Source organism: Bacillus sp. BD59S (genome assembly GCF_007363175.1).
In the GTDB taxonomy this organism is placed as follows: Bacteria; Bacillota; Bacilli; order Bacillales; family Bacillaceae_G; genus Bacillus_A; species Bacillus_A pacificus.
Map to the genome: position 1 here is coordinate 4,052,770 of NZ_CP034686.1, position 57,671 is coordinate 4,110,440.

59 protein-coding genes and 4 other annotated features are annotated in these 57,671 nt (G+C 36.8%); of the genes, 14 read left to right on the top strand and 45 right to left on the bottom strand.

Annotated elements, in window-relative coordinates:
- Positions 1-253: 253 nt before the first annotated feature.
- The gene (locus EKQ63_RS23290) at positions 254-904 is read left to right on the top strand and encodes a GTP pyrophosphokinase (RefSeq protein ID WP_000456215.1); all 651 of its coding nucleotides are present in this window, start codon (positions 254-256) and stop codon (positions 902-904) included.
- A gap of 203 nt (positions 905-1,107) precedes the next feature.
- On the opposite strand, the gene EKQ63_RS23295 is transcribed toward EKQ63_RS23290, so the two are convergent.
- Both EKQ63_RS23295 and EKQ63_RS23300 read right to left on the bottom strand, forming a co-directional pair.
- Positions 1,108-1,575, bottom strand: a complete 468-nt coding sequence (locus EKQ63_RS23295) for a hypothetical protein (protein WP_087954256.1) — start codon at positions 1,573-1,575, stop codon at positions 1,108-1,110.
- A gap of 54 nt (positions 1,576-1,629) precedes the next feature.
- Positions 1,630-3,015 (bottom strand): alkaline phosphatase, encoded by a 1,386-nt coding sequence (locus EKQ63_RS23300; RefSeq protein WP_087954255.1) that lies wholly within the window; start codon positions 3,013-3,015, stop codon positions 1,630-1,632.
- A 261-nt stretch (positions 3,016-3,276) separates the two neighbouring features.
- On the opposite strand from EKQ63_RS23300, the gene EKQ63_RS23305 reads away from it, so the two are divergent.
- Together EKQ63_RS23305 and EKQ63_RS23310 are read left to right on the top strand one after the other, a co-directional pair.
- A complete protein-coding gene (locus tag EKQ63_RS23305) occupies positions 3,277-4,110 on the top strand; it encodes a GNAT family N-acetyltransferase (protein WP_087954254.1) in 834 nt (277 codons plus the stop codon).
- 15 nt (positions 4,111-4,125) lie between these two features.
- Positions 4,126-5,010, top strand: coding sequence for an alpha/beta fold hydrolase (locus tag EKQ63_RS23310; protein ID WP_087954253.1), 885 nt, complete (start codon positions 4,126-4,128; stop codon positions 5,008-5,010).
- 41 nt (positions 5,011-5,051) lie between these two features.
- Here EKQ63_RS23310 and EKQ63_RS23315 read toward each other — a convergent pair whose 3' ends face one another.
- The 3 genes from EKQ63_RS23315 to EKQ63_RS23325 form a co-directional block, all read right to left on the bottom strand.
- Positions 5,052-5,552, bottom strand: coding sequence for a DoxX family protein (locus EKQ63_RS23315; RefSeq protein ID WP_087954252.1), 501 nt, complete (start codon positions 5,550-5,552; stop codon positions 5,052-5,054).
- A 264-nt stretch (positions 5,553-5,816) separates the two neighbouring features.
- On the bottom strand, positions 5,817-6,353 hold the full coding sequence (locus EKQ63_RS23320; RefSeq protein ID WP_143881551.1) for a delta-aminolevulinic acid dehydratase: 537 nt from the start codon (positions 6,351-6,353) through the stop codon (positions 5,817-5,819).
- A gap of 18 nt (positions 6,354-6,371) precedes the next feature.
- Entirely contained in the window at positions 6,372-7,034 is a 663-nt protein-coding gene (locus tag EKQ63_RS23325) for a histidine phosphatase family protein (RefSeq protein ID WP_140168606.1), read from the bottom strand.
- A 110-nt stretch (positions 7,035-7,144) separates the two neighbouring features.
- On the opposite strand from EKQ63_RS23325, the gene EKQ63_RS23330 reads away from it, so the two are divergent.
- The gene (locus EKQ63_RS23330; protein ID WP_000871278.1) at positions 7,145-7,483 is read left to right on the top strand and encodes a hypothetical protein; all 339 of its coding nucleotides are present in this window, start codon (positions 7,145-7,147) and stop codon (positions 7,481-7,483) included.
- A 70-nt stretch (positions 7,484-7,553) separates the two neighbouring features.
- Entirely contained in the window at positions 7,554-7,676 is a 123-nt protein-coding gene (locus tag EKQ63_RS23335; protein WP_000071866.1) for a DUF4023 domain-containing protein, read from the top strand.
- A 41-nt stretch (positions 7,677-7,717) separates the two neighbouring features.
- Here EKQ63_RS23335 and EKQ63_RS23340 read toward each other — a convergent pair whose 3' ends face one another.
- On the bottom strand, positions 7,718-8,956 hold the full coding sequence (locus EKQ63_RS23340) for a TolB family protein (RefSeq protein WP_087954249.1): 1,239 nt from the start codon (positions 8,954-8,956) through the stop codon (positions 7,718-7,720).
- 228 nt (positions 8,957-9,184) lie between these two features.
- On the opposite strand from EKQ63_RS23340, the gene EKQ63_RS23345 reads away from it, so the two are divergent.
- From EKQ63_RS23345 to EKQ63_RS23355, 3 genes are all read left to right on the top strand, one after another.
- Complete coding sequence (locus tag EKQ63_RS23345) at positions 9,185-11,893, top strand: S8 family serine peptidase (protein ID WP_143881552.1); 2,709 nt, start codon at positions 9,185-9,187, stop codon at positions 11,891-11,893.
- Between the two features lie 221 nt (positions 11,894-12,114).
- Positions 12,115-12,343: a binding site (T-box leader), on the top strand.
- 51 nt (positions 12,344-12,394) lie between these two features.
- Positions 12,395-12,622: a binding site (T-box leader), on the top strand.
- Between the two features lie 162 nt (positions 12,623-12,784).
- Positions 12,785-14,539 (top strand): aromatic amino acid hydroxylase, encoded by a 1,755-nt coding sequence (locus tag EKQ63_RS23350; RefSeq protein WP_143881553.1) that lies wholly within the window; start codon positions 12,785-12,787, stop codon positions 14,537-14,539.
- The gene (locus EKQ63_RS23355; protein ID WP_000979544.1) at positions 14,520-14,834 is read left to right on the top strand and encodes a 4a-hydroxytetrahydrobiopterin dehydratase; all 315 of its coding nucleotides are present in this window, start codon (positions 14,520-14,522) and stop codon (positions 14,832-14,834) included. The genes EKQ63_RS23350 and EKQ63_RS23355 overlap by 20 nt, the downstream gene beginning before the upstream one ends.
- A 17-nt stretch (positions 14,835-14,851) precedes the next feature.
- On the opposite strand, the gene EKQ63_RS23360 is transcribed toward EKQ63_RS23355, so the two are convergent.
- Together EKQ63_RS23360 and EKQ63_RS23365 are read right to left on the bottom strand one after the other, a co-directional pair.
- Positions 14,852-15,709 (bottom strand): VOC family protein, encoded by an 858-nt coding sequence (locus EKQ63_RS23360; RefSeq protein ID WP_000009829.1) that lies wholly within the window; start codon positions 15,707-15,709, stop codon positions 14,852-14,854.
- A 21-nt stretch (positions 15,710-15,730) separates the two neighbouring features.
- Positions 15,731-16,135 carry a DoxX family protein gene (locus tag EKQ63_RS23365; protein WP_087954246.1) on the bottom strand — a complete coding sequence of 135 codons (405 nt, stop codon included), beginning with the start codon at positions 16,133-16,135 and terminating at the stop codon, positions 15,731-15,733.
- 156 nt (positions 16,136-16,291) lie between these two features.
- Between EKQ63_RS23365 and EKQ63_RS23370 the strand changes: the two genes are divergently transcribed.
- On the top strand, positions 16,292-16,837 hold the full coding sequence (locus EKQ63_RS23370) for a helix-turn-helix domain-containing protein (protein ID WP_001020700.1): 546 nt from the start codon (positions 16,292-16,294) through the stop codon (positions 16,835-16,837).
- Positions 16,838-16,870: 33 nt separating this feature from the next.
- Here EKQ63_RS23370 and EKQ63_RS23375 read toward each other — a convergent pair whose 3' ends face one another.
- From EKQ63_RS23375 to EKQ63_RS23435, 13 genes are all read right to left on the bottom strand, one after another.
- Positions 16,871-17,248, bottom strand: coding sequence for a hotdog family protein (locus EKQ63_RS23375; protein WP_000025009.1), 378 nt, complete (start codon positions 17,246-17,248; stop codon positions 16,871-16,873).
- A gap of 125 nt (positions 17,249-17,373) precedes the next feature.
- A complete protein-coding gene (locus EKQ63_RS23380; RefSeq protein ID WP_000276115.1) occupies positions 17,374-17,832 on the bottom strand; it encodes a GNAT family N-acetyltransferase in 459 nt (152 codons plus the stop codon).
- 56 nt (positions 17,833-17,888) lie between these two features.
- A complete protein-coding gene (locus EKQ63_RS23385) occupies positions 17,889-18,395 on the bottom strand; it encodes a GNAT family N-acetyltransferase (RefSeq protein ID WP_000469127.1) in 507 nt (168 codons plus the stop codon).
- Positions 18,396-18,704: 309 nt separating this feature from the next.
- Complete coding sequence (locus EKQ63_RS23390; protein ID WP_087954244.1) at positions 18,705-19,100, bottom strand: ankyrin repeat domain-containing protein; 396 nt, start codon at positions 19,098-19,100, stop codon at positions 18,705-18,707.
- Positions 19,067-19,885, bottom strand: coding sequence for an ABC transporter ATP-binding protein (locus tag EKQ63_RS23395; RefSeq protein ID WP_087995429.1), 819 nt, complete (start codon positions 19,883-19,885; stop codon positions 19,067-19,069). Before EKQ63_RS23395 ends, EKQ63_RS23390 begins: the two co-directional genes overlap by 34 nt.
- Positions 19,872-20,900, bottom strand: coding sequence for a FecCD family ABC transporter permease (locus tag EKQ63_RS23400; RefSeq protein ID WP_001993171.1), 1,029 nt, complete (start codon positions 20,898-20,900; stop codon positions 19,872-19,874). The genes EKQ63_RS23395 and EKQ63_RS23400 overlap by 14 nt, the downstream gene beginning before the upstream one ends.
- Before the next feature lie 5 nt (positions 20,901-20,905).
- Positions 20,906-21,853, bottom strand: coding sequence for a helical backbone metal receptor (locus tag EKQ63_RS23405; RefSeq protein ID WP_087995430.1), 948 nt, complete (start codon positions 21,851-21,853; stop codon positions 20,906-20,908).
- A gap of 167 nt (positions 21,854-22,020) precedes the next feature.
- Positions 22,021-22,248 (bottom strand): YrhC family protein, encoded by a 228-nt coding sequence (locus EKQ63_RS23410; protein WP_087954241.1) that lies wholly within the window; start codon positions 22,246-22,248, stop codon positions 22,021-22,023.
- Positions 22,249-22,374: 126 nt separating this feature from the next.
- Positions 22,375-24,978 carry a bifunctional acetaldehyde-CoA/alcohol dehydrogenase gene (gene adhE / locus EKQ63_RS23415; protein ID WP_087954240.1) on the bottom strand — a complete coding sequence of 868 codons (2,604 nt, stop codon included), beginning with the start codon at positions 24,976-24,978 and terminating at the stop codon, positions 22,375-22,377.
- 258 nt (positions 24,979-25,236) lie between these two features.
- On the bottom strand, positions 25,237-26,370 hold the full coding sequence (locus EKQ63_RS23420) for a bifunctional cystathionine gamma-lyase/homocysteine desulfhydrase (RefSeq protein ID WP_143881554.1): 1,134 nt from the start codon (positions 26,368-26,370) through the stop codon (positions 25,237-25,239).
- 3 nt (positions 26,371-26,373) lie between these two features.
- Positions 26,374-27,297 carry an O-acetylserine dependent cystathionine beta-synthase gene (locus EKQ63_RS23425; RefSeq protein ID WP_029439984.1) on the bottom strand — a complete coding sequence of 308 codons (924 nt, stop codon included), beginning with the start codon at positions 27,295-27,297 and terminating at the stop codon, positions 26,374-26,376.
- Positions 27,298-27,379: 82 nt separating this feature from the next.
- Positions 27,380-28,075, bottom strand: a complete 696-nt coding sequence (gene mtnN / locus EKQ63_RS23430; RefSeq protein WP_143881555.1) for a 5'-methylthioadenosine/S-adenosylhomocysteine nucleosidase — start codon at positions 28,073-28,075, stop codon at positions 27,380-27,382.
- Positions 28,076-28,089: 14 nt separating this feature from the next.
- Positions 28,090-28,728: a class I SAM-dependent methyltransferase gene (locus EKQ63_RS23435; protein ID WP_000536319.1), complete on the bottom strand. Its 639-nt coding sequence runs from the start codon at positions 28,726-28,728 to the stop codon at positions 28,090-28,092.
- A 136-nt stretch (positions 28,729-28,864) separates the two neighbouring features.
- On the opposite strand from EKQ63_RS23435, the gene EKQ63_RS23440 reads away from it, so the two are divergent.
- Positions 28,865-29,080, top strand: a complete 216-nt coding sequence (locus tag EKQ63_RS23440) for a YrzA family protein (protein ID WP_000010984.1) — start codon at positions 28,865-28,867, stop codon at positions 29,078-29,080.
- 37 nt (positions 29,081-29,117) lie between these two features.
- On the opposite strand, the gene EKQ63_RS23445 is transcribed toward EKQ63_RS23440, so the two are convergent.
- The 12 genes from EKQ63_RS23445 to alaS all read right to left on the bottom strand — a co-directional run bounded on the left by EKQ63_RS23445 (position 29,118) and on the right by alaS (position 41,332).
- Positions 29,118-29,765 (bottom strand): YrrS family protein, encoded by a 648-nt coding sequence (locus EKQ63_RS23445; protein WP_087954237.1) that lies wholly within the window; start codon positions 29,763-29,765, stop codon positions 29,118-29,120.
- Positions 29,766-29,881: 116 nt separating this feature from the next.
- Positions 29,882-31,636 (bottom strand): peptidoglycan D,D-transpeptidase FtsI family protein, encoded by a 1,755-nt coding sequence (locus EKQ63_RS23450; RefSeq protein WP_087954236.1) that lies wholly within the window; start codon positions 31,634-31,636, stop codon positions 29,882-29,884.
- A gap of 225 nt (positions 31,637-31,861) precedes the next feature.
- On the bottom strand, positions 31,862-32,338 hold the full coding sequence (greA, locus tag EKQ63_RS23455) for a transcription elongation factor GreA (RefSeq protein ID WP_000179963.1): 477 nt from the start codon (positions 32,336-32,338) through the stop codon (positions 31,862-31,864).
- Between the two features lie 278 nt (positions 32,339-32,616).
- A complete protein-coding gene (gene udk, locus EKQ63_RS23460; protein WP_074601505.1) occupies positions 32,617-33,255 on the bottom strand; it encodes a uridine kinase in 639 nt (212 codons plus the stop codon).
- A gap of 17 nt (positions 33,256-33,272) precedes the next feature.
- Positions 33,273-34,553 (bottom strand): peptidase U32 family protein, encoded by a 1,281-nt coding sequence (locus tag EKQ63_RS23465; protein ID WP_000217969.1) that lies wholly within the window; start codon positions 34,551-34,553, stop codon positions 33,273-33,275.
- A gap of 18 nt (positions 34,554-34,571) precedes the next feature.
- On the bottom strand, positions 34,572-35,501 hold the full coding sequence (locus tag EKQ63_RS23470) for a peptidase U32 family protein (protein WP_000742781.1): 930 nt from the start codon (positions 35,499-35,501) through the stop codon (positions 34,572-34,574).
- Positions 35,502-35,508: 7 nt separating this feature from the next.
- The gene (locus EKQ63_RS23475) at positions 35,509-36,150 is read right to left on the bottom strand and encodes an O-methyltransferase (RefSeq protein ID WP_000389094.1); all 642 of its coding nucleotides are present in this window, start codon (positions 36,148-36,150) and stop codon (positions 35,509-35,511) included.
- A gap of 202 nt (positions 36,151-36,352) precedes the next feature.
- Entirely contained in the window at positions 36,353-37,423 is a 1,071-nt protein-coding gene (gene mltG, locus EKQ63_RS23480; protein WP_143881556.1) for an endolytic transglycosylase MltG, read from the bottom strand.
- Between the two features lie 215 nt (positions 37,424-37,638).
- Positions 37,639-37,917: a DUF1292 domain-containing protein gene (locus EKQ63_RS23485; protein ID WP_000392247.1), complete on the bottom strand. Its 279-nt coding sequence runs from the start codon at positions 37,915-37,917 to the stop codon at positions 37,639-37,641.
- 12 nt (positions 37,918-37,929) lie between these two features.
- Entirely contained in the window at positions 37,930-38,343 is a 414-nt protein-coding gene (gene ruvX, locus EKQ63_RS23490) for a Holliday junction resolvase RuvX (RefSeq protein WP_001221197.1), read from the bottom strand.
- Positions 38,344-38,346: 3 nt separating this feature from the next.
- Positions 38,347-38,613, bottom strand: coding sequence for an IreB family regulatory phosphoprotein (locus EKQ63_RS23495; protein ID WP_000348590.1), 267 nt, complete (start codon positions 38,611-38,613; stop codon positions 38,347-38,349).
- Between the two features lie 76 nt (positions 38,614-38,689).
- Positions 38,690-41,332 carry an alanine--tRNA ligase gene (gene alaS, locus EKQ63_RS23500; protein ID WP_000811832.1) on the bottom strand — a complete coding sequence of 881 codons (2,643 nt, stop codon included), beginning with the start codon at positions 41,330-41,332 and terminating at the stop codon, positions 38,690-38,692.
- Positions 41,333-41,372: 40 nt separating this feature from the next.
- Positions 41,373-41,592: a binding site (T-box leader), on the bottom strand.
- 222 nt (positions 41,593-41,814) lie between these two features.
- On the opposite strand from alaS, the gene EKQ63_RS23505 reads away from it, so the two are divergent.
- Positions 41,815-42,159, top strand: a complete 345-nt coding sequence (locus EKQ63_RS23505) for a PH domain-containing protein (RefSeq protein WP_143881557.1) — start codon at positions 41,815-41,817, stop codon at positions 42,157-42,159.
- 38 nt (positions 42,160-42,197) lie between these two features.
- Here the strand turns inward: EKQ63_RS23505 and EKQ63_RS23510 are convergent, their stop codons facing one another.
- Complete coding sequence (locus EKQ63_RS23510) at positions 42,198-43,265, bottom strand: AI-2E family transporter (RefSeq protein WP_000793117.1); 1,068 nt, start codon at positions 43,263-43,265, stop codon at positions 42,198-42,200.
- Positions 43,266-43,441: 176 nt separating this feature from the next.
- On the opposite strand from EKQ63_RS23510, the gene EKQ63_RS23515 reads away from it, so the two are divergent.
- Entirely contained in the window at positions 43,442-43,654 is a 213-nt protein-coding gene (locus EKQ63_RS23515; RefSeq protein ID WP_000242555.1) for a hypothetical protein, read from the top strand.
- Positions 43,655-43,689: 35 nt separating this feature from the next.
- On the opposite strand, the gene EKQ63_RS23520 is transcribed toward EKQ63_RS23515, so the two are convergent.
- The 7 genes from EKQ63_RS23520 to cymR all read right to left on the bottom strand — a co-directional run bounded on the left by EKQ63_RS23520 (position 43,690) and on the right by cymR (position 50,086).
- Positions 43,690-43,818, bottom strand: coding sequence for a YrzQ family protein (locus EKQ63_RS23520; protein WP_001053553.1), 129 nt, complete (start codon positions 43,816-43,818; stop codon positions 43,690-43,692).
- A gap of 18 nt (positions 43,819-43,836) precedes the next feature.
- Positions 43,837-44,025, bottom strand: a complete 189-nt coding sequence (locus EKQ63_RS23525) for a hypothetical protein (protein WP_000469281.1) — start codon at positions 44,023-44,025, stop codon at positions 43,837-43,839.
- A 127-nt stretch (positions 44,026-44,152) separates the two neighbouring features.
- Positions 44,153-46,489 (bottom strand): SF1B family DNA helicase RecD2, encoded by a 2,337-nt coding sequence (locus EKQ63_RS23530; RefSeq protein ID WP_143881558.1) that lies wholly within the window; start codon positions 46,487-46,489, stop codon positions 44,153-44,155.
- A gap of 97 nt (positions 46,490-46,586) precedes the next feature.
- Entirely contained in the window at positions 46,587-47,246 is a 660-nt protein-coding gene (locus EKQ63_RS23535) for a tetratricopeptide repeat protein (RefSeq protein WP_087954230.1), read from the bottom strand.
- A gap of 110 nt (positions 47,247-47,356) precedes the next feature.
- The gene (gene mnmA, locus EKQ63_RS23540; protein WP_087954229.1) at positions 47,357-48,472 is read right to left on the bottom strand and encodes a tRNA 2-thiouridine(34) synthase MnmA; all 1,116 of its coding nucleotides are present in this window, start codon (positions 48,470-48,472) and stop codon (positions 47,357-47,359) included.
- Positions 48,473-48,488: 16 nt separating this feature from the next.
- A complete protein-coding gene (locus EKQ63_RS23545) occupies positions 48,489-49,634 on the bottom strand; it encodes a cysteine desulfurase family protein (RefSeq protein WP_087995434.1) in 1,146 nt (381 codons plus the stop codon).
- A gap of 35 nt (positions 49,635-49,669) precedes the next feature.
- Positions 49,670-50,086 (bottom strand): cysteine metabolism transcriptional regulator CymR, encoded by a 417-nt coding sequence (gene cymR / locus EKQ63_RS23550; RefSeq protein ID WP_000704116.1) that lies wholly within the window; start codon positions 50,084-50,086, stop codon positions 49,670-49,672.
- A gap of 292 nt (positions 50,087-50,378) precedes the next feature.
- On the opposite strand from cymR, the gene EKQ63_RS23555 reads away from it, so the two are divergent.
- Both EKQ63_RS23555 and EKQ63_RS23560 read left to right on the top strand, forming a co-directional pair.
- The gene (locus tag EKQ63_RS23555) at positions 50,379-51,665 is read left to right on the top strand and encodes a replication-associated recombination protein A (protein ID WP_000812938.1); all 1,287 of its coding nucleotides are present in this window, start codon (positions 50,379-50,381) and stop codon (positions 51,663-51,665) included.
- 37 nt (positions 51,666-51,702) lie between these two features.
- Positions 51,703-52,344 (top strand): RsfA family transcriptional regulator, encoded by a 642-nt coding sequence (locus tag EKQ63_RS23560; protein WP_087954227.1) that lies wholly within the window; start codon positions 51,703-51,705, stop codon positions 52,342-52,344.
- Positions 52,345-52,860: 516 nt separating this feature from the next.
- Here EKQ63_RS23560 and EKQ63_RS23570 read toward each other — a convergent pair.
- The 4 genes from EKQ63_RS23570 to EKQ63_RS30015 all read right to left on the bottom strand — a co-directional run bounded on the left by EKQ63_RS23570 (position 52,861) and on the right by EKQ63_RS30015 (position 57,567).
- Positions 52,861-53,628, bottom strand: coding sequence for a tRNA threonylcarbamoyladenosine dehydratase (locus EKQ63_RS23570; RefSeq protein ID WP_000903177.1), 768 nt, complete (start codon positions 53,626-53,628; stop codon positions 52,861-52,863).
- Positions 53,629-53,976: 348 nt separating this feature from the next.
- Complete coding sequence (gene aspS / locus EKQ63_RS23575; protein WP_087954224.1) at positions 53,977-55,752, bottom strand: aspartate--tRNA ligase; 1,776 nt, start codon at positions 55,750-55,752, stop codon at positions 53,977-53,979.
- 12 nt (positions 55,753-55,764) lie between these two features.
- Complete coding sequence (gene hisS / locus EKQ63_RS23580; RefSeq protein ID WP_033656406.1) at positions 55,765-57,036, bottom strand: histidine--tRNA ligase; 1,272 nt, start codon at positions 57,034-57,036, stop codon at positions 55,765-55,767.
- Between the two features lie 69 nt (positions 57,037-57,105).
- Positions 57,106-57,336: a binding site (T-box leader), on the bottom strand.
- Positions 57,337-57,390: 54 nt separating this feature from the next.
- Entirely contained in the window at positions 57,391-57,567 is a 177-nt protein-coding gene (locus EKQ63_RS30015) for a hypothetical protein (RefSeq protein WP_001242605.1), read from the bottom strand.
- Between the last annotated feature and the right edge of the window lie 104 nt (positions 57,568-57,671).

Below are 57,671 nucleotides of genomic sequence, written 5' to 3' on the forward strand. Positions count from 1 at the left end.
TTTACAAAAAAAAGACAAAAAGCTGAAACAATTAGTTCATACGAAATTCACACGAATCTATTACTATAGGAATTGTACATAGTGAACTTATTAACAATTACGTTTATTTATATAGAATTTCACTTGAAAGGAGTTGAAAGTATGAAAACTAAATATCGTTTTATGATCTCATCATTTGCTGCTTGCGCCTACATGATTTGGTGTTTAGTATAATAACAACCTCACTTGTAAATAGGAAAAGGTGTGTATATAAATGGAATATAATCAATCAACAGTTAACTACTGGAAAGCTTTTGTACTACCATATACATTTGCTTTAGAAGAGTTAAAAACTAAATTTGAAATTATGAACCGGGAAGCCCAATTTTTAGAGGATTACAACCCGTTTGAACATATAAAAACAAGATTAAAACAACCTGAAAGTATTATTAAAAAACTTGAACGTAAAAATTTATTACCGACAGTTGAAAATGCGCAAACGCATTTACAAGACATCATCGGCATTCGTATTACATGTTGCTTCGTAGAAGATATCTATCATTTGAAAGAAGTCATTCAAAAGCGTGAAGATATGGAAATCATAGAGGTAAAAGATTATATCGCTAATCCAAAGGGAAACGGCTATAAAAGTTTACACATGATTATTAAATATCCTTTATCACTGAATTCTGGTACAAAAGAAGTGTTTGCAGAAATTCAGTTACGTACGCTGGCAATGGACTTTTGGGCAAGTTTAGAACATAAACTTTATTATAAATATGAAGGGAAAATACCTGAGTATTTAAAAGATGAACTACATGATGCCGCAATGAAAGCTGAAGATCTTGATAATAAAATGGCAACCATTCGCCAAGATATTGATGATATCGAAGCATGCTCAAATCAAATTATGTTACCACTATAAAGTGAAACTTTAATCAGTGGGGGTGTTCATCCCCCACTGATTATTAGCCCACACCAATCGGACGTTAACGGACAGCCCGACCCCCACCTAACTTCTTTGCTCCAACTGAATTTTGAGGTGTGAGTTTTACTGTCCGTTAACGCGGGATAAAAAAGGTTCTCGCCAATGAGAACCTTTTTGTGCTATTTACGGAAAGTTTCACTTTATTTCTTCTCTATCGTGCGAACCTCTTCAATTTTCCAGCCATCCTCTTCTTTTCCAAGTGCATACTGTACTTTCTTCTGAAGAGTGACCTCTCCATCTGTTTCCTTTTCTTTTGTTTCAACAACAACATACCCTGCTTTACTAGCTTTTATTTCTATATGTTCCAATTCAATTTTCTTATTTCCTTTTTGAAAAGCTGCTTCTTTTTGCGTTTTTAAGTCTTCAGCACTAGGCATCTTCTTTGAAAACAACTCCATATGTTCAGCAAGATTTTTTTCATTTGTCGTCCGTACAAATTTCTCCATAACATCTTGAATCGATTTCTCTTCTTCTTTCGTTATTTGTACCTTTTCCTCAGCTTTTGTAGTAGTAGATTTTTGTTCCATCTGATTCTCTTTGAACTGACATCCAACTAGCAATAATACACCTATTAGAAGAGATCCTATCCCTCTGAAAAAAGCTCTCATCTTCCCATCTCCTAAAAAGAAAAGTGAGGCATTTCGCCTCACTTTCATTTATAATTAGCGTCTTCCTTTATTCGGATCGCCACCGCCAACAATATCAAAGACACGTTTAGCGATATTTGTATTCTCTTGAACGCCAGAGAACAAGTATTTACCAGGGCCAAATGCATATACGTTTACATCTTCTCCTGTATGTCCGCCTGTTGTCCATCCTGTAACCGAACGCTTATTGAAAATATCTTCAATTGCATTATCAATCTTTGTTACATCTTTTGAAGGAGCAATATCATTTACCGCTTTAATTTCTTCTGGTGTTAATTGTAAATCAATATATTTTTTCAATGTTTCTTCTACATTTGCACCTTTTGCAATCTCATTTGCCATGAAGTCTGGTGTGCGTTTCGCAGCTTTAATTGGCTCTACTTTAAAGTTATACTCGCCATTTGCACCTAAAGATAATCCGCCAGTAGCATGGTCTGCCGTTGCAACAACTAACGTATTTTTATCTTTTTTGGCAAACTCAATCGCTGCTTTAAATGCTTTTTCAAAGTCTTCCATTTCACTCATTGCGCCAACGATATCATTATCGTGTCCAGCCCAGTCAATTTGACTTCCTTCAACCATTAAGAAGAAACCCTTTTTATTTTTGTTCAAACGCTCAATTGCTGCATTTGTCATTTCTTCTAATGAAGGTGTTTTATCAGTACGGTCAATCATTTTATCTAAACCGCCTGGCGCAAATAAACCTAGAATTTGATCATTTTTATCATTTAACAATTGATTACGATCTGTTACATAGCTATAACCAGATTTCTTAAACTCTTCTGTAAGATTACGATCTTTTCTAACAAAGTTATTTACACCACCGCCAAGCATAACGTCTACTTTATGCTTCCCTTTAATTTTCTCATCAAAATAATCATTTGCAATTGCGTCCATATTTTTACGACTAATGTCATGCGCACCGAAAGCAGCTGGTGTTGCATGTGTAATTTCAGAAGTAGCAACGAGTCCCGTTGATTTCCCTTGCTCTTTCGCTTGTTCAAGAACAGTTTTCACTTCTGCTTTATCGTTATCAACTGCAATTGCCGCATTATATGTTTTAATTCCTGCTGACATAGCTGTTGCTGCAGATGCAGAGTCAGTGATATTTTCATGTTCATCTTCCGGGTATGTTTTTTGTGTTCCTACAAGATGTTTATCAAACTCTGTAGATTCCATCTCAAAAGTTTTTGGATTATCTTTCATATAACGATGAGCCGTCATATATGAAGGGCCCATACCATCCCCAATTAATACAATGACATTTTTAATCTTTGCATTGCTTCCGCTCTCATCTGCACTCACTTCACTAGAACGTGTAAAATTCCATGTTGCCACCGAAGTAACTGCTAACGACGCCACAACTGCAAATGGCCATGCTTTTTTCACAAACTTTTTCACTGTCTTGTCCCCCTAATTAGGTTATTCATTTCCCACTATCAAATTTAATAGAAGACTGTTAAGAGAAAATTAGTTATATGTAAATTTTTTGTTAACTTATGTAAATATCAGTTATAATTTGTATAACTTTGTCTGTTCATATCAATCATCTTCCCCTTTACAATCAAAATATAAACAAGTTGGATTTCCTTTAACGTAAATCTCTTATTTAACATTTTCAATCTATTTGTATGAAAATTAATAGAAATGTGGTGAACATGTATGAAAATAATAAGGCTAGATGAAACTTTTATTTTTGATTTACTCGACCTGTGCAAATCTATTGGGTGGTTACAAAATAAAGCATTTATGAAAAAACAATTCGAAATGTACCTTTCTCTCGGTACACTTGTCGGTTATATGCATGAAAATAAACTGATTGCAGCTGGAGGCGTATTTCCTTTTAAAGATAGGTTTTCTACTATTGGTATGTTAATCGTCCATCCTAATTTTCAAGGCCGAGGCATCGGGCGTATTTTGCTTAATCACTGTTTAGAACACACTCATACAAAACAACCTATTGCACTTATTGCAACAAAAGCTGGCGAGCCTCTTTATACATCATGCGGATTTCAAACAATAACGACGATTCATCGTTTTGAAAAACAAACTACTAAGACACATATCACTCATACAAAACAAATAAAAGAAAAAGATCTTATATCGCTTATTTCCCTCGATCAAATTACAACTGGCGCCGATCGTTCTTTACTTTATTCATTACTATTACCAAGAACGAGCCACTCTTTTAAAATTGAGAGACATAACTGTATAGAAGCTTTTTCCTTATGCATACAAAAAGATAGTATATTATGTATCAATCCACTTATCGCCAAAAGAGAAGAAGATGCTATTCAATTACTACAAAACATATGTGAATGTTGGAATGGCACAGTAAGAATTGATGTCCCACATTCACAATTTTCATTTCGCAAATTTCTTCAAATAGAAAATTTCCAAGAAACGCTCCTTTCACCTCTTATGATAAAAAATGGTAGCGAACTTCCTGGAAATCGTAATATGCTATTTGCTATGATAGATACAGCGTTATGTTAGAAAGGGGACACCTCATTGAAGCGATTTAGCTATTTTATGGTAGGTTGTCTTACTCTTACACTATTAGTAGGATGTAGTGCAGCAGAAAAGCCAGTAGAACAAGTAAAACAAGTTAAAAATACACTTACAGCAAAACTAGCTACCGAGGAAAAAATGGTAGAAATAGATGGTCAAACCATTTACTTCAAAAAGATTGGTAATGAAAAACCACCTTTACTTATGATCCATGGATTTGGAGGATCATCAGATGGTTTTCAAAAGATTTACTCAGACTTAGCAAAAGATCATACAATTATTTCTGTAGATGCTTTAGGATTCGGGCGCTCATCTAAGCCGATGGATTTTTATTATTCTTTCCCAACTCATGCAAATTTGTACTATAAATTAATGAAAAAACTAGGTTACGATTCGTTTGCAATATTGGGCCACTCAATGGGCGGAGAAATTTCTCTTAATTTAACATATTTATATCCAGAATCCGTTACCCACCTTATTTTAACTGATGCTACGGGCGGTCCTCATACACTCGTTAATAAACAAGGATCACCAAGACCACAGTTGTCGACGGATTTAAATACCGTTTCTGCCATTGCAGATTATGATGAGAGCAAAGTGAAATTTAAACGTAATGATGAAGAGCATTACAATAAAATGAAATTATGGCCTAGACGTCTTCAAATCAACGCAAATGAAATAAAACAACCGACCTTAATTATATGGGGAAGAAATGATAGTAGCGTTTCGTGGAAAGAAGGAGAAACGTATCATCAATTCTTAAAAAATAGTACTTTCCATATTATCGAAAAGGGTTATCATGCACCGTTTCGTCAAGAGCCACAAGAATTTGTAGGTTATGTAAAAGAATTCTTTAAAAACAATCCGATACAAGCTGAAAAATAACATAAACGGGTATCTCATTTTGAGATACCCGTTCTCATATATTAAGCAGCTTGCTTTTGGCGTTTTTGAGTTTTTGATCCTAATACTTTTGGGATAACGAAGCCGTCAATTCCAAATTTACCAGCATTCATACCAGAAACCAGAACGAACATCGATAAGATAACCATTTCAGGATTCACTCCAATTGACCCACTAAACATATAGGAAAAGTTCATTACAAGGCCGAAAAAGACCGCCGTTTTTGTTAAACAGCCAACAATTAAACCAATTCCTACTAAAACTTCTCCCCATGTTACAAGTGTATTAAATAGATCAACGTTTGGAATTGCAAAATCTTGTAAAAATGATGCCCACCAAGATTGAACAGCTGGTTGTGCTCCTTTAGATTTTTCAATTGCACCTTGTAAATAACCCGTTGCATCGAATCCTTTTCCTTGTAGTTTACCGATTCCAGCCATTAACCATGTGTAACCAAGATATACTCGGATTACTGCTAGCACAAAAGAAACTGCTTTGTTTTCTCTTAAAAATTGAATAACCATATCTTCCTCCTAAAGTTGTAATTAAGTTAGTTACAGTAAATATAATAACATCAGTTACTTATTTTACAAACGTTAATTATGAATAATTCGTGACATACGTATAAAATATTACAAGCTAACGTTTATATAGTAACTTTTATTACCTGTAAAAACTTGAACATATCATACCATAAGTGATAATCATTTTCATTGAAAAAAATGTAAAAAAAGTGTGAGTTAAATGTGAAACACATTCATTCGAATATAGAATAAATGTGTTTCACACTACTTATAGAATCGAAATGTACGTGTCTCCTCATCAATTAAACTCGCTTCTTGAAAAGCATCTTCTAACGTTTTTTCATGGTTAATAAGCCCGTAAAATAAGCGTATTGTAAACATAAGTGCTGCATTCCCATCTACATAATCTATTGATCCAATGTACGATTTTACTCCACTACGTAAAAAAGATTCTGCTAGTTTTTTCTCCCCTAACGTACACCCACTATTTACAATATGTGTATTATGCAATTTTGCATATTTATAAATTTCTGCTGAACCAAAGTATCCCTGCGGTTCATCTTGTTCATATATACCTTCACCTAACTCTTCCATGACAAACTTTCCTTCCTCACCATGAAAGCAAAAGACAACATAATTAATATCGTCATATAAACCCTTTCCAGACAGAATCTCGATGAATTCTTTCGGTCTACCAATCCAGTATGTTATAACTTTCGCCCCAAAATATTCAAGTGATGCTCGGATTGATTGCGCCTCTAAATCAGAATTAAAGCCAACTACTAGTGCAACATTCAACATACACCCTCCATCCTTTAATTAGATTTCATCAATTACACTTTCAAGGGATACATCCATTTCATATATACCCGTTTCTTGCAAAAAATCCGATCTAGTTAAAACGACATTCTGTAAATATTGCCTATATGCTGTAATTGTTCCGTCGTGAGATACAATGCAAATTCTTTCAGCGCCTAGCTCACAACACCAAAGAAGAAATTCATCTACGATTTGCTGAAAACGATTCTCTGAAATAGTATTTATACCTTCCATCCATAGCTGTTTATTTGTACTTTTCTCTATCGAAAAATGTGGAAATAAATTTGTTATTACCCCCTGATCTACTATGTGGTCACATTGTAATGTTTTTGCTCCTTCTCGATAAGGAAAAATACGCGGGGATACATATGGATGGACGATTTTTTGACAAGCTCCCCTCTCACTCCATATCGCCGCCGTTTGTAAAGTTCTGAGTGTAGGGCTAGCGATTAATATATCCGTTTCTTGCAAGGGTACATTGCATTGAAGTAATTTAGCCTGATTCCTTCCCTCATCTGTTAATGATGGATTCAACATTTGTAAACTTGCCGGCAAATCTTTTGTATGTTCTCCTTCACCGTGCCGAACAAAGACGAGTTTCATGCCCATCCTCCTCTCAATATGAAATCCTCTTACATATTTCTTCCCTATTTGATCCTTCATTCCTGCTATATACAAAACCGATATGTAAAAAATATTTGACACAACAAATTGGAAAACATTACAATTATATGTGTAAAACACTTTTTACAAGAGAGAGGAGAAGCATACATATGAAATGGATAACCATCTTAATTGGCATGATTATATGGGGATATATAAACGGATTTTTTAGCAGTGATAAAACTGCTAATCCTTGGATTACAGATGATGAACGTGAAACAAAAATTAAACAGAAAGCAATTATTGCAAGCTGGTCCGGTGTTTTTATGTTTTGTACCATTAACCTCTTAAACAAATGGTTAGGTGTAGAAACAAACAATACATCACCTTACTTACCATCTTCTATCGCAACTATCTTAAAAGAAAATATAGAGTTACAAATTTTATTTATGCTATTTATTACGTATGGCATCTTTTACATATACTACCGAAGAAAATTAAGCGCTTAACTTTTTATCTCATGATTGTCCTCCTAAATGGTTATAGTAATTAGGACGAAATGAAAGGAGCGATAGAAAAATGAGTAACTCGAATGAATTTTTAGATACACTGCATGAAAAACAAGCAAAAGATGAACAAAATAGAAAGCGTCAAGGGAACGGAAACCCAGCGAAAAAGAAGCCAAATAAAACACATAAATAACAATAAAAAATCTGCCTAAAATTATCTTTTAGGCAGGTTTTTTATTCTCCTTTCACCGAGATAACATGTTCCCAATTCCATTTCTCGTAATACCACTCTGGTACATCTATATTTTCAATCCACTTCATTTCATGCTTTCCATCTTTATGAGCAAGCCATACATCCGCTTTCTTACGGTCTGAACGTATCCATATTAATTGATTACTCTTATTCATGAAGAGCGGATGATAATCTCCTTGCCTATGAGGTGGCTTTGTGATTCGATGTTGTTCGTCGCTTGTACTATCGATCTCATATAAAGATGGTAGTGGTCTTTTTTCTGGTGGAGTTTCTATCCCCGCCTCTTTTGCTCGTGAAACGATAATTACGTTATCGTTCTTCCATGTAAAATCCCAATCGACATATCCTTTCGGTGTAAATGTGTTCTGCTGAAGTGCTGGCAATTCTTTTACTTTTAAATGTTTATTCTCTAACGCAACTCTCCCGCTTCCTTCAATATAGGCCAATATATTGTTGGCTGGCGCCCATTTGAACCATTGTGTGTTTAATAACATTTGATCTACCTTTTCAAAACGACTACCATCTGCGCGAACTAAGCAAAGCGTATTACTATCAGCTGACCATGAAGCTGTCGGTACTGCTAAAAATGAAATCCACTTTTGATCTGGTGACCACTTAAAGCCACTTGCAACTAGCGCTAGGAAATCATCATGTTCATTTGGTAATGCATACAAATGCTTCATTTTATGAGGGTTCATATGGGCATCTTTTTGCACTTCATATAGCTGAGCCCCTGTCCATCCTGTTGGAAGTAAGTGTGCTTCAGAGGATACAAAAAACTTCTTTCCATCAGGATACCATGCATAATCACCTACACCAGCTGAGACATTTTCAAAATCAGTATTCTTATTTTGGACGTCAAATGTATTTAGTGTATTCGCAAATACAAATGCAATTACATTCTCTTTCGGTGACCATTGATAATTTGATGCTTCAGATTGCAATGGTCTAACTTTCTTTCCATCTTCCAGTCGGTACAATTCCAATGTATTTTGCTTCTTTCCTTTAGCATAGGCAATCCACTCTCCATCATGTGACCACTTCGGCCCTGTTATGTACTCTCCTTTTGTAAGTTGTTTTTCTTTCCCACCAACCTTTATCCAAAGGTCATGATGACGAATAAAAGCTATTTTCTCTTCATTATTTTCCGCGCTAACAATAGTGATTGAACATAAAAACATAAGTAACACTGCACTACCACTTACTATGAACCGTTTCATAACACCCCTCCATTTCCCTCATAGCATTCCTCAATGTCCACCTACAATATGTAAAAAATACCCATTCGACATAATCAGAAAAAATTTCCCAAAAAATTTTAAATTCATAGAGGATTGGTATGAATTATGTCGAAAATATAGTTTAGCTAACATCCGATTATGTAATTCGAGATACATTTGTAAGATAACTTTTCTGAATATTGTCACTTTTTATCGAGGGGAGTTTCAATGAAAAAAACTACATCTACACTATTAAGTATGGCGCTCGTCTTTTCCAGTTTTGGAGCTTTAAGCGCACATGCTGAATCACTGCAAAAAGAGAAGCAATTTAGTCCACAACTAAAAACAACGATTGAACAGTGGGGAGAAAACAAAATTGCACAAAATGTTGAAACAAAAACATCAAAAGAAATTTCTGTCATTGTAGAATTGCAACATGCTCCACTCGCTTCACAAAGTAACATTCAGCATGCTCCAGATTTACAAAATAATCATGCACAGTCTTATCATGCCCAGCTTAAAAAAGCACAAGAAGATACGACTAAGAAAATAAAAGAAAAAGCACCTAGTGCAAAAATTAAAGAGGTGTATAATACGTTATTTTCCGGATTCTCTATTTCAGTTCCTGGAGATCAAATTACCGCTCTTGCTTCTTTACCCGAAGTAAAAGCAGTCTATCCGAACTTAACATATAAATTACATGAAACATCAAAAAGCGCTACTAATGAAGAAGCGTGGAATTTAAAAGACCCATCTGGTAAACCGCTTGATGGAAAAGGTATGAAAGTAGCAATTATCGACTCTGGTGTAGACTATACACATCCCGACTTAAAAGCAAATTATATCGGTGGATATGACACAGTTGATGAAGATAACGATCCAATGGATGGTAACGTACATGGTACTCATGTAGCTGGAATTATTGCTGGTAACGGAAAAATTAAAGGTGGTGCTCCAAATGCTTCTATTCTAGCCTATCGTGTAATGAATGATAGTGGCACTGGTACAACAGAAGATATTATTCAAGGGATTGAGCGCGCTATTCAAGATGGTGCTGATGTGTTAAATCTATCACTCGGTCAAGATTTAAATGTCCCTGATCAACCTGTAACAATGACGTTAGAACGTGCAGCAAAACTTGGTGTTACTGCAGTCGTTTCAAATGGAAATGATGGACCAAAGCCTTGGTCTGTTGATGCACCTGGAAATGCAAGCAGCGTTATATCAGTTGGAGCATCTACTGTTTCTATCCCGTTTCCAACGTTCCAAGTAGCTGGTTCCAGCAAAACATATCAAGGGTTACCGTTATCAAAGTCCGATTTCCCAATAGGAAATGATTCCCCTCTTGTATACGTTAGCTATGGTAATCCAAGTGATTATGCAAAACAAGATGTGAAAGGGAAATTTGCACTTGTTTTACAAGGTACTTCTAGTACGTTAGTAAAAGCAGAACAAGCGAAACAAGCTGGTGCAGTTGGTGTACTATTAATTTCTAATGAAAAAGAAATCAATATTATGCCTGAATACTTTGCACGAGAAAATCTAGCTCTTCCAGTTATGCAATTATCAAATGCAAATGGCGGAGAGTTGAAAAACTTAATTACAAAGCGCAAGAAAAATATAAAAATTGGACAGCCAGTTCCAACTGAATTAATTGGTAACTTTAGTTCTAGAGGACCATCACAAGGTAGTTGGCTTATAAAACCAGATATCGTTGCACCAGGAGTACAAATTACGAGTACTGTACCTAGAGGTGGCTATGAGTCTCACAACGGAACCAGTATGGCTGCACCTCAAGTAGCTGGAGCGGTTGCCCTCTTGCGTCAAATGCATCCTGATTGGACGACAGAGCAATTAAAAGCATCGCTTGCCAATACCGCAAAAACTTTAAAAGATGTGAATGAAAATACATATCCTGTTATGGCACAAGGATCTGGTTTAATTAACATTCCGAAAGCAGCTCAAACAGATGCGTTAGTGAAACCAAACAACGTAAGTTTCGGTCTTATTAAACCGAATAGCGGCAAAGTAAAACTAACACAAAATATTACGTTACAAAATCTTTCTAGCAAAAAGAAAAACTTTTCAACTCGTGTTGAATTATTAGATACAAAAACAAAAATCCAGACTTCTTTCCCTTCTTCAATTAGTTTAAAAGCAAATAGTAACATCGAAAAACCTTTTACTATTACTGTAGATAGTTCCTTACCACAAGGAGTATATACAGGAAATTTGTATGTAAAAGAACAAGGGAAAACGGAAGAAATGCGTATTCCATTTACATTTAGCATCGATCCAAAAGAATACAAGTGTATTGACGGCCTTGAAATCATTAATTCTACTTTCAGTCCAAATAATGACAAAATACTAGATGACAACCTAATCAATTACTATTTAGTTACACCAGTTGAGGACATAGCGTTTCATGCTAATTTAATTACGAAAGACCGTGTGACATATCAAGGCATGGTATATCAAGGTAAAAACGAAACACCTGGCTATAAATCTTTCAAATGGAATGGTACAAGAGCAGACGGATCTCAGTTGCCTGATGGCTTATACCAAATCGAAGCTGTTGCTTCTAACTCTGGTGGAGAAACAAAGCAAACAGGAGCTGTATTTATCGATCGAACAGCACCTAAGTTAACTTATGAAATTGATCAAGAAAATCTTATTATTAGAGGAAACGTTGATGATATTCTACTAGATTGGATGACAGAATCTGGTTGGATTGCACCTGGTATTCCAGTGAGAATACAATATGAGATTAACGGAAATGGTGTATGGGAGAGTGCATTCTTAAATACGTGGGAGAAAAACTACGGAATCTATTTTGATCGTAATCAATTACAACAAGGAAAAAATACAATTCATATCGTTGCAACAGATGCAGCTGGAAATACATCTAATTTAAATGTTGATTTAGATGTGAAATAAAGTGAAACTTTAATCAGTGGGGGTTTCTTCATCCCCCACTGATTATCAGCCCTCACCAATCGGGCTTTTATGGGCAGCCCGACCCCCACCTAACTTCTTTGCTTTCGCTGAATTTTGAGGTGAGGGTCTTACTGCCCATTAAAGCGGGATAAAAAATTATTGTTGACAATTTTTTTAATATAGTTTTATAATACAAAACATAGTTTAGTTGAACGAATTATATATCGGCTTTGAAGGAATACCAGTAGCGACTTATATCCCTGTCTCAGAGAACTGATGGTTGGTGCAAATCAGTACATATACAAGCGTGAATTACAATTCTGGAGCTTCTTTCCCGTAATGCTTTTTATGCATGAAGAGAAAGACGGATCTTTCCGTTATCTTAAAGTGAGTGGTAAACAATTACTTGTTTACAAATAGGGTGGTACCGCGATTTTTATCGTCCCTATCGGATTTCCCGATAGGGACTTTTTTGCGTCCATCCTTTTACATAACTTCATAATATACGCGTTGAAAGAATCGCAGTAGTATCTTATATCCCTGTTACAGAGAGCTAATGGTCGGTGGAAATTAGCACATATATAAGTATGAATTACAATTCTGGAGCTTCTTTTTCGTAGTGCTTATAGGCATGAAGGAAAAGACGGAGTTTTTCCGTTATCATTAATTGAGATGTAAGTATAATTTCACTTACAAATAGGGTGGTACCGCGATTCTTTCGCCCCTATCGGATTTTCCGATGGGGGCTTTTTCTATTTCTCACAGAAACAAATGTTAAATAATTCCGAATCTTATGATAAAATTTTATAAGCGCTTACAATTTTGAAAGGGGGTGATACAAGCTATACGAAACCGATACTTAATTTTATTTAAAAAAAGGAGGATGTCTAAATGACAAAGAAAACAGAAATTCCATCGCATTTAAAACCATTCGTATCCACACAGCACTACGATCAATACACACCGGTGAATCACGCTGTGTGGCGTTACATTATGAGACAAAATCATAGTTTCTTAAAAGACGTTGCTCATCCAGCCTATGTGAACGGATTACAATCATCTGGTATTAATATAGATGCAATTCCAAAGGTAGAAGAAATGAATGAGTGTTTGGCACCAAGCGGCTGGGGTGCTGTAACGATTGACGGCCTTATTCCTGGCGTAGCCTTCTTCGATTTTCAAGGACACGGATTATTACCAATTGCAACAGATATTCGCAAAGTAGAAAATATCGAGTATACACCAGCTCCAGATATTGTACACGAAGCAGCAGGACACGCACCTATTTTACTTGATCCTACATATGCAAAATATGTGAAACGATTTGGACAAATTGGTGCAAAAGCTTTCTCTACAAAAGAAGAACATGATGCATTCGAAGCTGTTCGTACATTAACAATTGTAAAAGAAAGCCCTACTTCTACTCCAGATGAAGTTACAGCTGCTGAAAATAATGTACTTGAAAAACAAAAGTTAGTTTCTGGCTTATCAGAAGCAGAACAAATTTCACGTCTTTTCTGGTGGACAGTGGAATACGGATTAATCGGAAATATAGATGCTCCAAAAATATATGGTGCTGGTCTCCTTTCTTCTGTTGGCGAAAGCAAACATTGCTTAACAGACGCTGTAGAAAAGGTTCCATTCTCTATCGAGGCATGTACAAGTACAACTTATGACGTAACAAAAATGCAACCACAACTATTTGTTTGTGAATCATTTGAAGAATTAACAGAAGCACTTGAGAAATTCTCTGAAACGATGGCCTTTAAAACAGGTGGTAAAGAAGGATTAGAAAAAGCAATTCGCTCTGAAAATCATGCAACTGCTGAGTTAAATAGCGGGTTACAAATTACAGGTACATTTACCGAGACAATTGAAAACGATGCAGGTGAATTAATTTACATGCGAACGAGTTCGCCAACAGCATTAGCAATTCACAATAAACAGCTAGCGAATCATTCTACGTCTGTACACAGTGACGGGTTTGGAACACCAATTGGATTACTCACTGAAAATATTGCATTAGAAAATTGTACAGATGAACAATTACAATCATTAGGAATTACAATTGGAAATAAAGCAGCCTTTACTTTTGCAAGTGGTATTCATGTAAAAGGAACAGTAACAGATATTGTAAAAAACGATAAAAAAATTGCCCTTATTTCCTTTATCAATTGCACAGTTACTTATAACGACCGCGTTTTATTTGATGCTTCATGGGGCGCATTTGATATGGCTGTTGGTTCAACAATTACTTCGGTATTCCCAGGTGCCGCAGATGCTGCAGCATTTTTCCCAATGGATGAAGAAATTCAAGAAATTCCTGCTCCACTTGTACTGAATGAACTTGAACGTATGTATCAAACAGTTCGTGATATCCGAAATGAAGGTATTTTACACGACGCACATATCGAGCAATTAGTGGCAATTCAAGAGGTCTTAAACAAATTTTATGCGAAAGAATGGTTACTTCGCCTTGAAATATTAGAATTGCTTTTAGAACATAACAAAGGGCACGAAACATCAGCAGCATTATTACAACAACTTTCTACTTTCACAACTGATGAAGCTGTAACACGTCTTATTAACAATGGTCTTACGCTACTTCCAGTAAAGGATGTGAAAAATGATGCTACGATTAACTGAAGAGGAAGTTCAAGAAGAATTATTGAGGTTAGATAAATGGGTAGTAAAAGATGAAAAATGGATTGAAAGAAAATATATGTTTTCCGACTACTTAAAAGGAGTCGAATTTGTCTCTGAAGCCGCCAAACTATCAGAAGAACATAATCACCACCCATTTATCCTTATCCAGTATAAAGCAGTCATTATTACTTTGTCATCTTGGAATGCAAAAGGTTTAACGAAACTCGATTTTGAGCTTGCGAAGCAATTTGATGAACTATTTATCCAAAATGAAAAAGCTATTATAAGAAAGTAAAAAAAGAGAAGCCTTTTTTAGGCTTCTCCTTTAATTTTGAAATGGATACAATGTCCAAATGGATCCTCTACTTGTAATATTCCATCTTTGTACGTAGCAATCTTGCCAATATTTTTTAAACTTTCACATACTTGCTCTTTTTGTTTTTCATTTGCTAATACAATTGTGAAATATTTCAAGCCAACAGAATTTGGCATTTGCGGTAGTATCCCTTCACCTTGCCACGTATTTAAACCGATATGGTGATGGTAGCCACCTGCCGATACAAAGAGCGCCCCATTACGGGCTGGGATCGTTACTTCAAAGCCAAGACCATCCACATAGAAACGTTTCGCTTCTTCCAAATCAGCTACATGGAAATGAATATGTCCCATCACAGTACCAGCTGGAAACCCACTCCATGTACTTCCTTGTTGCAATAATTCTTCACCAGCTAACGGGTTACTAACAAATGGTAGCTCTCCATTCTCATCACGCCAAACTTCTTTTTGACGATCATGATAAATTTCAATCCCGTTTCCATCTGGATCAGCTAAATAAAGGGCCTCACTAAAGTAATGGTCAGCTCCGCCGTGCAGTGGATAAACCATTTCTACAAGATGACGAAGGATATTCGCTAAATCCTGTCTGCTCGGTAATAAAATTGCGTAATGATATAAACCCGTTCTCCCTCTTTGCTTTGGTAAGGCTTCCTTCTTTTCTTCAATGATAAGGAGTGGTTCGTTATTTTCATTCCCAAATGTAACGACCATTTCATCTTCTTTTAGTACTTTCATACTTAGTACTTCTGTATAAAACTCTAGTGATTTCTTTATATTTGATACATATAAATGAACAACATCAAGTGTTGTATCGGGATGAAGTTGAAAACTCATCTTGTTAGCCTCCCATGTAAATTAGTTCTTCTTTGACATTTTCTCTTTTAAGAAATTATCTACAAAACCATCCGCTTTCGCAACAAATAAGTACGCACCCATTGCTAACAATGCAAGCTCTAATTCGAAGCCAGGATTTTTTCCATCTCCTAATAAACCAGCTGACCATTTTACTTTTACAATTGCTCCAACCATAACTAGTGCAAATAATAATCCAATATATCTTACACCTAAACCTAGAATTAATAATAGACCGCCAACTAATTCAACTGTTGCTACACCGTATGCAAGTCCTCCTGGTAAACCAATGCTTGTGAACCACCCTGCAATATTGTCAATCCCCGATTGGAATTTTGTTAAACCGTGCATAAAGAACGTTATCCCTAACACGATACGAATAATTAAGTTACCAATATGTTGATTCATTTCTTTCTCTCCTTTATAGTTTCCTTATACGAAACTTTTATTTACATTACAAAACATACACTAATTTTTTTTATTCGTCAATTCATTTTCACTGGGAAAATATATATTTTTTTTGCTATGATACAAATAGTTGTTTATAAAAAGGAGCTTGATTTTATGAATATTGGTTCTGCAATACGTGAAATCCGTCAGCGTAGAGGCATAACAATCGCACAAATTTGTGAGGGAACAGGTCTTTCTAAAGGGTTTATGAGTCAGGTTGAAAATAATAAAACATCACCATCTATCTCAACTTTAGAAACGATCTCCAATTTTTTAAACGTTCCTCTTCCCTATTTATTGTTAGAACAAAAAGATCGATTGAAAGTTGTGAAAAAGGTAGAGCGTAAATATAGTGTATACGGAAAAGATGAACAAAGAATTGAACATGTTGCAGAGCAAGGTGGCCTTCGCTTAAATCTCGTAGAAATCCCTGCTGGGTTTCCGAAAGAAAACACACCAAATGCCCATGAAGGGGAAGAATGTCACCTTGTATTACGCGGAAAACTAGAAGTTCAACATGGAGAAGATATTGCAATTGTAGAAGAAGGGGATTCTTTCTCCTGGAATGCATGTGTTCCTCATATCGTTCGTAATATAGGAGAAGAAACTGCATTATTACTCATCTCTAGTCATGCAGAAAATCGAAAACGTGTTTATTAAATAAAAAAGAAGCCTGTAAATCAGGCTTCTTTTTTATCCCCTTATAACTCCATAGCTTGTCCCAACTAGTACAGTCTTTTCGTGTTGATTGCGATAAACTGACTCAATTGAAACCTTTTTGTATCCTTCCATCTGTTCAATATTTGTTAAAGTTAATTCACAAGTGATCGTATCTCCTGTAAAAACTGGTCTAATAAACTCACTTACTAATTCTCTTGCTATGTAATGTAATTCTTCGCCTACTTTCGTTCCAATACTAGCAGTCAATAAACCATGAACCATTAAACGTCCATTTTCATCATATTCCATATGATGCCTACCTTTATCTCCTGTAATATTTGCAAATTCAAAAACTTCTTCCTCAGTAAATCTTCTTTCATATTTAAATACATCCCCAACTTTTATACTCATTTTTATCCCCCTAATAATAAACAGAATTTTCTTTCATTTTATCATAAAATGAGTCTCAATTCATTTTCTATTATAAAAAGAATGAAAAATACTTATAGCTGTACTATTTTTTGCTTTTCGCTCCTTTACCGATGCCCATCTCTTTTTGCAGCTTGGTATCCATAGTACGCACATGTTCCATTTCTCGATAACTCTCTCACCTCAAAACCACAACTTCTATAAAAATCAAAATTACTCGCAGAAGTATGCGCAAACCAGTCACCATGTGGCAATTTTTGCAAACAAAGAGCGACAAGTTTCTTACCTAATCCCTTCCCTCTATATTCACATTTCACAACTAAATTTACTATGTTCGCGACCATGATTCCATCCGAAATGACTCTAACCATCGCAATCATCTCTTCTTCATCCCAAATTGTGAATGCCCATGTTGAATTTTCAAATGCTATCGTGAATTTTTCAATTTGCCAAGAAGGGATATTATCATTGCTCCAACCGGCATCTTCGAATAAAGTCTTAATTGCATATGCAGGTACACCATTCGTTCCCTCACGAATAATAAGTCCATTATGATAAATGTACATGTAATCCCCCCTTTATTTTTATATACCATTCTTCAAAAGATGCCATTCACCTTTTTTCATCCAACGCGCTTAATGGAATAAACGAGAACATCCATCCCATGAAATGAAGTTGTTTTCTCATAACTAAGTCCTGTTTTTCTAGCAACAAAGATGGAGGCGGGGTGATCCGGATTAATAAGAGAAATTAATTTATTCATTCGTAACGCTTGGAAGCCATAATCTCGAAATGCCGCCGCTGCTTCTTTCGCATACCCTTTTCCCCAATACTGAGGTAGTAACCAATACCCAATTTCAATTTCCTCTTTTCCATCTATTTGCTGCTTTACTAATCCTGCATGACCAATTCGTATTCCCGTTTCCTTTTCAATCAATACAAATAAACCGAGACCGTTTTTATAGCTAGGAATCACCCACTCTTCCAAACTTTTTTTACACTGCATATATGTTTTTAACGTCCCATTTCCAATATAGCGCATTACCTTCTCATTTCCCCATAATGAAGCGTAGAACTGTAAATCATCCATTGTATATTTGCGAATTTGTAAACGATCTGTATGAAACATCTCTGCACTCCTTCCCACGAATTTGTACTTACCTACACGATCATGTTTTGGATATATACTAAATGTTACTATCTATTATAAAGGAACTAAATAAGAAATACAGAATATTCAATCTCTAAAGAATTTAAAAAAGGCAGTAGACAAATATTGTCTACTGCATCCATATCATAACTAGCATAAAGAAAACTACAATTGAGGGGGGGGTAGGATTTTCAAATACACTAGGTACTTATCCCGTTCTAACGGGCGGTAAACTTTCCAATTATATGAAAGTGAAAAGTTTACCGCACATAAGAACTTTGGCGGTCATTAAGAAAGCACCGTTAAGTAGTCAAATACACACTGTGCTTTTTCTCCGCCCATTCGTGCATGTTGAAGAAGAGAAATACCATGGGGGCCAGATGCACGTAATGCTTCTGGTTGTGCTACTAAAATAGCTTGTACAACTTCTAATTCTCCAAGCATAGCGGCCGCGAAAATATCCATTCGAGCACCCTTTTCTAGTAAATAGAGAACAATATCTTTACGACCTACATGCGCCGCTGCTCCTAACGCACTTTCCCAATCTGAGCCGCCCCAATTGTAAGAGGCATGAAGTAAACTTGGCGATTCAGCTAACAGTTCTTGTACTTTTTCTAAATCTCCGTGAGCTGCCATAACAAATTCCCTTACTAACTCAGTGGTAATACATTCTTCTGTTCGCATCTTGCTCCTCCTTTTTTAGAAATTCGTTTTGGTGTAAAAAATGGCTTGTCGCTTTCTTGAAAAATATCTACATCTATGCCAAATACATGCTGAAACATTTCATGACATAACACTTCTTCTGGTATACCGTCATACTGAAGCTGCCCTCGCTTTAATACGAGTAAACGATCACTATATTGAGCCGCTTGGTTAATATCATGTAAAACCATTACAATTGTCATGCCAAATTCCTCATTTAATCGTTTCACAAGTTCCATTACTTCCAACTGATGAACGATATCTAAAAAAGTTGTTGGCTCATCCAATAATAAGACGTTCGTACGTTGTGCTAGCGTCATTGCAATCCAAGCACGTTGTCTTTCTCCTCCCGATAAAGATTGTAAAAGACGATATTCATACCCTTCAAGATTTGTAACAGACAATGCCCAATCAACAATTTCTTCATCCTCTTTATTTAAACGATCTCTCCATGATTTATGAGGGCCTCTTCCAAATTCAATTAATTCTCTCACTGTTAAATCTAATTGATGATCATGCATTTGTGGTAACATCGCTAATTGCTTCGCTACATCAGCACTTTTCATCGTATGAATACTTTTTCCATCTAAAACGATATCTCCTTCGCTTTGTTTAAGTAGTCTTGCCATTAAACGAAGCAAAGTAGATTTCCCCGATCCATTCGGTCCAATTAAACTAACGACCTCTCCAGCTTTAATATGTACATTCATATTTTGCATTTGAAATCTTTCAGAATGTGCGTAAAACACTTTATTAACGGAAATCACGCTGTTTTCCCCCTCTATGAATTAAATATAAGAAGAACGGACCACCTAAGAAGGATAGTAAAATACCGACAGGTAATTCAATTGGATCGAACCAACTTCGAGCTATCGCATCTGCGAAAACAAGTAATATACCTCCGCCAAGGCATGATAATGGCAGTAAATATTTATAGTCATTTCCAACCAATAAACGTAACATATGTGGTACGACAAGGCCGACAAATCCAATAAGACCAGAAACACTAACTGCTATTCCAGCTAATAATGTGCTTACTACTATTAAATAAAAACGGCTTCTCTCCACGTTATGACCTAATAATTTCGCCATTTCATCCCCAAGCATTAATACTCGAATATGCTTAATACCAAAGAAAGCCAATACAATAGCGAATATTGCATAATAAATAATCATGTTTAAATGTGCCCAACTCACGCCACCAATGCCACCCGCTAACCACGGTAATACGGATTGTACTTTGTCACTATGTAATAACATTAATGCTGACGTCGCTGCACCAATTAATGCATTAATTGACACACCTACTAAGACAATTCTTGAAGGTGGTGCCCCTTTTTGCCATGATAAAGCATAAATGATCATCGCCGTTATGAAAGCTCCTAAAAACGCACCGAGTGGTAAAAACGCCATATGCTGAGGGAATAAAATCATAATTACAATTGCGACAAGGCCTGCTCCAGATGACACCCCGATGATACCAGGGTCTGCAAGAGGATTTCTCATCACCCCTTGCAGCAGTGCGCCAGATGCAGCTAAACATGTTCCTACTATAAATCCAACGAGCACTCTTGGTATACGAAGGTCCCATACAATTCGATGAACTGTCGAACCTTCATCTTGTATCCCTGTTACAATATCTCGTAAGGAAAAGGATAAGCTTCCTGCGAAAAGGCCGTAAAAAAGACCTAAAATCGTTAATAGCACTAAACTAACTGCTATGATCCATCTTTTTTTCGCAAAAGGATGTTCCTTTTCCCTTACTACTTCACTACTTTCCATACTTATCATTTCCTTACATCTTGTATACTTTTATACATAAAGTCCATCGCTTCTGTAACTTTTGTTCCAGGATTTGATCCAAATAAGTCTGGTGGCAAAATAACTACGCGATTTTGTTTTACTGCATCTAAATTTTTCCACGCTTCATTTTTCATCATTTCGCCTTCAAATGCTTTTTTAACGCTATTTGGATCTCCATGTGTAATTAAATAAATCACATCAGGATTCGCCTCAATAATGCGTTCTACACTTAGCTGTGCATATTGCGGATATTCCTTCATTTCTGGAAAATCAGCTGCAATATTTTTCCCACCTGTTTTTTCTAAAATATCACCTGATAAAGAGGTTGGTAATGCTGCTAAATAAGTACCAGGTGCTCCATACACTAGCAATGCTTTCACATCACTCTTTTTCTCATATGTCTTCATTTGATTCGTAATTTTTTGGTTAAGTTCTTTCGCTTTATCTTCTTTCTTCATTATCGTTCCGTATAGTTCAATATTCTTTTGAATATCTTGTACAGAATTCGCAGAAGAAATCATTACTTTCGTTCCTTGCCCTTCAACCGTTGGAACATTCTTTTGGAACCCATTATTAGCAATAAGTACATCGGGCTTTAAGCTAGCAATTTGCTCAAAATTCGGCTGATGTGCATTCCCGATTACTTGTACTTTCTTTATATCCTCTGGAAGAGTTATTTTTGCATCCGGACGACCCACTATTTTTCCGCCTAAAGCATGAATAATATTCATGTCTCCCATACTTAATGTTGCAAAACTCTCTGGCACTTTATCGAATGTTACCTTTCTTCCTGACAGGTCGGTAACTTCTATTTTCTCTTTTCCTTTTTCTGTTTTTGTTGCCGCTGCTTTTTCGTCTCCTTCTGCACTGCAACCTATTAATAAGAAAAAAACAGATAAAATCGCTGTAAATAGCGTAATAGATTTTTTCATTCTTCCACCTCTAATTGATAATGATAATCATTAACTACTATTCTACTTTAATTGATAAAGATTATCATTGTCAATATAAAACGCATACATTTTCTAGAAAAAAAAAAAAAAACCAAAAAGCGTTACAAAAAAGATTCCTTCTTTTTGTAACGCACTATTTACCAATATTATTCACATTCGTTTCTCTCTAACTCGTCTCGCATCACTTTCACACGCTGAAAGAAAAAGAAAGATAAACTTAAAAATATAACGATGCTCCCCATCATAACAAAAAATTGTATCGTTTCTTTTGCTCCAGTCGGAATCAATAAACCAACCATTAACAATGTACTTACAGCGAGAAGAAGTTGTCCGAACCGAGTATAATCTTCTATTTTCCCTTGTAATTCCTTCATTATATTCTCACTCCTCCATTTCACTGTATCATATTCTATTACACTGAAAGACAAGTAAATACAGCCATTCTGGGAGATGTTTTCCAAAAGAAAAAGAGCCGCTTTATTGCGACTCTTTTATAACCATTACTCACCTTTATATGCTTTCATATAAATTTCTTTCAGCTCTGAAATGAGAGGTAATTTGGGATTAGCTGTTGTACATTGATCTTCAAAAGCTCTTTCTGCTAATAATCCAACAACCTCTTCAAATTGGTCTTTAGCAACTCCTTGTCCTGCAATACTCATATTTATATTTAAACTTTTTCCGAGCTCAATAATTGCTTTGACAAGTGATTCCACACCTTCTGCAGTCGAACTTGCTGGAAGCCCGAGCATTCTCGCAATATGTGCATAGCGTTCATCGGCTACAAAGTGCTCATATTTTGGGAACAATGCGTGTTTTCTTGGCTTAATAGCATTATAGCGAACTACGTGCGGCATAAGAATTGCATTCGCACGCCCATGTGGAATATGAAATTCTGGTCCAATTTTATGTGCTAAGCTGTGATTAATACCTAGAAAAGCATTTGCAAATGCCATTCCTGCGATTGCAGAAGCATTGTGCATTTTTTCTCGTGCTTCTTCATCATTTCCATCTTTAAATGCTCTTGGTAAATATTTAAATACGAGATCAATGGCCTTTAATGCTAATCCATCTGTATAGTCATTTGCTAAAACAGACACATACGCCTCGATTGCATGCGTTAATACGTCCATGCCAGTGTCTGCTGTTACATGTGGTGGTACGGTCATTACAAATTGTGGATCAACAATTGCTACATCTGGCGTTAATTCATAATCCGCGAGTGGATACTTTATATTATTTTTCTTATCTGTAATAACCGCAAATGGCGTCACTTCTGATCCTGTTCCAGATGTTGTTGGAATGGCAACAAACTGCGCCTTACTTCCTAATTCCGGATATTTACATGTACGTTTTCTTATATCTAAAAACTTCTGTTTAATTCCATAGAATGTTGTTTCTGGGTGCTCATAGAAAAGCCACATCCCTTTTGCTGCATCCATCGCTGAACCACCACCAAGTGCGATAATTACATCCGGCTGAAAACTTCTCATCATTTCCGCACCTTTAAACACAGTTTCATCTGATGGATCTGGCTCAACCTCAAAGAAAACTTCAACTTTCACACCATTTGCATGTTTACGTAAATAATGCGAGACCGTATCTACATATCCGTGCTCAACCATTCCTGGATCCGTTACAATAAATGCACGTGAAATGTTAGGCATATTTGCTAAATATGCTGTCGCATGTTTTTCAAAATAAATTTTTGGTGGTAATTTGAACCACTGCATATTCTTTTTTCTATTTGCCAACCTTTTTATATTTAATAAATGCGTCGCTGTTACGTTTTGAGAAACCGAGTTTTTCCCGTAGGAACCGCAACCAAGCGTAAGTGATGGAATAAATCCATTATATATGTCACCGATTCCACCTTGTGATGAAGGGGCATTTACAATAAGGCGGCAAGCTTTCATACGTAATCCAAATTGCTTTTGCACTTCTTTATTTACAGAATGGATAACTGCTGAATGTCCTAAACCACCGAGGTTTAACATTTCTTCACAATATGTAAATCCTTCTTCTAATGAATTTGCTTTTACACAAGCTAATACTGGACTTAACTTCTCACGAGATAGTGGATATGCGGCTCCGATGCCTTGTATTTCAGCTACAAGCATTTTTGTATTTTTAGGTACAGTAATTCCAACTAATTCGGCAATATACTGTGCTGATTTTCCTACAATATCACTATTTACTGCACATGTATTTTCATTAATAACAAGCTTTTCTAATTTACTTCTCTCTTCCTCGGTTACAAAATAACAATCATTTTCAATCATTTCTGTTTTCACATCATCATAAATTTCCTTGTCTACAATAATTGCTTGTTCTGATGCACAAATCATACCATTATCAAATGTTTTAGATAAAATCAAATCATTAACCGCTCGTTTTATATGCGCTGATTTCTCTATATAACATGGTACATTACCAGGACCTACACCTAGCGCTGGTTTTCCAGTAGAATAAGCTGATTTCACCATACCAGCCCCTCCCGTTGCCAAAACAAGCGCAACACCTTCATGGTTCATTAATTGTTTCGTTGCTTCGACAGAAGGTTTTTCAATCCACTGAATACAATGTTTTGGTGCCCCCGCCTTCACCGCTGCATCGTATACTGTTTTCGCAGCTGCAATAGAACAGTTTTGTGCGGAAGGATGAAATGCGAAAATAATTGGATTTCTCGTTTTTATCGCGATTAATGCTTTAAACATTGTTGTCGACGTTGGATTCGTTACTGGCGTTACCCCAGCTACTACACCAACAGGTTCAGCAATTTCTATCATCTCTTCGTGAGGATCCTCGTGAATAATCCCTACTGTTTTATCTTTCTTTATGCTATGCCAAATATATTCAGTAGCAAAAATATTTTTAATGCATTTATCTTCGTATACACCACGACCTGTTTCTTCAACAGCCAACTTCGCAAGTGGCATATGTTGATCAACACCTGCTAATGCCATTTCATGAACAATGTTGTCAATTTGCTCTTGTGTAAAACTTTCTAATGCTTGTAAAGCCTTCCGACCGTTATTCACTAACGTATCTATCATCTCTTTTACTTCCTGCATTTCATTTACAACTTTCTCTTTGACTACCATGTAAATTCCTCCTATTCTGCTATCGTGGACTAAATAAGACCCTACAGGTCATAATTAGTCCCGATTAGTGCAAAAAAATAGAATTGCTTTCCTACATGAACCTCATTGTTTGTGAAATATTTCACAAGATTGTTCGTGAGTAACACTTCATGAATTCAATATACATGAAATCATTTCATTTGTGTATGTCTATTTTGTGAAATATTTCACAAAATAATGTAGTAAAAATGCACTGCCTATACTAGCAGTGCATTTTTACTACGCTAACGCTTGTGCTAAATCTTCAATTAAATCTTCTCCGTCTTCAATACCGACAGAAATTCGAATTAATGTATCTGTAATTCCTAATTCTTTGCGACGATCTGCTGGGATTGATGCATGTGTCATTTGAGAGGGGATAGAAATTAAACTTTCTACTGCTCCTAAACTTTCAGCCAGTGTAAAGTATTGTAATTTCTCAAGTACTTTATTTAATGTTTCTTCGCTATCTACATCAAATGAGATAATAGCACCAAATCCATTTGCTTGTTCTGTTGCCAGTTCATGGTTTTGATGTGACTCAAGGCCTGGGTAATATACTTTATTTACTTTTGGGTGGTTATTTAAAAACTCAGCAATTGCACGTGAATTCGTTTCATGCTCTTCCATTCGAATTCCTAATGTTTTTAAACCACGAAGTAGTAAGAAACTATCTTGCGGGCCAAGAATGCCGCCTGTTGAGTTTTGTACAAAGTGAAGGTCTTCTGCTAATTGCTGGCTATTTACAACTACTAGACCTGCAACTACGTCACTATGACCTCCTAAATATTTCGTTGCACTATGAAGTACAATGTCTGCTCCTAAAGAAATTGGCGACTGCCAATATGGCGTCATGAATGTGTTATCAATAATTGTTAATAAATCTTTCTCTTTAGCAAGAGTAGATATTTTTTTAATATCAGTAATTTTTAGTAATGGATTCGTTGGTGTTTCTACATAAATCGCTTTTGTATTTGGACGAATCGCTTCTGCAACTTCCTCTAAGTTTGTTGTATCTACAAATGTATGCTCAATACCGAAGCGGTTTAATACTTTCGTAATCACGCGGTACGTTCCACCATACACATCATCTGTTAAAATAACGTGGTCACCTTTTGAGAATAGCATAATTGTAGCTGTAATGGCAGCCATTCCTGAACCAAATGCAAAACCAGCATGACCGTTTTCTAATACAGCGATCATTTCTTCTAAAGCTGCACGTGTTGGGTTGCCTGTACGTGAATATTCATATCCTTGATGCTTACCAACTGCCTCTTGTTTGTACGTACTCGTTTGATAAATCGGTACATTTACAGATCCAGTTGAAGGTTCTCCTATGCGAATACCATGAATTAACTTTGTCTTTGCTCTCATTTTTTATTCCCATCCTTTGTATATGTCTTTACTTAAATAGCGCTCACTACTATCAGGAAAAATCGTTACAATATTTGTACCTGGCGCCGCTTTCTCTGCTTCAAGTAAGCTTGCATGAAATGCTGCTCCTGAAGAGCTTCCAACGAGAAGACCTTCTTTTTGCGCTAATTCTTTCACTCGTAAAAATGCATTTCGATCAGAAATTGTATGAATTTCATCAAAATAAGATGTTTTCAAAAATGGCGGGATGAATTCAAGGCCAATCCCTTCTGTTTCATGTGAGCCAGCTTTACCACCATTTAAAATAGATCCTTCTGGTTCCACAATAACCGTTTTTATATCTACATTTTTTTCTTTCAAATAAGATGCAGTCCCCATGAATGTACCACCAGTTCCTGCTCCTGCAACAAATATGTTAATCTCTCCATTAAGTGCCGACCAAAGTTCAGGACCTAGTGTTTTGAAATAAGCACGAGGGTTTGCTTCATTCGCAAACTGACTTGGAGAGTATGAATTCGGTATGTCATTTACTAACTCTTTCGCTTTTGCTATTGCGCCTGTCATTCCTTGCTCAGTCGGTGTATGCACGACCGTTGCACCTAGTGCTTTCATTAATTCTTGTTTTTCAATACTAAATTTCTCTGGTACACAAACAATAACGCGCAAATCATGTTGTAACGCTGCAAGTGCCAGTCCAATACCAGTATTTCCAGCAGTCGGTTCAATAATTGTTCCGCCCTGGGTAACAAGCCCTTTTTCGAGCGCATCTTCGATTAATTCTCTTCCTAAACGATCCTTAACGCTTCCACCTGGGTTATAAAATTCAAGCTTCGCAAATAAACGGACCCCTTCTGGAAGTGAAAAACGAGTAATCTCTACAATTGGTGTATGACCAATTAGCTCATGAACTCCACGATATACATTCATCGTGTTCTCCCCCTTATTTGCCAATAAAGAAAAGGCAACTGTATGTATTTTCTTTATATGAGACAGTTGCCTTTTTGTTACATTACTTTAACTCTTCTAGTACTTTTACGATAAAGTTTGTAGAATGAAGAGCTGCTTGATCTAAAAATTGATCAAATGAAACATTTGATTCTTTACCAGCAATATCAGAAAGTGCACGAATGATAACAAACGGAACTTCATATTGGTGGCATACTTGTGCAACAGCTGCTGCTTCCATTTCTACTGCATAAAGGTTTTCAAATTTATCACGAATTGCTGCAACTCGGTTCGGATCACTCATAAATGAATCGCCTGTTGCAATCATACCTTTTACAACTTGAATATTTTCTTCTGCCTGCATACATTTTTCAGCTAATGCAACTAATGCTTCATCAGCTTTAAATCCAGGCGGCATTCCTGGTATTTGCCCATACTCATAGTTAAATGCTGTTACATCTACGTCATGGTGACGAACTTCTGTTGAAATAACGACATCCCCAACATTTAGAGAATGATGGAATCCACCAGCTGAACCAGTATTAATTACTTTTTCAGGCTTATATCTTTCTAATAAAATTGTCGTTGACATCGCTGCATTTACTTTACCAATACCAGACTTTAACAAGATTACTTCATGTCCTGCTAATTGTCCTTTCGTAAATTCACAACCCGCAACCGTTTCTGTTTCTGCTTGTTCTAATTTATCACGTAAAATACGTACTTCTTCTTCCATTGCTCCAATTACAGCAATTCTCAATCTAATCCCTCTTTCTATTGCTTAGTTGCCTCCATCACCCACACGAAATGATTTAATCTCGTAAACGTTACATGGAAGCCATTGTTTTCAAAAATAGTCTGCATAACTGGAATACGTGTATAGTATTCCGTTTGCAAATCGTTTGCTAACTGATGAAAACCTCTTTGTTTTGCTGCTTCAACAGTTTTATCATATGCATCTTGATCTGCAAATATCGTATCAGCAAACACTATTTTACCACCTTTGTTTAGCAATTGACTATACTTCGCAATCGCTACATTTTTTTCATCATCTGTTAAATGATGAAATGCATAGGTGCTTACTATGGTATCAATTGAATTTGGGACTTCAAACGAAAGAAAATCACCCTCTGTAATAGAAAACTCTTTTGGCAATTTCTCTTTTGCAATCATGCGCATTTCACGTGACGGTTCTATACCGTAAACTGTGCGGCCAGCAAGTAATAATTTATTTGTTAAATTACCAGTACCAACACCAAATTCTAATACGTTACCAAATGACTTGTTAACTACATCCTCTAGAATGTCCTCATAATGGGCGAAAACTTCTTTATATTGTATATCTTCGCCTTGTACAAATGAGTCGTACGTATGAGCCCACTCATCAAATAAACCATTAAATTCTGTACCCATAAAAATTCCCCTTTTTCTTATCGGTTTTATCAGTATGATATTCCCTCTTTCTAAAAATGTCAATTGAAATGTACATGGTATTTCCTTCTTTTCTTTGTTACACTATAGTTGATTACATAGGAGAGGGGCCGTCTTCATGTCATTTACCTTTGAAATGTTAGAAGATAAAGTAGAATTTTTTGAAGCGGGAGACTTAGCTTCTTTAGAACGAAAAATCAGTGAACAAATCGATAATAATAAAGCACTTATGCTTGAAGTTCATCACATCTCGCATCAAATGGTTATGGATCCTGAAAGTAAAAGACCATATTATAGCGCGGTTGTTCATTTTAAATTAAAGAAATTACGCTAACTAAAAAAAGAGAAGCTCCTAAGGAGCTTCTCTTTTTTTAGTTTAGGGTTTGAACAAGTACTGGTTTCCAGCCCTCATTGTCTACCCAATCAATATTTACATAATATCTTTTACCTGTTTGTTTATCCTGTACGTTTCCGTAAGCTTTATTCTTACCGTTATTTCCGATTCGATGAATAATTAATTGCTCTACTGGAACATCAATTGCAGCTGAAATCGCTTGATTCATCTCATTCCAATCTGCTGTACCTTTTTTAAACGTCATCGCAGGTGTTGCACCTTGCTCTGTGCCTACTGGCTTCCAAGAAGGTTTCGTATAAGCGTCAGTTGCCTTTGACTGTGTTTTTTCAGCTGGTATTTTCTCGTTAGCTTTCGCTTCTTCTTCAGCTTTTTTCTGTTCTTCTTCAGCCTTTAGCTTCTCTTCTTCTTTCTTCTTAGCCTCTGTTTTCTCTTGTTCATTCTTCTTCGTCTCTTCTTTGCCTTTAGCTTTCTCAGACTTATTCTCTTTCGTTGTTTGCTGAGCTACCTTTTTATCGCTAGAAGACGCTTGCTCTTTCGTGTCAGGAACAAACAATTGGTATGCTACAATAGCTACTGCTACTAGTACAATAGCAATTGCAATATTTAAAACACCGTTTTGACGACGTTTTTGTTGTTTCTGTTGGAATCTAGATCCTCCTGCCATTCTTCAAACCTCCATGCAGTTTTTCATACTTGCTATTGTAACATTAAATCTAGAAAGGTTGAACATTTACAATAATATTTTCATGAAATGAAAACATTTTACTGTGAATTGCAAGATTACTTTTCATTCTCAAATCTATAGATTGATTCTACGATAGATTTGAAAATAGGTGTAACTTTATTTACATCGCTATTCGTTTCTATATCCACGACAACTAAAGCATACCTTGGATTTTCATATGGAAAATAACCTGCAAACCATCGATTCTCTTTCGTTCCTTTTCCTGTTTGTGCTGTCCCAGATTTTCCAGCGACACTTAGTGGTAACGACTTGAATGCTGATCCTGTGCCTTTCTCCGTTGTTACAACGCTCCTTAATAACTGTTGTAATGTTTTCACTGTTTCATATGAAAGCTGTTTTCCACCTAATGTATGGTCTTCAAATGTATAAAAATTCGTTCCATTTTTATACATTATTTTTTCAACAGCTTTCACTTCCATCTTTTCTCCCCCTCTAGCAATCGTCGCCATCATATTTGCAATCGCTAGAGGTGACATACGTACATCTTTCTGTCCAATTGCTGTTTGCGCTACCGCTTTTTTACTATTCTTATTTCCTTCACTCCCCCAAATCGTAACACTCTTCTCCTCTGGCATTTGCTCAAAATGAGTTGTATGAAATACAGAACCTCTCCATCCAACCTTCTCAGCGCCTCCTAAAGCCGCTACATAAGTTTCTAACACCATCGTATCCTTTTGTATTAACTCATTGCCTAACTCTGAAAATGTCCTGTTACAGCTTCTAGCAAAGCTCTCTTTAAAACTAAGTGTCCCCATCTTAACTTGTGGGTGATCTTCACCATATAAATCTTTATTACAATTAAATACGCGATTAAAAACATTTTCATTTTGATCAATCGCTGCCGCCGCAATTATTGTTTTAAAAACAGAACCGGGAAAATGTGGTGTTAACATTTGATTTTCAAGTGTAGTTTTATATAAACTCTCATCTTTCACCTGTAAAGATGGTTTGCTAACCATTGCTAAAATTTCATTTTTCTTTACATCAAGTAGCACTACTCCTCCCTTCTTAATTTCACTTGCTTCAACTACTTCTTCTGCTTTTTTCTGTAACTCGTTATGTAAAGTAGTTTGAATCGTCACTGGATAAAACGGATTTCCAGGCGATGTATATTTCGCTTGTTTTCCAAAAATCGGTTCTCCTTGCCGGTCCACTTGATACAATACTTTTGCCTCTCCATCGGTCAAAAGAAATTCATCAAAAGATTGCTGCAATCCTGAAATGCCAATCGATGTTTGTTTTGAAATTTTTCTTACTTCTCCGTATCGTTTTTGAAATTCTCGTTCATTCTCACCCACATCACCAATTAAATGATTCATCACGCTAGTTTGCCGCAGACGAACTTCAGCTGCTACAATGCCTAATACATTTAATTGATTCACCTTCTCCATCTGCTCTCGTTCCAAGCGAAGTGGTTCATTTCCTCTTTGCAGGATAAATGCACTTTTCTTATGTTTCATTTGACTTTCAATCTCTTGTCTCGACATACCAATGATATGCGAAATTTTCTCCAACATGTCATTTTTTAATTGTAGAAATGGAAAAACAATTAAAACAGGATACTTTTTCTCACCTATCTCCTTACCATTACGATCTATAAAATGGCCGCGTCCATCATCTACCGTAATGGATTGCGTCCGTTGTGTAACACTTTTTTCAATTAAATTAATCTTATGATCCGTAAATGATTCCGTATCTATAATTTGTATTTGAATTAAACGACAAAGTAACATAAACATGACACATATAAAACAAATTAAAACAATTGTAATTCTCTGTTTTATTTTCATAAAAAAACACCTCGTCTACTATAGTTTGGACGGAGTGTTTCATTTTTTATACAAATAAAGTGAAACTTTAATCAGTGAGGGTTTTGTTCATCCCCCACTGATTATCAGCCCGACCCACACCTAACTTCTTTGCTTCCACTGAAGTTTGAGGTGAGGGTCTTACTGCCCGTTAATGCGGGATAAAATTCTACAGAAAAAAGATTCTCCCGATAGGAGAATCTTTTTTTATTTTACAGAGATAATCTCTACTTGCATTTCTCCACCTGGAGTTTGGATTGCTACCTTTTCGCCAATTTGCTTACCTAATAAGCTTTTTGCGATTGGAGAATCGTTAGAAATTCTTCCTTCAAATGGATCTGCTTCTGCGCTACCTACGATTGTGTAAGCTTCTTCATCTCCATCTGGTAGTTCTTTAAATGTTACTGTTTTACCTAATGTAACAACTGTAGATTCTTCACCGTTATCTGTAATGATAACTGCGTTACGAATCATGTTTTCTAATTGTGTAATACGTCCTTCTACGAACGCTTGCTCATCTTTCGCTGCATCATACTCAGAGTTCTCAGAAAGATCTCCGAAGCTACGTGCAATCTTAATGCGCTCTACAACCTCTTTACGTTTTACCGTTTTTAAATCCTCAAGTTCGTTCTCTAGCTTTTGCTTACCCTCTTGCGTCATAGGGTATGTTTTTTCTGTTGCCATATTTTCCACTCCTTTTATATACCAATCCCCCGAAAAAAAGAGGAGTTCCATATGAAAACTCCCCCGCTTATATGTAGAGCGGAGGTTTCTAGCACGCCTGTACTAGCGGAGTTGTCACATACAACCCCGTATTCCCAATTCTTCTTTATATAAAGAAGATATGTATGGAAAGTTGATATAAATATGCCCTCACCTATATATAGATGAGGTTGCATGTTTCATTGTATTCGATAGGAAGGGAAAAAATCCCTTCCTATCGTATATCTTTTACTATGCTATTACAAATTTACTTTTTGTTCAAGAATTGTTGCAATTTTTGTAACCATAATATCAATTGCAACATGGTTTTGTCCACCTTCAGGGATAATAATATCCGCAAATTTCTTAGAAGGCTCAATAAATTGATTGTGCATTGGACGTACAACATTTACGTATTGATCAATAACTGAATCCATCGTACGACCACGTTCTTTAATATCACGCTGCATGCGGCGTAAAATACGAAGGTCAGCATCTGTATCAACGAATAACTTAATGTCCATTAACTCACAAAGACGCGGGTCTTCTAAAATAAGAATTCCTTCTAAAATGATTACATCTTTCGGCTCAACTGGAATAATTTCATCTGAACGCGTATGCAATGTATAGTCATATACAGGTTTATCTACTTGTTTATATGCAAGCAACTGCTGCAAATGTTCAATTAACAAATCATTATCAAACGCTAATGGATGATCATAATTTGTTTTTAAACGCTCTTCCATTGGTAAATGGCTTTGATCTTTGTAATAATAATCTTGCTCTAAGATTAAAATGGAATGACCTTTAAAATGGTCAAAAATCGCTTTCGTTACACTTGTCTTACCTGACCCTGAACCACCAGCAATTCCAATTACAACAGGCTTATTCGTCCCCATTCGACTATCACTCTTTCTTATTGAAGTATGCTTTTGCGCATCATATTATTCACATACACTGGTTGATCCACTTTGAATTTCACGATTTGCAACGGATGTCTCGCTGCATCTAATTCGTTTCCATCCTCATCCCAAATTTTCTCCACCGTTTGCGTAAAGTTTTCTATTTCTGGCCCAAAGAACTCCACTTCATGTCCTGGTTTGAAATGATTACGTTGCTCAATCGTTACGATGCCCGTTTCTTCATTATAATCTAACACTAAACCAGCGAAATCATACGTTGTTTTCTTACTATGATTTCCAAACATTTGCTCTTGATGTCCTGGAACCCCTTCAAAGAATGCAGGAGCTGTATCACGATTTGCACATTTATCAAGCTCATCTAACCATTCTTGTTTAAACTCAAAGTTATCCGGATCCGCACAATATGCATCAATTACTTTACGGTATACTGTCGCTACAGTCGCTACGTAATGGATTGATTTCATACGTCCTTCAACTTTTAAGCTATCAATTCCAATTTCAATCATTTTCGGAATTGATAAAATTAAATTTAAGTCTTTTGGACTCATTGCAAAGTGAGCATCTTCTTCTTGGAATAGAGGAAGCTCTTTTGCATCTTTATGTTGTGATACTGTTTGAACTAAATCATAGTCCCAGCGACAAGATTGACAACAACCACCACGGTTAGAGTCACGCGCTGTCATATGGTTACTTAGCGTACATCTTCCTGAATATGCGATACACATTGCACCATGGACGAATGCTTCAATTTCAATATCCACTTTTTCCTTAATCTCTTTCATTTCTTCATAGCTTGCTTCACGAGCTAATACAAGACGATGTAAACCTTCTTCTTTCCAATACTGTGCTGCTTTCCAGTTGGATAGTGATTGCTGTGTGCTTAAATGCACCTCAACAGAAGGCGCTACACGTTTACAAGTCTCAATGATAAGCGGATCAGCAACGATAATTCCCGTTACGCCAGCTTTTTCAATCCCTTTTAAATATTCCTCTAGCCCGTCCATATTTTCATTATGTGCAAAGATATTTGTTGTTACATATATTTTTGCTCCATATTTCTTTGCAAATTCCACACCTTCTGCCATTTCTTCCAGTGTAAAGTTACCTGCATTCGAACGAAGACCAAATTCTTGTCCACCTAAATATACAGCATCTGCCCCGTAATGGATAGCTACTTTTAATTTTTCTAAGTTACCCGCAGGGATTAACAGTTCAGGTTTCTTCACAATAACGCGTTTGCCATCGATCACTCGTGAAATTTCTTGTACAGTCATTTCCTACACCCTCCTCGTTTAGTAAACCGTCTCTTTAAAGAAGAATCCTGTATCTAACGGACGATTCACCGGTTGCATTTCTTCTATCTCTTTATATAAGTCGTCTTTCACGTCATAATACGCATCACGATCTTCTACACATAAATCAATTGCTTTACGGTATTTCTTCGTTACCTCAATAATGTATGCAGAGCTTTTTAGTACACCATCAACTTTTAAGCTATCAATTTCAGCATCAATCAGCTCTTCTAACTCATCGATGAAACAAATATCATTTGGACTCATAATGTGAGTACCATTTTCATCTTCATAAATTGGATATTTATTGTTACGCTCTGGGTCATATAAGAACATATTCTCTTCATATTTTTTCTTTTCGATGTCAAGATGACGTCCTTGATACTCAAAGTAGTTTCCTACTAACGAACGCTTCGATTGGAACATACAAGTCATACCGTGAATTTGCACTTCAAGTTCCACTTCAGCATTTTCTTTTAATTCAACAATTTCATCTAAGCTAAGCTCGCGAGCTAATACAGCACGTTTTGCTCCTCTTTGTCCCCAGTAGTTACAAGTAAACCAGTTTGTTGCTGTTGTTTCTGTATTCCAGTGCAATTGCATATTTGGCGCTACTTCACGAACCGCCATTAATACTGCTGGATCTCCGAAAACAATTGCATCTACATGTACTTCGTTTAAAAATGCAACATAATCTGTTAATTCTTCTACTTTATCGTTGTGGAACATAGCGTTCATTGCTACGTATACTTTTACACCATTTTCATGTGCAATTTTCACAGCTTGTTTCACATCTTCACGTGAAAATTCCCCTGCTAAACGTAAACCAAATTTTTGTTCACCGATCATTACCGCATCTGCTCCTGCTTTCGCAAGAGGTTCGATATCCGCCACCGCTTTTGGCGTTACTAACAATTCTGGTTTCTTCATACCTTGGTCACCCTCTCTTTTTACTAACAGCTACTCCATCACCAATTGGGAAAATCGTTGTATCATATCCTTCATGGTTCATAAGCCATTCATTGTACGTCTTAATACGACGGATTAAACCACGTGTACGTCTGTTTTCAATTTTCTCTTTTGTCGTTACAAGGCCATGGTACATCACATTATCTGAAATAATTACGCCACCAGGATTTAATAACGGTTCATATAAGTCAAAAAAGCGACGATATTGTCCTTTTGCTGCATCAATAAAAATAACGTCAAATGTTCCATGTTCTTCTACTTGCTCGCCTGTTTCTAACGCATCACCGTAAATAACGGAAATACGCTCTTTAACTGGTGAACGTTCTATATATTCAAGTGCTTTTTCATATCGCTCTCGATTGCGCTCAACTGTCACAATGCGAGAATTTGGAATAGCTTGCATCATACGAATACTAGAATAGCCAATTGCTGTACCTAGCTCTAAAATGCTCTTCGGTCCAATTAAACGTAAAAATTGCAACATAAATTCCATTCCAAGTCGATCCATAATTGGCACATGATTTTCTTTCGCATAGTCTTCCATTTCAAGAATTAATTTATCTTTCGGATCAATAAATGATAATAGGTACTCGTTAACTGCATCCTCCATAATGGTCCTCCTTATTTACATGGAGAAGTGCCTCTATGACGTCTTTTCACACATAGAATGCAATAAAAATACAAGCCAGCTTCACCCTTAGCTTGTACGTCCCGTTTTGATATTAAAAACGATTCTTCTGCCAGTTTTTAACCCGATATATTTTACCACAAAAAAGAGGGATGTGCGACCTTTTTCGCTACCCCTCCCCATTTCACTGTTTTTTCGTAATATATTTTTGCTTTAGTGCATTATGCTCTTCCAATGTTTTCGCATAGTACACTTCACCAGTTGGTGCAGCTAAGAAATAATAATAATCTGTTTGCGCAGGCTCTAACGCTGCTTCCACTGAATGTTTACCAGAGTTTGCAATCGGGCCCACCGGCAATCCTTTCACAACATACGTATTGTACGGTGAGTTTATCTTTAAATCTTCGTATAATACACGTTGTTTATGCTTTCCAAGTGCATATAATACCGTTGGATCCGTTTGTAGAGGCATACCTTTTGCTAAACGATTATAAAAGACACTAGAGATCTTTTGACGATCTGTAAAGCCTGTTGCCTCTTCTTCAATAAGTGAAGACAATGTTAAAAGCTGATGAACATCCCAGTTTTTCGCTTTCATTTTTGCCTCATTTTGAACAATGATTGCATTCGTTTTTTCCAGCATTGGAATGACAATTTCTTCTAACGTCGTATCTTTTTTATAGAAAGAGTACGTCGCAGGATATAAATAACCTTCTAATGGATATTTAATATTGCTATCAAAGATTTTATCGGTTAACAACTTTGGATACTTCTGCTGCATTTTTTGAATAAATGCTTTATCGTTTAATTGACGCACAACATCATCTTTATTCCACTTTAACTCTGTCGCAATTGACTCTGCAATTTCGGTTACTTGTGCTCCTTCTTTTATCGTCACTTTATAAAGAGCTGGACGATGTACATTACCAGATGACATTTGCTCAATAACATCTTTTGCACTCATTGAAGGATTTAATAAATATGTACCCGCTTGTAAATTTTTAGATTTAGCCTTTGTATAAAAACTAAAAACTGTACCATTTTTCACAGCACCTTTTTCTTCTAAAATCTCACCAATTTTACTAGTAGATGATCCTTTCGGAATTTCTACTTCAATCTCTTTTTTATTCCCGCTATCAACTGGTCCTAATGCGGATGAAATATACGCATAGACTGAACCACAAACTAAAAGCAGTGCAATTATCGAGAATAAAACAATGCGTCTACGCTTCTTTTTCACTTGATTCTCTACCAAAACTCTTCCTCCTTATTCAATTGTAGGCCATATGTACATCTTTCTATACAACACGATGAAAAATCACAATACATTTACCTATCATTTTTGACAGATACTTTATTTTCTACAATCCGTCTCATTATACTACAAAGGATTGCGCAGTTTCGACAAAAAATCTTTCATTTTACATATAAAAAAGGCGGACGATATACCGTCCACCTTTTCAGTACTTATTATTCAGCTTCTTGCTCATCAGCTAGAGTGTTAAACATTTCTTGTACCATTTCCCACTCTTCTTCAGATTCGATTGGAAGTAAAGTTCCGCCCTCTTCTTCATTTTGCTCATAAGCCATTGCATCATAAATTTGGTCTCCATCTTCGTCTACTTCACCGATTGGAGAGAAGACTACGTATGATTTTTTGCCAAATTTTTCAGCGTCAAAAGTGAAAATAATTTCACATAAATGTTCGTTACCTTTTTCATCTACAATTGTAATTTGATTTTCTTCCATTTTGGTCACCTCTTATTTACTATCTAAAAATCCTTGTAAGATTACGACTGCAGCCATCTTATCAATTACTTGCTTTCGCTTCTTACGGCTTACATCGGCTGAAATGAGTAGACGTTCCGCTGCCATCGTTGACAAACGCTCGTCCCACATTACAACGTCTAATTGTAACAGCTCTCGTAGGTTTTCTGCAAATTGTTGGCATGCTTCACCACGCGGGCCAATTGTACCATTCATATTTTTAGGTAAACCTACTACTATCTTGTCCACATCATACTGTTTTACTAACTCAGAAATGCGGTCAAAACCAAATTGACCTCGTTCTTCATTAATCTTGATGGTTTCAAGCCCTTGTGCTGTCCAGCCCATTTCGTCACTAATTGCAACTCCGACTGTTTTTGTACCTACATCTAAACCTAATATCCGCATAAATTACTCCTCACGATGATGTTTCAAGTAAGACTTCACAAGCTCTTCAATTAATTCATCACGTTCAAGCTTGCGAATGATGCTTCGCGCATCTTTATGGCGAGGTATGTATGCTGGGTCTCCACTTAATAAGTAACCGACGATTTGGTTAATCGGATTATAGCCTTTTTCTTGAAGTGCATCATACACAGTTAAAAGTACATCATTTACATGGACACTCTGTTTTTCATCTTGAATGCTAAACTTCATTGTTTTATCAAAACCGTCCATTTCAAGCACCTCACTTATATAGTAAGTATAGGGAGAAGAACTTCTCCTCTCCCTACCATTGTACACTACTATCTCTTTATTTTGAAACAGATTTAACGTACTCTTGTACAAATGCTAAAGCTTCCTCAACTTGCGCTGGGTTTTTACCGCCCGCTTGTGCCATATCAGGACGGCCACCACCGCCACCGCCACAACGAGAAGCTACTTCTTTCACAAGTTTACCAGCATGGTATCCTTGGCTAATTAAATCTTTCGTTACGCCAGCTAAGATGTTTACTTTATCATCATTTACAGACGCTAATACGACAACTGCAGATTGTAATTTATTTTTTAGGTCATCCATCATCGTACGTAAGTTGTTCATATCTGCAACATTTACTTTTGCCGCTAATACGTTCACGCCATCAACTGTCATTACTGAATCAGTTAAGTTTCCAGCTTCAATATTGCTTAATTTCGCTGCAAGAGATTCATTTTCTTTTTGCAGTTGTTTCACTTCAGCAAATAGACCATCAACTCTTGTTAAAATATCTTTCGGATTTGTTTTCATTTTTCCTGCTGCTTCTTTTAATAAACCTACTTGATCGTTCATTAATTCATAAGCAGACTTACCAGTTACTGCTTCAATACGACGAGTTCCTGCACCGATACCAGACTCAGCAACGATTTTGAAAATACCGATAGAAGCTGTGTTATCAACGTGACAACCACCGCAAAGCTCTAAGCTATAGTCGCCAACTTGTACAACGCGTACAACATCACCGTATTTTTCACCGAATAATGCCATTGCGCCCATTTCTTTCGCTTCTTCGATTGCTTTTTGAGAAATCTCAACATCAATACTTTCCCAAATTTTCTCGTTTACGATACGCTCAATTTTTTCTAATTCGTCAGCTTGTACTTGACCAAAGTGAGAGAAGTCAAAGCGTAAACGTTCAGAAGTTACAAGAGAACCCGCTTGGTTAACGTGCGTTCCAAGTACGTCTTTTAACGCTTGGTGTAGTAAGTGAGTTGCTGTATGGTTCTTCACAACGCTACTACGGTTTTTCGTATCGATAATAGCTTTTACAGCCGCATCTTTCGTTAATGTACCTTCTTCAACTACAACTTTGTGCAAGTTTTGGCCGTTTGGTGCTTTTTGTACGTCTTTTACAAGAACTTTCACGCCGTCAGCAAGAAGGTAACCACGGTCTGCAATTTGTCCGCCGCTCTCAGCATAGAATGGTGTTACATCAAGCATTAATTGTCCTTCTTCACCTGCTTGCAAGCTGTCTGCGTATTCACCGTTTTTCACAAGTGCAACAACGTTACTTTCTGTTGCAACCGTACCGTAACCAACGAACTCGCTCGCTACTTTCACTTCTCCAAGGACACCGCCTTGAACTTGCATAGAATCAACGTCTTGACGAGCAGCACGTGCGCGCTCACGTTGTTTTTCCATTTCATTTTCAAAGCCTTCATGATCAACTGTCATACCAGCTTCTTCTGCATATTCTTCTGTTAATTCAATTGGGAAACCGTATGTGTCATATAGACGGAACGCATCTACTCCAGAAATAACAGTTGTTTTTTCTTCTTTCGCTTTTGCAATAACTTCAGCTAAAATTGCTTCACCATCATGAAGTGTTTCGTGGAAACGCTCTTCTTCATTTTTCACAACTTTTGCGATGAAATCTTTCTTTTCAAGTACTTCTGGATAGAAGTCTTTCATTACTTCTCCAACAACCGGTACTAATTCAAACATGAACGGACGGTTGATGTTTAATTTCTTAGAGTAACGAACAGCACGGCGTAATAAACGACGTAACACATAACCACGGCCTTCATTAGATGGAAGAGCACCGTCACCAACAGCGAATGTTACTGTACGGATATGGTCAGCAATTACTTTAAACGCCATATCTTTTTCTAAGTCACCATTACGATATTTCTCACCAGAGATTGTTTCTGTTGCACCAATCATTGGCATGAATAAGTCTGTGTCAAAGTTTGTAGGCACATCTTGAACGATAGATGTCATACGCTCTAGACCCATCCCTGTATCGATGTTTTTCTTAGGAAGTGGTGTATATGAACCATCTGGATTATGGTTAAATTGAGAGAATACAAGGTTCCATACTTCTAAGTAACGCTCGTTTTCTCCACCTGGATATAATTCCGGGTCACTAAAGTCATTACCGTAAGCTTCTCCGCGGTCATAGAAAATTTCTGTATTCGGTCCACTTGGTCCTTCACCGATATCCCAGAAGTTTTCTTCTAAGCGGATGATGCGCTCTTTTGGAACACCCATTTTCTCATTCCAAATTGTGAATGCTTCTTCATCTTCTGGATGGATTGTAACGGATAGTAATTCTTTATCGAATCCAATCCATTTATCGCTCGTTAAGAATTCCCAAGCCCAAGTAATTGCTTCTTCTTTGAAGTAATCACCGATTGAGAAGTTCCCTAACATTTCAAAGAATGTATGGTGACGAGCTGTTTTCCCTACGTTTTCAATATCGTTTGTACGAATTGATTTTTGAGCATTTGTAATACGTGGATTTTGCGGGATTACACGTCCATCAAAATATTTTTTTAATGTTGCTACACCACTGTTAATCCATAGAAGAGATGGATCTTCATGTGGAACTAGTGATGCACTAGGTTCTACTGCATGTCCTTTTTCTTGGAAAAAGTCTAAAAACATTTGACGAATTTGTGCGCCTGTTAGTTGTTTCATTGTATTTTCCTCCTTAAATATAAAAAACTCCCGCCCCTATAAAAGGGACGAGAGTTAACTCGCGATACCACCCTAATTATGAATTGATTACTATAACAATCAATTCATCACCTCATGGTGCCGTAACGTGGCAAGACGGCAGTGATTAGCTGCTCTCAGGATTAGCTTTCTGTTACCCTTCATTTAAAGCTTCTTTCAGCCATATGGAAGCTTCTCTCTATAAATGGACTGTAACGTACTTGTTCCGTCATTGATTTAATGTATTATATGACTAAATATAATAGAATTCTCTTAAGTTTGTCAATGTAGATAATCATTTATATTATATCAATTACTTATTAATCATAGCTATTCTATTATTCATTCTTAACTGCCTTTTCATATATTATGCATGTATGAATAAATTGTACTACCTCTACATACTTTTCTGAATATTTAATTTTTGTTATAATTAAATTATTAATAATAAAGGAGCGCTTATAATGACAACCTTATTGAACAAAGCTAAAAATATGTTAACGACTGATGAAACAATATTGTTTTACGTAGCCTGTTCACTAGATATATTTATTTATCGTTCCGTCGCAAGGCCAGGCCTGTTAATTTTAACGAACAAACGCCTCTTCTTTTATGGACCAGATGTAAGTAAGAACCCATTATTTGAAGAGTACTCTTTCGCAAAAATTTCTAATCTAAAAGAACAAAAACGCCTTTTCAGCAATCAAATTATATTTATGTACGATAATGAATGGAAAAAAATAAAACATATTCAAACAAATGATGTAAGCCCTCTCGTTCAAAAAATAAACGAGCAGCTCTCTAAATAATGATAGCCCTCTACTTTTATAAGTAGAGGGCCTTCCTATTACACATCTTCTTTTTTCCAAAGAGGCCTTACATGAACGATCACTGTACGAATGACCGCTAAAATAGGAACTGATATTAATAATCCTACAATTCCTGCCACTTCTCCCCCAACTAATAATGCAAGCATAATAATAACAGGATGCATGCGAAGCGACTTACCAACGATATAAGGGGATAAAATGTTACTTTCTACGAATTGCAAAATAGCAATTGTAATCCCCGCTTTAATGAGTAAACTTGTTGATACCGTTGCTGCAATCATCAACGCTGGAATCGCCCCTAAAATAGGGCCAAAGTATGGGATTATATCTGTTATCCCGATGATGATGCCAAGTAATAATGGATATTTCATACCGATAAACCAAAAAGAAAGAACCGATACTCCTCCTAATACTAAACAAACGAATAACTGTCCGCGAATATAACTTCCGAGTGACTTATCAATTTCTTTCGCCAACATTTGCCCCGTACTCCGCCACTTACTCGGGACTAGTTTCCAAAAGATATGATAAAACTCGCCGTAATCTTTTAATATGTAAAATACAATGAACGGAATTAAGAAAATAATGAGTAACGAATCTAGTACACCACGAGCTGTGCTCATCACTTTATTTAAAAGCGCTTGTATCTTCGTCTCTACTCCGACAAAAATTTGTTTCACCTTTTCATGAATAAATGACGGGAAATTCGCTGTTTGTTCTGTAACACCATCCATCCAAGAATCATACATTTTTGTAAACTGCGGGAATTGTTCATTGATTTCTTGTAATTGCTTAATCACAACCGGCGTTCCTTTATAAATTCCATAACCAATCCCGCCAAAGAAAAGGATGTAAATGAGCAAAATAGCGAGTGTGCGCGGCATCCCTTCCTTATGAATTTTTTCGATTAAAGGATGCAATAAATACGCAATAAAACACGCAATAAGAAACGGTGTAATGGCCACTTTACATACAAAAATTATCGGTGCCCATAGCGGCTTAATTTTTAAAAAGACGAGCAGACAAAGAAATACAAGTAACAATAATCCTAAACGATATATCCAAATGATTTTAAGATTCTTCACACGAAAAACCTCCTCCACCTTTATTTTGAAAATAAATAGGGTAGGTTATGTGCAAAAGTTTTAAAATCTTTTCGTGCAGACCATACTGTTTTGTAAAGACGTACATATACATAACATAACAAGGACAACCATCCCTGAGAATGCAGCGTGAAACAATATAATCAGGAGGGCTCATAATGGTTTTATTTATGCTCGTATTATCAGCACTTTTTATGATTCTTGAATGGGTTTGTATCGGATTTGGTATTTGGAAAGGTTTCTTTATTCGTTCCTCACGAAAAGAAAGAGCGAAGCAATTATTTCATTACGGCATGCTTGGCGTTGGATGTTACGGTCTATCTTATCTCTTCTCTGAAATTGGACTTTTATATTTGCATACAAGTGCATAAAAAAACTCCCTTATGATGAAGGGAGTTTTTTACGCTTATAAATAAGATTTAATCATCTTACGTGCTTTTTTCATATTACGTTTTGAAAATACATCTTGTTTGCGAGCATATTGATATGCTGCCGCTCCAACACCTAATGCGATTAATGAATTGCGTAGATTCAAAGTAAATCCCCCTTTTCGTTATCCGATCGTTCTTTCATTCTCATCAAATAAATCATCAAGAGAGCTTAATGAACCATCTTCTTCTACTTGATGCGTATGGATTTTCCCCTTTGAAACCGATAATTCGATATAACAATTCCAGCAATAAAATTGGTTGACACCTATTTTTCCAATGTCTTTCCCTTTGCAATTTGGACAAATGAACATATGGCTTTCATCTCCTTACAGTCTCCCAGATTCTATTCGCCATTATGTCCAAACCGCATTCATTTATACATTACTGGAGCCTTTCAACGTTATACGTTTGAAAGTTTCACTATATAATTTCACCTTGTTACATGAAATCATACGGTGAAATGTTTTCCACGTCCATTTCTTCGCCATTAACTGTTACCATCTGTACTTCTCCTTGTGATTCCTGCAAGCGATTAGCTAAAGTCGTTTGACGCATTGCATCATCAAGGCGATTTACACCAGACTGGAAAGCGGCTTCCTCCCCGCAAATAATAAGGAACTTCTTACTTCTTGTAATACCAGTATAAATTAAATTACGACGTAACATACGATTATAACTTTTTACTATCGGCATAATCACAATCGGAAACTCACTGCCTTGTGATTTATGAATCGAACAGCAATAGGCATGTGTAATTTGATTTAAATCCGGCTTTGTATATGTTACCTCAATTCCATCAAATGAAACGATGATCATATCTTGTTGCTCAACGTTTTCTTTCGCATAAAACACCGAAACAATTTCTCCGATATCACCATTAAACACTTGGCTCTCAGGCTGATTCACGAGTTGCAGTACTTTATCTCCTCTTCGGTATACAACATCACCGTAAGCAATTTCTTTACTCTTTTCCCTTTTCGGGTTAAACACTTCTTGCAACGCTTCGTTTAATACATTAATACCGGCCGGTCCACGATACATCGGGGCCAATACTTGTACATCTCTTGCGCTAAATCCTTTTGTCTTAGCATTTTCACAAACCTTTTTAACAACCTCAACAATTTGAGCTCCTGTACAGCCGATAAATGAACGATCTTTTTGATTTTGCGCTAAATCTGGCGGGAGTGTTCCATTTTTTATCGCATGGGCAAGTTGAATAACTGATGAGCCTTCCGCCTGACGATAAATTTCAGTAAGCTTTACTGTTGGAACTGCACCTGCATTCAATAAATCTTTCAGCACTTGTCCAGGTCCTACAGATGGCAATTGATCTTCATCTCCTACAACGATAACTTGAATGTTCGTGGGCAATGACTTAAATAGCTGATTTGCAAGCCAAATATCAACCATTGAGAATTCATCAATAATGAGCAATTTCCCTTGTACCGGATCCGTTTCATTACGCTGGAAAGACCCTTCTGGCGTCCAGCCAAGTAAACGGTGAATTGTACAAGCTGGAAGACCTGTTGATTCACTCATTCGCTTCGCTGCTCTTCCTGTTGGGGCCGTTAATAATATCGGAAATGGATTATCATCACTGTATTCATTCGGATTTAACGATAACCCGTGAAGTGAAGCATACATCTCAACAATTCCTTTAATAACTGTTGTTTTCCCTGTTCCTGGTCCACCTGTTAATAACATCATCGGTTTATGAAGTGCCGTTTGAATCGCTTCTTGCTGAAACGGTGCATATTGTACGTTCAGTTGTTCTTCAATTTCACCTAATGTTTTTAACACTTCTGCTTCTGGAAATGAAGGTGTTTCTTCTTGATTCATAAGCCTGCGAATAGACTTTACAACACCTTTTTCAGAGTAGAACAGCGTCGCTAAATACACTCGCTCTTCTTCTATGATGACTTTCCCTTCACTTTGCATCATTTCAATACAGCCTACAACGTCTTCCTCAGCCACTTTTCCTTCTTGATTGTTTAAAAGTGACATCGTTTCTCTTACAAGTTGATCTTTCCTCATATAAACGTGACCAAGTTGCAGTGAAACATTCTCTAACGTGTAAAAACATCCTGCGCGTACACGGTCGTCGTGATTACCCGATATCCCTAACGCACGCCCTATATCATCCGCTCTTCCAAAACCAATCCCGTCCACTTCTTCGATAAGTTGGTACGGGTTATTACGAATCACTTCTAATGTCATCTCTTTATATTGCTGGTAAATCTTAATAGAAAGTTTCGTTCCAAAACCGTAGCCATTTAAAAAGCTCATTACTTTCTCTAATCCTTGATGTTCAACAATTGTCTCATATATTTCCTGAGCCTTTTGTTTATTAACAACACCATTTAATGCCTCAGGGTCATCCATAATTTTAGAAATAGCATGTTCTCCGAGATGATCTACAATTTTTTCAGCTGTACGCTTTCCTATTCCTTTAAATAAATCACTCGCTAAATATTGCACCATACCGGCTTTTGTTTGTGGCAATTCTTTCTTAAATGTTTCAACCATATATTGTTTTCCATACTTCGGATGGTCTTTAAAATGACCTGTCAATGTAAACACTTCATCTTCGTGCATGCGGGGAAAATGACCGTTTATCATTACTTTCTTTTCGTCGTACGTTTCATTCGTTTCAATGACTTTCATACTGACAACGGAATAGAGGTTTTCTTCGTTGTGGAAAATGGTATGAAGAACTTGCGCTTTTATAAACTTTTTCTCTTCCTCAAACAAATCCATTGCATGTTGATTTCCCATCTTTCCTCTCCTTTCCGAATTCTTTTCACTTTAATGAGCAGTACATCCCCCACCTCTTTAGATGAGGGATAACTACCCATTAAACTATATTTTCATCTTATTCAGCTTCTTGCTCTAATAAACGAACACCATTACCAGCTAAAAAGTGATCCGGCTGAATGTCAGTTGCTTTCTTAAATAAAGCAAGAGCCTTCTCGTTATTTTCTTCAAATACGTACGCAACACCTAAATTATAATACGCATCCGCATGCTCTTCATCCATTTCTAATACCTTTTCAAAGTAAGGTTTCGCCTCTTGAATATGTTCTAGTCGCGCAAAGCAAAGTCCGCACTGGAACACAGCTTCTACATCGTTTTCATCTAATTCTGTTGCTCTTTGTAAAAACGGCAGTGCAAGACGATCATTTCCAAGTTGCACATGTGTAATACCTAGCATAAATGTTACATCAGCTGATTGTAATCCAGCTTGCATCGCTTGTTCAAATACAGCTTTCGCCTCTGCGAATTGCTCTTGACCGTAATATACATTTCCTAATCCGTAATAAGCAGCCGCAGATTTATCATCTAGCTCTAATGCACGTTTATAAAATAAAACTGCTCTCTCACTGTCACCTAGTACATCTAATAAGTTCGCAAAATTAACGTATCCAAGCGCATCTTTCGGATTTTCTTCGATTGCTTCTGTGAAATTTTTAGCAGCTTCTTCCCAGTTTCCTTCTTGCATATATTGAATACCTGTTTCAAGTTTGTTTGACATGTCCTTCACCTCTACAACAAATTATAACAAAGAATGTATTTTCTAAGCGAACGAAAATTCGCCTTATGTAAAAGAAACCTCTAACCGCGAATCGGTAGAGGCTTCTCGTTTTATCCTAAATAATCCAATTTCTTACCGCTACGGTACACTTCATCAATTGTAGCACCGCCTAAGCACTCATCTCCATCATAGAAAACAACTGCTTGTCCTGGTGTAATTGCACGAATTGGCTCGTCACAAAGAATACGAACTGTATTTTCATCAACGATTTGAACCGTTACTTTATTGTCTTCTTGACGATAACGGAATTTCGCTGTGCACTTAAATTCTTTTTCTTTCGCTTCATTACTTACCCAGCCAACATTCGTAGCAATAACTTCATCACCATATAGAAGTTCGTTATGGAATCCTTGATCAACATATAAAATATTTTCTTTCAAGTTTTTCCCAACAGCAAACCACGGATCACCGTTACCACCAATACCAAGCCCATGACGTTGTCCAATTGTATAGTACATTAAACCGTCATGCTTCCCTTTTACTTCACCAGATAATGTTTGCATCACACCTGGTTGTGCTGGTAAATAGTTACTTAAGAAATCTTTAAAGTTACGCTCACCAATAAAGCAAATACCAGTACTATCTTTCTTCGCCGCTGTCGCTAAACCAGCTTCTTTCGCCATTTCACGAATTTGTGGTTTCTTCAGTTCACCAAGCGGGAACATTGTTTTTGATAATTGCTCTTGGCTTAATTGATTTAAGAAATACGTTTGGTCTTTATTATCATCAACGCCGCGAAGCATTTTATATTCGCTGTCCATATAAGCAACGCGTGCATAATGGCCTGTCGCTACATAATCAGCACCAAGGGCAATTGCATGCTCTAAAAATGCTTTAAATTTAATTTCTTTATTACACATTACATCTGGGTTTGGTGTACGACCAGCTCGGTATTCATCTAAGAAGTACGTAAATACTTTATCCCAGTATTGTTTTTCAAAGTTTACTGCATAATACGGAATACCAATTTGGTTACATACTTCGATTACATCATTGTAATCTTCTGTTGCTGTGCAGACACCATTCTCATCTGTATCATCCCAGTTTTTCATAAAAATTCCGATTACATCATAACCTTGCTCTTTTAATAAAAGAGCCGCTACAGATGAATCGACGCCACCGGACATCCCAATGACAACGCGTGTTTCGTGAGGTAGTTTGTTCATCATGTCACCTCCCATGCTAATTTTGTGTTAATCGCTTCACGATTTTCACTGTTTCGTACGCCGCTTTCTCAACTTGCTCTTTCGTATTTCCAAGTCCGAAACTAAAGCGTACGGATGAACGTATTTGATCGGAGTCTTTTCCGAACATCGCCACTAATACATGTGATGGATCAATCGAACCAGCTGTACAAGCCGAACCACTTGATACTGCAATGCCAGCTAAGTCTAAGTTCACAAGAAACGGTTCAATGTTCATTCCTGTAAAACTAATATTAAGCACATGTGGTAAGCGATATTCTAAGTTTCCGTTTACCTCGAAAATAATTTCTTCATTTTTGAAGACAGATACCATTATATCTTTAAACTCTTCATATTGGGCATTTTTTTGCTCACGAGTTTTTTCAGCTAGCAAAATTGCATGTTGCAAACCAACGATACTCGGCACATTTTCAGTACCAGCACGGCGTTTTCTTTCTTGCTCCCCGCCTATTAATAACGGTTCAAATTTCACATTTGCACCAGCGTATAAGAACCCGACACCTTTTGGTCCGTTAATTTTATGGGCTGAAATTGATAATAAATCAATACCAAACTCTTTCACATTAATTTCTACTAAACCGTAAGCTTGTACCGCATCTGTATGGAAATAAGCTTGATGCTCTTTTAGCAGCTTACCTATGTCCGCAATTGGTTGCATCGTCCCAACTTCATTATTCCCAAACATAACGGATACGAGAATTGTCTCTTCTGTTAATGCCTTTTGTATGTCAGAAACTTGAACGCGTCCTGTTTCATCAACAGGTAAATATGTCACTTCAAATCCTTCACGCTCTAACAATTCACACGTATGCAAAATTGCGTGATGTTCAATTTGTGTCGTTATAATGTGGTTACCTTTATGACGGTTTGCACGCGCTACACCGATAAGCGCTAAATTATCAGCTTCCGTACCACCGCTCGTAAATATAATTTCACTCGGATTCGCATGAATGCTACGTGCACATGCGCGTCTCGCCTCATCTACTGCATGGCGCGTTTGACGTCCATAAAAGTGAATACTAGACGGGTTTCCGAATGTTTCTGTCATATATGGAATCATCTTTTCGACCACTTCTGGGTGAGTCGGAGATGTCGCAGCATGATCTAAGTAAATGCGTTCCATTAAATCTCCTTCTTTCCAAATCGTTTCACAAGGAATTAAATGTAAAACATATAGCCCCCGTGATTTTCTTCCTCATAACGTACTAAATCTTCTAACGTTGTACTATCTAACACTTCTTGCACCGCATCACGAACACGCATCCATAATTGGCGTTGTGCTGGTTCTTCTTCTTCTATCATTTCTACAACGCTAATCGGACCCTCTAATACACGGATTACATCCCCAGCTGTAATGTTAGCTGGTTGATCAGATAATACATATCCGCCATATGCCCCGCGCGTACTCTTTACTAGACGAGCATTACGAAGTGGTGAAATTAACTGCTCTAAGTAATGTTCCGATAAGTCATGTGCCTGCGCAATTGATTTTAATGAAATCGGACCTTCACCAAACTTTTTTGCAAGATCGATCATAATTGTTAAGCCGTAGCGGCCTTTCGTTGAAATCTTCATCTATTTTGCACCTCTTTTCAAATTTTCACTTCTATTGGTTATATCTTATTTATAAAAGAACACAATTTAAAATCCTATGAAATTATAGCATAATATAGTATTATAAGAAATTTCAACTTGTGTATCAAAATGATAACATAAAATCACATTGAAAAACTCGGAAATTATTACAATTGAAAGAAAAATGAAAATATTCATATTCATTTTTCCCACAAAACATCATCCTATTTCAAATTCCACTAAAAAAAATGATACGATAGAAAGAGATTATACATTAAGGGAGACGGTAAAAATGAAACAACCACTCGCACATCGAATGCGCCCTACAAATATTCAAGAAATTATCGGACAACAACATTTAGTTGGTGAAGGAAAAATTTTATGGCGAATGGTCCAAGCAAATCATTTTCAATCTATGATTTTATATGGCCCTCCAGGCACTGGAAAAACATCCATCGCGAGCGCAATTGCAGGAAGTACCGGAACCCCTTTTCGCCTATTAAACGCTGTTACTCACAATAAAAAAGATATGGAAGTTGTCGTACAAGAGGCAAAGATGCATCGACACCTCGTTTTAATTTTAGATGAAGTACATCGTCTAGATAAAGCAAAACAGGATTTTCTATTACCTCATTTAGAAAGCGGGCTTCTTACTTTGATCGGTGCAACGACGAGTAATCCGTTCCATGCTATTAATTCTGCTATTCGAAGTCGTTGTCAAATCTTCGAATTACACGCATTAACAGAAGACGATCTTTTAATTGGCTTAAAACGAGCACTTGAAGATAAAGAAAAAGGTCTTGGAGAATATGATGTAACGGTTACGCCTGAGGCATTACATCACTTCGCAAACGCATCAGGCGGAGATATGCGTTCCGCTTATAATGCGCTTGAACTAGCTGTTTTATCTAGCTTTACAACTGATGACAAAGCTGCGGAAATTACGCTAGAAATCGCTGAAGAATGCTTACAAAAAAAGAGCTTCGTTCATGACAAGGGCGGAGATGCTCATTATGACGTATTATCGGCATTTCAAAAATCGGTGCGCGGAAGCGATGTAAATGCAGCACTTCACTATTTAGCACGCCTTATTGAAGCTGGTGACCTGCAAAGCATCGGTAGACGTCTTCTTATTATGGCATATGAAGATATTGGACTTGCTAGCCCACAAGCTGGACCACGTACGCTAGCAGCTATAGAATCAGCTGAACGCGTTGGATTCCCAGAGGCACGCATACCACTTGCAAATGCCGTTATTGAGCTTTGCCTATCACCAAAATCAAACTCAGCTTATAAAGCACTTGATGCTGCATTACACGATTTACGTAACGGGCAAACAGGCGACATCCCAAGTCATTTAAAAGATAGTCATTACAAAGGTGCCGAATCACTTGGAAGGGGCATTGGATACTTATATCCACACGACCATCCAAATGGCTGGGTACAACAACAATACTTACCTGATAAAATAAAAAACAAACAATATTATAAACCGAAAACGACAGGGAAATTTGAGCAAGCACTTTCTACTGTATATGAAAGATTACAAAGTTCGAATAAAACGAAAAATAAAGGGTAACATAAGCGAAAACGTCACCATTATGGAGGCTTCGCTTATGAAAACACGTCAAGATGCATGGACAAAAGAAGACGATCTCCTTTTAGCCGAAACTGTTTTACGACATATTCGCAGCGGCAGTACACAAATAAAAGCATTCGATGAAGTTGGCGATACATTGAACCGCACTTCAGCAGCTTGCGGATTTAGATGGAATGCTGAAGTAAGGCCGAATTACGAAGATGCGGTGCAACTTGCAAAAAAACAACGGAAAGAATTAAAGCGCTCTGAAGCTAAAATAGAAAAAGATCAGTTCACGAAAACGAAACAACTCGTAATCGACGCTGAGTTTTCAGAAGATATTGTACCAAGTAAACAAGAACTTACAATGCAAAATGTCATCTCGTTTTTGCAAAACTTGGAGCACAATAATCCTTCACTCGCAAAGTTACAAACTGAAAATGAAGTATTACAAACTCAGCTCACTTCCTTGCAAAAAACGAATGATGAGCTCGAAACTAAATTAGCTGTACTCACAAAAAAACAACAAGCAATCGAAGAAGATTATGCAATGCTCGTTAGAATTATGGATCGTGCTCGAAAACTCGTTTCAGTTGAAGAACAAGAAGAGCAGATTGCGCCCATTTTTAAGACAGATCAAAATGGAAATTTAGATATTATTTATTCTGCAGAGAATTAAAAAGGATGTCACCTAGCCTAATTTTCCGGCTAAGTGACATCCTTTTTTTGTTTCTTCGGTGGATAGCATATTGTTAAATGAAATTATATCGACGATTTTTCGAATATATCTATCGTAACTTACAATATATCAACGATTTTTTAATTATATTGACTATTCGACAAGGAATATCGATTTACCGACAAAAATTGACGAAGTATCCCTCCCTTTCATACAAGGAAACCCCTGAAAAAAATTGGATATTTTTTACTTAAATGTTACTATAAACATATATGTTTGAAGGGAGATGGTTACTATTTCATTAATAGTCTTCAAAATAACACTCGGTGTTCTCGTCCTAACTTTAGCTCTTTTCACCATTAACAGTTTAAAAAAGACGTCCGCCTATACATCAGATAAATATGATCATTACTTACTAGCCTTACTTACATTTGAACTAGTAGTAATACAAATATCCCTATTTCTTTAATACTTATAAAAAAAAGCATATATCCGAAATGGATATATGCTTTCACTTTATTCTTGTCCTACACGCTTCACTTCTACGTTTTTAATACGTTCACGTACAACGTGACTTGCCATAATTAAGCCTGCCACAGATGGTACGAATGCATTTGATGAAGGTGGTAATTTCGCTTTACGAATTTTTGCATTTTCGTCTGGTACGATTTCTTTACGTACTTCTTCACGAATTACGATTGGGTTTTCGTCAGAGAAGACAACTTTTACACCTTTTTTAATACCCTCTTTACGAAGCTTCGTACGAATGACTTTCGCAATTGGATCTGTATGTGTTTTAGAGATGTCCGCAATACGGAAACGAGTTGGGTCCATTTTATTTGCTGCACCCATACTTGAGATAATTTTAATTTTACGACGTAAACATTGTTTAATTAAATGAATTTTGAACGTAATTGTATCAGATGCATCCACTACGAAGTCTAAACCGTGCTTAAAGAACTCTTCATATGTTTCATCTGTATAAAACATTTCTAATCCAATTACTTCACACTCTGGGTTAATGTCTGCGATACGCTCTTTCATTAATTCTACTTTTGAACGTCCTACAGTAGATACTAAAGCGTGAATTTGACGGTTTACGTTTGTAATATCTACAACGTCTTTATCAACTAATACGAGACGTCCTACGCCAGAACGTGCTAACGCTTCAGCTGCAAAAGAACCTACGCCGCCAATTCCTAAAATACCGACTGTACTATTTTTTAATATTTCAAGTCCTTCTTTACCGAAGGCTAATTCATTACGTGAAAATTGATGTAACATTCAGCTCTACACTCCTATTACAAAAATGGTCTACCATGTATTCTAGCGTTTTTCCGACTATTTGTATAGAAAAAGTTATAGAATTCCTAAAAATACATATTTCGAAAATGAAAACATAGTGTAAACCGGACTTTTTCAACTTCCTTTCAATACAAGTTTAAAAAGGAGGATTTAGAGAACCGAGCAGATCGAGGCGCTGAAGCCAGGAGGAGCGCAGTGTAGAACTACTACTCGAGCACCGGACTGGCGATGCAACGATGAGATGCGACAGTTATCTAAACCGGACTTTTTCAACTTCCTCTCAAAAAAAGTCTAGATGGTATTAGTATAACCATCTAGACTTTATTCTTACTTCTCTTCTTTCAAGCTTAATTTTAAGTTTAACTCTTCAAGCTGTGCTTCTGCAACTGGGCTTGGAGCTTCTGTTAATAAGCAGCTTGCGCTTGCTGTTTTCGGGAATGCAATTGTATCACGAAGGTTTGTACGACCTGCAAGTAACATAACAAGACGGTCTAAACCTAATGCGATACCACCGTGTGGTGGAGTACCGTATTCGAATGCTTCTAATAAGAATCCGAATTGCTCTTGTGCTTCTTCTTGTGAGAATCCAAGTGCTTTGAACATTTTTTCTTGTACGTCACGCTCGTAAATACGAAGTGATCCACCACCAAGCTCATAACCGTTTAATACAAGGTCATATGCTTGTGCACGTGCTTTTTCTGGTGCTGTTTCTAATAGTTCAACATCTTCACGGAATGGCATTGTGAATGGGTGGTGAGCTGCGAAATAACGATCTGCATCTTCATCGTACTCAAGAAGTGGCCAATCCGTTACCCATAGGAAGTTAAATTTACTTTCGTCAATTAACTCAAGCTCTTTACCTAGACGTAAACGAAGTGCACCTAAGCTATCTGCAACAACGCTCTTCTTATCTGCTACGAATAATAATAAGTCGCCAGCAGTAGCTTCTAATGTAGTCATTAACACGTTTGCATCTTCTTCACCAAAGAATTTCGCGATTGGTCCTTTTAAGCCGTCTTCTTCGACTTTAAGCCAAGCTAAACCTTTTGCACCGTATACTTTTACAAATTCAGTTAATGCATCAATGTCTTTACGAGAGTATTTGCTCGCAGCACCTTTTGCATTAATTGCTTTTACTTGTCCGCCGTTTTCTACAGCACTTGTAAACACTTTAAAGCCACAACCTGCTGCAAACTCAGATAAGTCTGTTAGTTCCATTTCAAAGCGTGTATCTGGCTTATCAGAACCGTAGCGAGCCATTGCATCAGCATATTTCATACGAGGGAATGGTGCACTCACTTCTACACCTTTTGCATCCTTCATAACTTTCGTCATCATGCGCTCCATCATATCTAAAATTTCATCTTGTGTTAAGAATGAAGCTTCGATATCGATTTGCGTGAATTCTGGTTGACGGTCTGCACGTAAATCTTCGTCACGGAAACAACGTGCTACTTGATAGTAACGCTCAAATCCGCCGACCATAAGAAGCTGTTTAAATAACTGTGGAGACTGTGGTAATGCATAGAATTCACCGTCATGTACACGACTTGGTACTAAATAGTCACGAGCTCCTTCTGGTGTGCTCTTCGTTAAAATTGGTGTTTCCACTTCTAAGAACTCTTCTGTGTCTAAGAAGTTACGAATTGTTTTTGTTACGTCATGACGCATTTTGAATGTGTTAAACATTACCGGGCGACGTAAGTCTAAATAACGATATTTTAAACGCACATCTTCTGATGCATCTGTATCATCAGCAATAATAATTGGCGTTGTTTTTGCTGCATTTAATACGTTTACTTTCGTTGCTTGTACTTCAATACGACCAGTTGCCATATTGTCATTAATTGCGCCTTCACCACGCTCAACAACTGTACCTTCCACGTGTAGTACGTATTCGCTACGAATTGTTTCTGCTACTTCTAGCGCTTCTTTTGATGTTTCTGGGTTAAATACAACTTGTACGATACCTGTACGGTCACGTAAGTCGATAAAGATTAATCCACCTAAATCACGGCGTTTTTGTACCCAACCTTTTAATTGAACTGTTTGTCCAACTGCTTCTACTGTTACTTTTCCACATGCATGCGTTCTTTCAGCCACTGTAAGTTCCCCCTATATTAATTTCTCTGCTACGTATGAAGCAAATACATCTAATGCTACTTCTTCTTGTTCGCCTGTTGCCATATCTTTTAAGTTAATGATGCCTTTATCTAGCTCATCTTCCCCTAATACAGCTACAAATTTCGCTTTTAGACGATCTGCTGATTTAAATTGTGCTTTCATTTTGCGGTCTAAATAATCTTTTTCAACTGATAATCCAGCTTTACGAAGATCAAACGCAACTTTTGCAGCATGGTCTTTCGCTTTTTCACCAAGCGCTACAACGTAACAATCAATGCTATGTTCAATTGGTAATTCAATGTTTTCAGCTTTTAGCGCCATAATTAAACGTTCAATACTCATCGCAAAACCGATACCTGGCATTTCTGGTCCACCGATTTCTTGTACAAGTCCGTTGTAACGTCCACCACCGCTTAATGTAGTAATAGCACCGAAACCTTCTGCTTCACTCATAATTTCAAAAACAGTGTGTTGGTAGTAGTCTAAACCACGTACTAAGTTCGGATCTTTTTCAAATGGAACATCCATCATCGTTAATAGCTCTTGAACTTTGTCATAGTATACTGCTGAATCTTCATTTAAGTATTCTGTAATAGATGGTGCCGTTCCCATTAATTCATGGTTACGGTCCTTCTTACAATCTAAAATACGAAGAGGGTTCTTTTCTAAACGAGACTGACAATCAGAACAGAACTCACCGATACGTGGCTCGAAGTGTGCAATTAACGCATCACGGTGCGCTTGACGGCTCGCCGCATCACCTAAGCTGTTTAATACAACTTTAATATTTTTTAAGCCCATGCCGCGGTAAAACTCTACAGCAAGTGCAATTACTTCTGCATCAATTGCAGGATCGTTACTACCGATTGCTTCAATACCAAATTGTACGAATTGACGATAGCGGCCTGCTTGCGGTCTTTCGTAACGGAACATTTGACCGATATAATATAATTTCGTTGGTTGTGTTGCGTCACCGAACATTTTATTTTCAACGTAAGAACGTACAACAGGTGCAGTACCTTCTGGACGTAATGTTAAACTACGCTCTCCACGATCTTGGAATGAGTACATTTCTTTTTGTACGATATCTGTCGTATCACCAACACCACGTAAAAATAGCTCAGTGTGTTCAAAAATTGGTGTACGAATTTCTTTGTAATTGTAACGACGGCAAATTTCGCGTGCTTGCCCTTCTATATACTGCCATAACTCAACAGTGCCTGGAAGAATATCTTGCGTTCCGCGTGGGATTTGAATAGACATATTCAGTTCCTCCTCAAATTGTTTTAATCTTAATAAAAATAAAAAAACTCCCGCCTCTACTGTTTGAACAGTAGGGACGAGAGTATTATACCCGTGGTGCCACCCTAATTGAAGCACGTATGCTTCCACTTTTTTAATAACGCTTAAATGTGCGTTCATCTCTACTAAGCGTATACGCCGTTCAAGTTGAAACCTCTAGAGTGTCATTCAATCAGTCATCATGTAGAAATGTTTTCAGCCTAAGACATTTCTTCTCTTTCCATGTGTGTCTCATTTACTCTTCTCTATCAACGGTTATATTCATATGTAAATATAAAATTACTATACGTTTGTTCAGTAGGATTGTCAAGTGCTCTAAGAGCGTTCAATCTGCTTCTTTAGACGCTTTACATCTTGAAGAGAAATGCCAAACTCAGAAGCAAGCTCCATTGAAGTATTGTTTTGCTCTTTCGAAATAAAATCATGAAAATTTACGTTAAACAGTTGATTTGCACCATTTGTAACAGAATGCCCTTTTTCATTCATACGCATACGTATATCCCTCACATTCAATATGGATGTTTTACTTTTTATTGTTCCATATTGAAGAGAGAGTTATACATAACTGAAGCAGCTATTAATTCAAAAATAAGAAT

Coding starts and splice junctions, on each gene's coding strand:
- EKQ63_RS23380 (WP_000276115.1), bottom strand. CDS start 17,832: ATGTACATTTATCATAATGGACTTATTATTCGTGAGGGAACGAATGGT.
- EKQ63_RS23425 (WP_029439984.1), bottom strand. CDS start 27,297: ATGAATGTATATCGTGGAGTTCATGAGCTAATTGGTCATACACCAATT.
- EKQ63_RS23365 (WP_087954246.1), bottom strand. CDS start 16,135: ATGAATCAACATATTGGTAACTTAATTATTCGTATCGTGTTAGGGATA.
- EKQ63_RS23295 (WP_087954256.1), bottom strand. CDS start 1,575: ATGAGAGCTTTTTTCAGAGGGATAGGATCTCTTCTAATAGGTGTATTA.
- cymR (WP_000704116.1), bottom strand. CDS start 50,086: ATGAAGATTTCAACGAAAGGCCGCTACGGCTTAACAATTATGATCGAT.
- udk (WP_074601505.1), bottom strand. CDS start 33,255: ATGGGGACGAATAAGCCTGTTGTAATTGGAATTGCTGGTGGTTCAGGG.
- ruvX (WP_001221197.1), bottom strand. CDS start 38,343: ATGCGGATATTAGGTTTAGATGTAGGTACAAAAACAGTCGGAGTTGCA.
- EKQ63_RS23445 (WP_087954237.1), bottom strand. CDS start 29,765: ATGGCAGGAGGATCTAGATTCCAACAGAAACAACAAAAACGTCGTCAA.
- EKQ63_RS23335 (WP_000071866.1), top strand. CDS start 7,554: ATGAGTAACTCGAATGAATTTTTAGATACACTGCATGAAAAACAAGCA.
- EKQ63_RS23530 (WP_143881558.1), bottom strand. CDS start 46,489: ATGGGAAATCAACATGCAATGGATTTGTTTGAGGAAGAGAAAAAGTTT.
- EKQ63_RS23440 (WP_000010984.1), top strand. CDS start 28,865: ATGTCATTTACCTTTGAAATGTTAGAAGATAAAGTAGAATTTTTTGAA.
- EKQ63_RS23545 (WP_087995434.1), bottom strand. CDS start 49,634: ATGGAACGCATTTACTTAGATCATGCTGCGACATCTCCGACTCACCCA.
- EKQ63_RS23555 (WP_000812938.1), top strand. CDS start 50,379: ATGAAACAACCACTCGCACATCGAATGCGCCCTACAAATATTCAAGAA.
- EKQ63_RS23360 (WP_000009829.1), bottom strand. CDS start 15,709: ATGAGTTTTCAACTTCATCCCGATACAACACTTGATGTTGTTCATTTA.
- EKQ63_RS23525 (WP_000469281.1), bottom strand. CDS start 44,025: ATGTTCATTTGTCCAAATTGCAAAGGGAAAGACATTGGAAAAATAGGT.
- EKQ63_RS23465 (WP_000217969.1), bottom strand. CDS start 34,553: ATGACTGTACAAGAAATTTCACGAGTGATCGATGGCAAACGCGTTATT.
- EKQ63_RS23515 (WP_000242555.1), top strand. CDS start 43,442: ATGGTTTTATTTATGCTCGTATTATCAGCACTTTTTATGATTCTTGAA.
- greA (WP_000179963.1), bottom strand. CDS start 32,338: ATGGCAACAGAAAAAACATACCCTATGACGCAAGAGGGTAAGCAAAAG.
- EKQ63_RS23290 (WP_000456215.1), top strand. CDS start 254: ATGGAATATAATCAATCAACAGTTAACTACTGGAAAGCTTTTGTACTA.
- EKQ63_RS23315 (WP_087954252.1), bottom strand. CDS start 5,552: ATGGTTATTCAATTTTTAAGAGAAAACAAAGCAGTTTCTTTTGTGCTA.
- EKQ63_RS23355 (WP_000979544.1), top strand. CDS start 14,520: ATGATGCTACGATTAACTGAAGAGGAAGTTCAAGAAGAATTATTGAGG.
- EKQ63_RS23435 (WP_000536319.1), bottom strand. CDS start 28,728: ATGGGTACAGAATTTAATGGTTTATTTGATGAGTGGGCTCATACGTAC.
- mnmA (WP_087954229.1), bottom strand. CDS start 48,472: ATGAACAAACTACCTCACGAAACACGCGTTGTCATTGGGATGTCCGGT.
- EKQ63_RS23390 (WP_087954244.1), bottom strand. CDS start 19,100: ATGCGAACAGAAGAATGTATTACCACTGAGTTAGTAAGGGAATTTGTT.
- EKQ63_RS23375 (WP_000025009.1), bottom strand. CDS start 17,248: ATGAGTATAAAAGTTGGGGATGTATTTAAATATGAAAGAAGATTTACT.
- EKQ63_RS23305 (WP_087954254.1), top strand. CDS start 3,277: ATGAAAATAATAAGGCTAGATGAAACTTTTATTTTTGATTTACTCGAC.
- alaS (WP_000811832.1), bottom strand. CDS start 41,332: ATGAAACAACTAACAGGCGCACAAATTCGTCAAATGTTTTTAGACTTT.
- adhE (WP_087954240.1), bottom strand. CDS start 24,978: ATGGTAGTCAAAGAGAAAGTTGTAAATGAAATGCAGGAAGTAAAAGAG.
- EKQ63_RS23400 (WP_001993171.1), bottom strand. CDS start 20,900: ATGGAAAGTAGTGAAGTAGTAAGGGAAAAGGAACATCCTTTTGCGAAA.
- EKQ63_RS23405 (WP_087995430.1), bottom strand. CDS start 21,853: ATGAAAAAATCTATTACGCTATTTACAGCGATTTTATCTGTTTTTTTC.
- EKQ63_RS23325 (WP_140168606.1), bottom strand. CDS start 7,034: ATGAAGGATCAAATAGGGAAGAAATATGTAAGAGGATTTCATATTGAG.
- EKQ63_RS23535 (WP_087954230.1), bottom strand. CDS start 47,246: ATGTCAAACAAACTTGAAACAGGTATTCAATATATGCAAGAAGGAAAC.
- EKQ63_RS23475 (WP_000389094.1), bottom strand. CDS start 36,150: ATGGAGGATGCAGTTAACGAGTACCTATTATCATTTATTGATCCGAAA.
- EKQ63_RS23370 (WP_001020700.1), top strand. CDS start 16,292: ATGAATATTGGTTCTGCAATACGTGAAATCCGTCAGCGTAGAGGCATA.
- EKQ63_RS23350 (WP_143881553.1), top strand. CDS start 12,785: ATGACAAAGAAAACAGAAATTCCATCGCATTTAAAACCATTCGTATCC.
- EKQ63_RS30015 (WP_001242605.1), bottom strand. CDS start 57,567: ATGCGTATGAATGAAAAAGGGCATTCTGTTACAAATGGTGCAAATCAA.
- EKQ63_RS23340 (WP_087954249.1), bottom strand. CDS start 8,956: ATGAAACGGTTCATAGTAAGTGGTAGTGCAGTGTTACTTATGTTTTTA.
- EKQ63_RS23420 (WP_143881554.1), bottom strand. CDS start 26,370: ATGAGAGCAAAGACAAAGTTAATTCATGGTATTCGCATAGGAGAACCT.
- EKQ63_RS23330 (WP_000871278.1), top strand. CDS start 7,145: ATGAAATGGATAACCATCTTAATTGGCATGATTATATGGGGATATATA.
- EKQ63_RS23450 (WP_087954236.1), bottom strand. CDS start 31,636: ATGAAAATAAAACAGAGAATTACAATTGTTTTAATTTGTTTTATATGT.
- EKQ63_RS23320 (WP_143881551.1), bottom strand. CDS start 6,353: ATGTTGAATGTTGCACTAGTAGTTGGCTTTAATTCTGATTTAGAGGCG.
- EKQ63_RS23505 (WP_143881557.1), top strand. CDS start 41,815: ATGACAACCTTATTGAACAAAGCTAAAAATATGTTAACGACTGATGAA.
- hisS (WP_033656406.1), bottom strand. CDS start 57,036: ATGTCTATTCAAATCCCACGCGGAACGCAAGATATTCTTCCAGGCACT.
- EKQ63_RS23385 (WP_000469127.1), bottom strand. CDS start 18,395: ATGTTTCATACAGATCGTTTACAAATTCGCAAATATACAATGGATGAT.
- EKQ63_RS23345 (WP_143881552.1), top strand. CDS start 9,185: ATGAAAAAAACTACATCTACACTATTAAGTATGGCGCTCGTCTTTTCC.
- EKQ63_RS23570 (WP_000903177.1), bottom strand. CDS start 53,628: ATGTTACATCAATTTTCACGTAATGAATTAGCCTTCGGTAAAGAAGGA.
- EKQ63_RS23485 (WP_000392247.1), bottom strand. CDS start 37,917: ATGGAAGAAAATCAAATTACAATTGTAGATGAAAAAGGTAACGAACAT.
- EKQ63_RS23560 (WP_087954227.1), top strand. CDS start 51,703: ATGAAAACACGTCAAGATGCATGGACAAAAGAAGACGATCTCCTTTTA.
- EKQ63_RS23470 (WP_000742781.1), bottom strand. CDS start 35,501: ATGAAGAAACCAGAATTGTTAGTAACGCCAAAAGCGGTGGCGGATATC.
- EKQ63_RS23410 (WP_087954241.1), bottom strand. CDS start 22,248: ATGAAGGAATTACAAGGGAAAATAGAAGATTATACTCGGTTCGGACAA.
- EKQ63_RS23495 (WP_000348590.1), bottom strand. CDS start 38,613: ATGGACGGTTTTGATAAAACAATGAAGTTTAGCATTCAAGATGAAAAA.